Raw genomic sequence first — 57671 nt, forward strand, 5'->3', positions numbered from 1 at the left:
TACTTTTCGCGTACAGACCTTCTTCTTTAGCCACTTTGTCAAAAGCCGCTGAGTTGTACCAACCCGCTGTACCCGTTTTTTTGTCAGTACCAGGCTTTTCAAAGAACACACCGATAGTTGCCGCACCAGAACCGAATGCCGCTGCAATACGAGAAGACAATCCATAACCACTTGACGCGCCAATCACAAGTACTTTTTTAGGGCCATTTTCAATCGCCCCTTTGCTTTTAGTAAAAGCGATTTGATCTCTTACGTTTTGCTCACAACCAACTGGGTGTGTTGTTGTACAAATAAATCCGCGAATCTTTGGTTTAATGATCATAATATCTTCTCAACGTCATGTTTTGCTTACGTCTTGCCTGACAATTACATCAAATATGACAGACAAGACAAATCTACTCACCATGATACAATAGCAAGACGAATATGTCCTGATTCTGCTAAAAATACAGAACTAAAAGCCTCACATTATTGAGAGAACACACTTTGCACCTACTTGTCATCGGCTATGTCTGGCCAGAACCTAATTCATCGGCTGCTGGCAGTCGAATGATGCAGCTGCTCAACAGCTTTCACAAAGCACAATGGAAAATATCTTTTGCAAGTCCTGCTCAACAAACAGAGCACATGACAGACTTATCTCAATTGGGCATAGAAGCAGATCACATCGCACTGAATGACCCATCATTCGATACTTATATCGCAGACAAAAAACCAGACATTGTGATGTTTGATCGATTCATGATGGAAGAACAATTTGGCTGGCGCGTCGAAAAATTTAGCCCTGAATCCTTGCGAGTACTAAACACGGAAGACCTGCACTCACTAAGACAAGCGCGACACAATGCGCTTAAACAAAACAGAAAGTTTTCCATAGAAGACTTGTATTCCGACCATGGTATTCGAGAGATCGCTGCCATACACCGCTGCGATCTAACCTTGATGATTTCTGAAGTGGAAGCCAAACTTCTAATAGACGAGTTTCATGTTCCAGACACTCACGTCTTGCACCTGCCTTTTATGCTACCAACACCGCAAGGCACTGACACCCTACCGCGTTTCGAAGAGCGACAGCATTTCATTAGTATCGGTAACTTTCGTCACGCACCCAACTGGGATGCCGTACTGCAATTAAAAACAGAAATCTGGCCCAAGATCCGCAAACGACTCCCTAAGGCAGAAATGCATATTTATGGCGCCTACCCACCACCAAAAGCCACCCAATTACACAATGCCAAAGAAGGCTTTTTAGTAAAAGGCTGGGCAGAAAATGCTCACCAGGTAATGCAACAAGCAAAATTGTGCTTAGCACCTCTTCGCTTTGGCGCTGGCATCAAAGGCAAATTAGTCGAAGCCATGCAAATGGGAACACCCAGTATCACCACGGCGATTGGAGCAGAATCCATGCACGGTGAACTTCCATGGAATGGCGTTATCACAGAGGACATAGACACTTTTGTTGATGCGGCCGTTTCCCTGTATGAAGACAAAACAAGCTGGTTAGTCATGCAACAGAATGGCCATAGAATTTTACAAGCTCGCTACCAAGCCGAAGAATGGGAACCTAAATTAATCAACCGATTAAAACTACAGGTTCGACTAAGGGAAAGCTTGAGAAAGAAACATTTCTTAGGCTTGATGCTGCGACACCACAGCCTCAAAAGCACGCAATACATGTCTCAGTGGATAGAGCTGAAGAACGCAAAAGACGATAAATAACAACACTCTCGCGAGCAAACATACAAAAATCAGTGGTGACTGACAAACTGACTTTTGGCCTCACGCTCGCGGACTTTTTTCATCACCGCCTGCTGTGACGCTTTATTCATACTGCCCCACTGGCTAATCTCTTTACCCGTTCGATAACACCCGACACATACGTCATTATCATCTAACAAACAAACATTAACGCAAGGGGATTTAACTTGTGGTCTATGTTGTGACATTTTCTATCTACTTAATTTCGCAACAAAAAAGCAACGCACTGGCAGAAAAAAGTCTCTACCAGTACGTAAACACTCAGTATTCTGCGTTATGGTAAACGCGCTGAACGTCATCAAGATCGTTCAAAAGGTCTAAGAAACGGTCAAACTGCTCCACTTCTTCACCCTGAATTTCAGTTGTGTTTTGTGCAACAAATTGAATTTCATCGACATCAAATTCGATTTCACCAAACGCATCCGTTAGAGCGGTTTTGGCTTTGCTGTAATCGGTATGCGGTGCAAACACAGTCACTTTGCCATCTTCTAGCTCAATGTCTGTCACATCCACGTCCGCCATCATCAAAGCTTCTAGAACGGCTTCTTCATCGGTTCCAGCGAAAACAAAAATGGCACTGTGGTCAAACATGTGACTCACACTGCCTTGGCTACCGATTTTACATTTCACCTTGTTGAAGCAGGTACGAACATCACCAAAAGTTCGGTTTGGGTTGTCCGACAAACAGTCCACAATCACCATCGTGTTACCAGGACCAAAACCTTCGTAACGTGCTGTGTCAAAGTCTTCTCCACCGCCACCTTTCGCCTTATCAATTGCTTTATCGATAACGTGAGTTGGCACCTGATCTTTTTTAGCTCGGTCAATCAGAGAACGTAAAGCCAAGTTACCATTCGGGTCAATACCACCGGATTTAGCACACACATAAATCTCACGGCCGTATTTGCTATACACCTTGGCTTTTTGATCAGACGTTTTTGCCATGGACTCTTTGCGGTTTTGAAAGGCTCTGCCCATTACGTATTCCTATTCTATACAGTCTTAAAAGTGAGATTCTAACGTGTCGCCTGAAAAGAAGGAACTGCTAGCCCAGTATAAATGCGATAAAAAGCCATTCTTGGCCCCAATAAAGCACTTATAAAACCCTCGCACAAACGAGTATTTATTGTTCTAGTGGAGGCGCATCAATATCAAATCAGTCGCCTGAAAGCGCCAGCAAGAATCACAATGGCATGGAAAAAATGGCGTACCACCAACGGGCTCAGAGAATTGGATAAGGCCAGCAAGCTGAGAACTCAATGAGGATACAGAGAAAACCAACTGACTGTGCATGTAGATTAAAAGCAAGCCGTCTAATCTAAAGAAGTAACAAGCAAGTCAAACTGAGCGTCTTTCTGCTGCCATAAGGTATTCACCCATTGCTGGAAATGCGCCCTGTATTCAGGGTCATTGTGATAATCACCCAACAGCGCCGCGTCAATCGGCAGGATTCGTATATGCACCTTTATGTTTGCGACCTTCCCACAAAGATAATCAAAAAAGCGAGGGGCTCCATTCGGATACACGATAGTCACGTCTATTAACTGATGCAATTTACCGTTCATTGCATTTAAGGCAAACGACAGGCCGCCCGCCTTGGGCATCAATAAATGCTTATAATTGCTTTCTTGCTGTGCTTGTTTTTGATTTGTAAAACGCGTTCCTTCCAAGAAATTCATAATCGACACCGGAAAATGTTGAAACTTTTCACACGCTTTCTGAGTAACCTCGATGTCTTTTCCTTTTAGTTCAGGGTGTTTTTTAAGTCGCTCTTGGCTATAGCGCTTCATAAATGGAAATTCCAAAGCCCACCAAGCCAAACCAATAAAGGGCACCCAAATAAGCTCTCGTTTTAGAAAAAATTTAATGAATGGAATGCGGCGATTAAACAAGCGCTGAAGTATCAGAATATCAACCCAAGACTGATGATTGGCCGTTATCATGTACCATTCATTTCGTGCGAAGGATTGCCCCCAAAAACACGTATATCGGATCGTCCGAGAAGGCGTTGATTTAGATTGTTCACCGCAATCCAAAAAGTCGCAATCTGATCTAAAATAACATTCAGTACAGCGCGGACAGCTGGAAAAGGTAAAAAAAACTTACACACTGCCAACAGCATGACTGGCACAAAACACGCCAATGTGTTCAGGACAATTAAAATAAATGAAAGCACACCGCGAAGAACAAAGATAACAGGCATAAATACGCTCAAAACCATCAAAATTAACCCATTATACTAACGGAAATCCTCATTATTTACACGCAAGCTAAGTAGCCAGCTTTCCCAATAAAACTGTATAGTAAACAGACGATTAGAATGACCAATAAACACACAGAAAGAATACGACATAATTGACATCATTCATCATTAACCCTTGTTAAGGAAAGTTCGAGAAAATCCTTCCTTACCAATTAACAAGAACGCAATAGGACAACTATTTCAGCTATGCCAATGACCAAAGGGTTAAAAATCCGCCATAAACTGTTTGCCGTTTTTGTTCTGAGTAACATATTGCTCATCGTCTCTATGTGGCAGGCATTTCAATGGAGTTTTGACCGTGGTTTTGTTTCCTACGCAACAGAGCGCGATCGCGACTTTCTAGAGCAAATGGCCAATAGAACCGCCAACCTCTACATTTATTACGATGATTGGTATTTTTTGGTTCAAGAAAGTCGAATGGAATCAGAATGGCACCAAGCAAAACTCGAAAACCTTCGAGATTTAATTCCGCCACCTAGCACCCCCAATTTAGATTTGATTTATCCGTCACAGTATTACCGACAACGCTTTTTGCTGTTTGATGCGCAACAGAAACCCATCATAGGAAAAGTGCACTTTACCGACGCCGAGACTCATGCGGTTGTGGTCAATAAAAAAACCGTAGGATACGTTGGTCTGCGTTCAATTCGTGAGCTGGTACAAGATCAAACCTTGCGCTTTGTAAGACAACAAGGTGAAGCCTTTTTACTGATTTCCGCCTTTATGCTGGCTATTGCGGCACTGTTAACATGGCCTTTGGCTCAATGGTTGAGTCGGCCTATTACATCAATGCAACGCGCCACAAAAAAATTGGCCGCAGGAAAATATGAGACTAGAATCACAGTAAAAGGCTCAGACGAACTTTCCAGCCTGAGTTGTGACTTTAATAATCTAGCCTGTACTTTAGAGCACACCAGAGAAGCCAGAAAAAGATGGGTTGCCGATACCGCCCATGAACTGCGGACACCTGTTGCTATATTGCGTGGGGAAATTGAAGCCATGCAAGACGGAATTATTAAAGTAACGCCTGACAGTTTGGCCTCGTTACAACAGGAAACGCTTCATATCGCTCGCCTTATTGATGACTTAAACCAGCTATCCATGCATGATGTAGGAAGCTTAAGTTATGAGATGGACGACATTCTGGTCAATGACATTATTGAGCAAACAGTGCAGTCAATGAATCTTCCTTTTAAAGAAGCCGGAATAGAACTGATATTTGAATACTCTCAGAAAAAACCGATTGTGATGACAGGAGACTCAGATCGTTTACATCAATTGTTTTCGAACCTGATGAACAACTCACTAAAATATACAAACTCGCCCGGAAAACTGACGGTTAAGCTCGAAAAAGCACAGAAAAAAGCCATTATTCTCTTTGAGGATTCAGCACCAGGAGTCAGTGATGAGGACAAAAATAGAATTTTCGAACAGTTTTTCCGAGTGGAAAATTCAAGAAATAGAGCTACTGGAGGAAGAGGCTTAGGTCTTGCCATATGCTCTAATATTGTAGATGGACATCAAGGAACTATTAGCGCTTATCATTCACCGGATGGTGGATTGGGTATAAAAATAGAATTTCCTTTAAATTAGCCTCTTTTAACAAATAGGAACGAATAACATTATGAGTAAAGTACTGATTATTGAAGACGAACCAAAATTAGCAGAACTAATGAGCGCGTATTTGGAACAAGCCGGTTACGAACACCATCACCTTGATCGTGGTGACATTGCCGTCAACTACATTAAAAACAACGCCGTTGACATTATTTTGCTGGATCTCATGTTGCCAGGACTAGACGGCGTAGAAATCTGCAAGCAAGTGCGTCAATTTAGCGGTGTCCCTATCATCATGGTGACTGCAAAAGCAGAAGAAATCGATCGTTTGATCGGCCTAGAAATGGGTGCTGACGATTACGTTTGCAAGCCTTTCAGCCCTCGTGAAATTGTAGCGCGTGTAAAAGCCAATTTGCGTCGTGTTGAATTAGATCAAGCAGAATCGCCTCGAACTGATGGCTTTGACTTGGACGTTGATCGCCTACGCGCTACCTACAAAGGGGAATTGATCGACCTAACCACGGTTGAATTCCAACTGCTTCAACTACTAATCAAAGAGCCTGGCCGAGTGTTTGGTCGAGATCTCATCATGAAAAGCATCTACGCAGACAGCCGCGTGGTGAGTGACAGAACCATCGACAGTCACATCAAAAAGCTGCGTAAGAAAATTTCTGCTGTCGCACCAGAATTAAACGTTATTCACTCTGTCTACGGTGCTGGTTACCGATTCGAAAATAACGATCAATGATCTCTTGCTAAGGAACGGCGTTGGATAATTTTTTAGACGTATTAGCCTTTTCTTTCTCCATCACTATGCCAATATTTTTGATATTGGCATTAGGAGTATTGCTGTACAGAATACGCATCATCAATGACAATTTCATCGATGTTGCGTCTAAATTAGTATTCAACGTCACCCTTCCTGCTCTGCTGTTTATCAGCATATCAAAATCTGACATTGGCCAAGACACGGATTTGTCACTGGTTATTTACGCCATGGCGGCAGTTACTGTCACCTATTTTGCTTTGGAATTTTTCCTTTCTATATGGGTTTCTGACAAAGCAGAACGGGCGGTATTAGTACAAGGCGCTTTCCGCTCAAATATGGGTATCATTGGCTTAGCGTATTGCGTGAATGCCTATGGGAACGGTGTTTTTTCCGTTGCGTCTGTCTATTTAGGTGGTGTCACGGTGCTGTTTAATATCCTCTCAGTCATTGGACTCAGCCGTGCATTGGGAAAAAATACCAACGCATTAAGCATACTCAAAGGCATTGCTAAAAACCCGCTTATCATTGCCATTGTTGCGGCGTTCCTTTCGTCTTTAACAGGGTTGTCCCTCCCCTCCACCCTGTACAAAGCCGGTGACTATTTTGCGCAGATGACACTGCCATTGGCATTACTTTGTGCTGGTGCCTCATTGAGCTTCAGCTCCCTAAAAAACGGCATGATTGGCGCACTCATCGCCTCTGTTGGCAAACTGGTTTTTATTCCTTTTGTTTTGACGTTTGGTGGGTATTTATTAGGTTACCGAGGCATGGAACTTGGCGTACTTTTCCTTATGTCTTCCGCCCCAACGGCTTCAGCAAGCTACATCATGGTGCGGGCAATGAATGGCAACTCGGCGCTAGCGGCTAATATCATCGTGATTACCACCATCGCCTCCTTGATTAGTACCAGCATTGGCGTTACTTTGCTACGAAGCTTTCATCTAATCTAGCGGTAAGACCGTCTCTCAAAAAACAGTCTTGCCCAAGTGCGGTTGATGTGTCTTCACTAACTAAAGGCCAGCGAGACCTATTTGATTTCACAATTTCGTAAACATCGTCTTTTTTTATATCCCTTGGCTGCACAGTGCTTACCTTGCTTTTTTTGGTGTCAATACCATTGCATACCAAGCACTCATCATAGACAAGCATTCGGAAGGACAAAACCAGTTACTGAATTACGTTATTGAACTGCGTAACGAGCTAAAAAACTACCACATTCTGCCGTATGCTCTCGCCGATAATCCAACCCTGCTGGCGTTTATGAATCACCCAAAGGACACCGCACTCACTAAGCAACTGCAACGACAACTAGAAGACCTAACGCACGTTTCGAAAACGCAAGATTGGTTTATTCTCTCTGCCCAGGGCGACCTACTCGTGTCCAGTGAACAGTCTCCGCATTTTAATTTGGATGATTATTTCAGCAAACAGCATTTAAGCCGCGTCTTAAAAGACCAGCAAGGGGAATATATACTGGTTTCAGGATACAACCCTCAGCAATCTCAATCTGCTCACCTTGTATTGGCGCCAGTTTATACGTCATCAGGTTTGGCTGGCGCTGTCGCCGTTCGGATTAACGTCAGTGATTTAATTGAACGCTGGAATATATCGGATGATTTGGTCGTTATGACAGATCAAAACAGTTTGATTTTTTTAGCCAGCAAACTGAATCGACTAAGAGTCAGTAATTGGTTAGACAGCCATACCGACGTGCAATTTTTAAACAACACTCGTTCAAAAATATACCACCTCAATAATGAAAACTACCTTTTGCAAAATGTCACCTTAGACGATTTGAAATGGCAAATTCACTATTTGTCCAACTTAAAAGGCATCCAGAAAAAAGCCCAAAATATCGCCTTTATTAGCTTAGGACTGTTTGCCCTAGTATTTTTATTCTGGCTCTACCGACGAGAACGTGCGCTAAAAATAGCCTCTAAACTGGAAAATGAAATACTCATTGCTGACAGTGCGCAACGCCAGCGAGTACTTATAGAAAACACCCATGTTGGATTATTACAACTGTCGAAATTTGGTGAAATTTCATTCGTCAATCCAATGGGCGTTCGTTACTTCGGACAACGGGCTCAACTTAACGCGCATTATTTACATGAATTTTTGCCCGAATGCCCCGAAAACCAAACCGCGTTGTCGTTTATGCATTCATTGCAAGAAACGCCAACCGCCAACCAGGCGCTTGCCAGTAACTTGCTAGAACAAGAAGTCATTTTACAGAAGAACAGCGGTCAACTTTTTCCAGCATTATTGTCGGTATCATCACTGGAATGGAGCGACTCCCAAGGCTATCTCGTTACGTTAATCGACATAAGCAAACGTAAAAGAGCCGAACTCAACTTGCTGGAAGCCAACACCCGTCTTGAGGAGCGAGTTCTAGAGCGGACCAAAGCCCTCGAAGCCGCCCAGAAGGAGCTCTTAAGAACTGAAAAGCTGGCTGCGATAGGACAAATGTCCACCGCAATTGCCCACGAGCTCAATCAGCCATTAACCGGTATCCGCACACTTGCATACAGCACAGAGCTGTTATTAAAGCGCCAAGACGCTGAACAAGCGCTAAAAACTTTACTTGATCTGGAATCCCTTGTTGTGAGAATGCAAAAGCTGACCAGTGAATTAAAAGTATTGGCGTACCGAAGGCCCGAACAACTCACCCCCACCTCCGTCCAAGATTGCGTCAAGCGAGCCATCGAAAGCCTAGGTGAGGACGCTCACGATCTGCAGTGGCGCATCCACCTAAACCAACTGGATAGCGTCATTGCTGAACCAACACGATTGGAAAGAATATTTGCCAATCTCATCAGTAATTCCGTCCAAGCATGTACTGGCGCAAAAATAACACCCACTATTGACATATCGCTACACGAAGAAAAAAACCACATCGTCATACATTACCAAGACAACGGCCCGGGCATAGACAAAGCGCAATTAGCCCATATCTTTGAGCCATTTTTTACGACCAAACCAATAGGAAAAGGGCTAGGCCTTGGACTTGCCATCAGTGCTAACTTAGCAAAAGATATGAATGGAACATTAAAAGCAAGCCACAATACTGACTCACAATTGGTCTTCCGATTAACACTGTTAAAGGCTTAACATGGAAAACAACACCCAAAACAATCACATTGAAATCTGGTTATTGGATGACGATGACATTGTTCGTTCAACCACCGCTCAATGGTTGCGCTTATCAAATTACACGGTAAGAGAGTTTCAAGAAGGCCACGAGTTACTTGATCACTTCCGTGTTGGATTGCCTTGCATCATTGTCAGCGATATTCGCATGGCACCTTTGGATGGACTGACTCTGATGAGCCATTGTTTGTCGCAAGAACATGAGCTGCCATTCATACTCATTACTGGACATGGCGATGTAGACACTGCAGTAAATGCCCTACGCGATGGCGCCTTTGATTTTCTCGAAAAGCCATTTGACCCAAACCGCCTTTTACAGACCGTTGAAAAAGCCATTCAGCTGCGAAAAGTACAATTGCAACACGCGAATCAATCTCAATATTTGGGTGAGTTACATGGACTTGAAGAAACCATCATTGGGCAAAACGAACAAATCATTCGCGTAAGACAGCAAATCCGCACCTTTGCTAGCATGGACACTCACGTCATTGTGTATGGCAAAACCGGTTGTGGCAAAGAGCTGGTTGCCAAAGCACTACACGACTGCAGCCCAAGAAGCACCAAGCCTTTTGTTGCCATCAACTGCGCGGCCATCCCAGCCGATCTATTTGAAAGCGAATTATTTGGGCATGAAGCCGGCGCGTTTACCAGTGCCAACAAACAACGTGTTGGCAAACTCGAACACGCGAGCGGCGGCACTCTTTTTCTTGATGAAATAGAAAGCATGCCACTTGCAATGCAAATTAAATTGCTGCGTGTACTCCAAGAAAATCAACTTGAACGCGTGGGCAGCAATCACACGATACAAATAGATCTTAGAGTGGTTGCGGCTGCAAAAAATGACCTTCAAACCTTAGAGAATTTTAGGCAGGACTTATTTTTTCGTCTTAACGTGTCCCAAATACATCTGCCTGATTTGCACAACCGAGGCGCAGACATCCCTTTATTGTTTGAGCATTTTTGTCGCATGGCCGTTAAGGAGCGCGGTGGCGATTTCAAACCACTCAGCCCAATAGATCACGAAACGCTTACGCTGTATGGATGGCCGGGGAACGTACGCGAACTGAGAAACGTCGCGCTGCGCTATGCGCTAGAACCCAATACCAGTGTGGCGAAAATACTCGCTGGATACCAAGCTCAAGACGATATAGACACCATAACTCCCCTGCCATTAAGCGTGAAAGTACAAGAATTCGAGCGCAGTTTAATCGAAGCAAGCATTCGCCAACAAAAGGGCAACATTCAGCTTGTACTAGAACAACTTCAACTGCCGCGAAGAACGCTGAACCAGAAAATGCAGAAATACGGGCTAAACCGAGTAGACTATCTCGACTAGCCATTTCGCCCCACCATCGAATAAGCATATCAACTCGGTGATTCTCATATAATTTATTTAATGAGAATCACTTGCATTAAATCCCTAAAAATATTTTAATGATAACCATTATCAAATTTGAGGCGAGATACAATGCAAATTGACATGCAAAATGTGTACGACCACACCGGAAACATTAGCGAACAAGCAATGCCATGGCTATCCGGTCATAAACAGCACCTTGCACTATTGCCACATTTGCACTTGCTTAACCAACATTTAAGCAGCAAAAAAGCCGTATCTGTATCAGAAACCGCGCAATCGGGTCTCTATTTCTCCTTTTTAGGAACCGGAGCCATCAATACGGTAGAAGACATTAACGAAATACAAATCGCATACCAAGCGAAAACAGTAAGCGGTGAGTTTACTCTTGAAAAAGATCAACAACTCAGCCTGCTGCAAGCGCACATTAGTCCTTCGCTGCTTGCGTCCATTCTTGGCGAAACGGAACAACACATCATTCAGCATTTTAAGAATATGCAAGAAAAATTGGCCAATGACAGCGGCGTAATATCTCTGCCTTTGACCGATAAAAACCGACTGATGATCAAACCCGTTTTACAACATCGCGGCCATTCCATTAGTCTCGCAGGGCATGTGTATTCGCTGATATTTACATTAATTGAGCAGCTGCAAATGCTCAGTCATTTATCACACTGCGAAGATTGTCAAAGTAAGCTGTTTAATGCTCAAAACTTGCTAGAAACACCCGAATTAGACACGCTAAATATAGAACATTTAGCGCATCAAGTAGGCCTCAACACGGAAGCCCTTACTATTGGATTTCACCATTTAACAGGGCAACCAATAGAACATTATTTCGTACACAGTCGCATCCATTCTGCGGCCGCCAAACTGAGACAGAACCCTAAAGAGAAAAACCATATTGTTGCTCAAAGTGGTTTCTCAGAAGATCAGTTTGAAGCCGCATTCAGAAAACATTTTGGTGTCGGCAGTCACCAATACGGACAAATTCATTAAGTAATAGGAATCAAATTAACAATGGCTCAATCATCCATCGCCCTCATTTATGGCACAGACACAAATAACACAGAAGAAGTCGGCCACAAAATTGCTAAACAATGGGAAGAATTAGGCGAACAAGTAGACATATTTAATATAAAAGACATTGAACTCGGTCAGTTAGAACACTACAGCATGCTGATATTAGGCATACCGACTTGGGACTTTGGTGGTATTCAGTCTGACTGGGAAGACATAGGTGACAGCCTAGCTGAACTGTCTTTAGAAAATACCGTCATCGCTCTGTATGGCTTAGGGGATCAATTCGGCTACGGCGATTATTTTGTTGATGCCGTTGGTTGGCTATATGAAAAACTGCTACCAACAAATGCGACATTTATTGGCCAATGGTCAACAGAAGGTTATGAATTTGAAGCGTCAAGAGCATGCGTTCATAACAAAGAATTCTTTATCGGCTTAGCCATCGATGAAGATCAACAGTTTGAACTTACTGATCAACGAGTTGAGCAGTGGGTTATCCAACTTTACGCAGAAAGAGCTGTAGAAGCCGCCTAAATTACCGCCTGACTGGCCATTGAAAAAAGCTAACGACTCAAATTTGGTTACCCAAACATTCGCTGCCCCGAATGCCCAAATTTAGCTTTATCAATGAGGTAATTTTGCCGCTTTCTCTTAAATGCGTGAAGAACGTGACTACCTCTTCTTTCTCTCCTGCTTGGAGGTAGTCACGTATTTTTCTTTTCTTCTAGGGCCTATTCGTTATGATGTAAAAGAATTTTCACTCCGTCTTTTACATACAGTGGTCCCGTATGAACCTTCAACTCTCCGATATCGTTATTCTTCTCTGCATTATGGCTGTTGTTTACGCTTGGTGGTGCAACAGCTCAATTCGCGAACAGGCATTAACCCATGCTAAGCGACATTGTGAAAATCTTAATCTACAATTACTGGAGGACAGCGTTTCCGGTTCCGAATGGAAACCTATTTGGCATCATGGCCAACTCAGAATAAAACGAAGTTACAAATTTGAATTTAGTTCAAGTGGCATGGCTCGTTATCCAGGAAAAATCAGCTATATTGGCAGTCATAGACTAGACATTTGGTTAAGTCCTCATGACTTCTAATAAAGATCGACCATAGCAAGCGTTACACGGCGACAAACAACATAAAGAAGGCGTAAAAACACATTTATTCACATTGATACAACAAGATAAATCTATATTTTTGTGTCATTTAATTGCAAATAAGACCATAGTAGAAATAGAATGTTTAGGTAAAGTTTTGTAATACCCTGATAGACGTGATTATGCGAGAAAAAGTCAGCGTATCCTACGCTCACTAAAGGTCTATCTGCTCCATCTATAATAAAAAAGTGCAGGATATATTATGTTGGCAAATCTTAGTTTTCGTACCAAATTAGTTTCTTTACTCATAGCTGCTATTCTTGGATTCGTTGTCGTCACCGCGGTTGCCTTGCAAGGATTAAACGTTCAAGAAACAGCCTCTTCAAAGTTCGAGCGTCTTACTAAAGTAGATAAAGACCTCGCCACCTTAATCATTACATTAATGGAAGAATACGAATCATTATCTGGTGTAGATAACAATTCATATGAAAGTTATCTCGAACAACTGAACACCAGTAATGACGCTTTTATGACAATCCTAAACCAAGACATGGAGTTACTAAAAGAACCAGAAGCTCAAGACAGCTTGTCAGGCATCATCACGTCTTTGAATAACTACAATAACGCACTAAGCCAGCTGGTTAACCAAAGACAAAAAGTCGGCTTTAACGGCTCGTCTGGCTTAAAAGGTGATATTTCAGCACTGGGTGAAAAAGTTACCGAAGAGATTTCTTTTTTAAGCTTGGTAAAACAAGAGTTTCTACCTGTACGTGAAGCGGAAAAGAACTTCATTTTCGAACCTGTTGCCGCCAATAAAGCCGCCTTCATGGAGCGATATGAAAAGTTCTACAAGCGCGTAACCAATTTTGGTTTAGAAGAGCGCTTTGGCGAGATCATCAATCAATACTTCACAGCCGTTGAAAACTTCGACAAAGAAAACCAACAGCTGATTGAGCTTCAATCTAACTTCATCGCGGCAAAAGCCAACTTTAGCGACATGCGTCTCGTGGCAGTTAATTACATGCAACAAGCGGTAATAGATGCTCGCACACAAGCCTCTCAAAGTTCACAGCAAGCCAGCATCAGCCTAATTATTGTGAGTATTGTTGTCGCCGTAATTGCTGCCCTTATGATGATGGGTATTGGTAGCAGTGTTAACAAAACACTTAACCAGATCATTAAAGACCTAGGCAAAGTCAAAGGCGGCGATTTGACAGCTCGCCTTCATGTTAACCACAAAAGAAACGATGAATTCGATTCGTTATGCAGCTCTGTCAATGAAATGACAAATGGACTAGGCACGGTTATTGGTGAAGTGGTTGATACCACTCAAGGCGTGAACAACATGGTCTCCGAGCTGAACACCTCTGTTGTCAATATTGCTCAAAGTAACCGCTCTGTTAGTGAACAAACCAATTCGCTTGCGGCCGCTACTGAAGAAATCTCAACCACTATTTCGAGCATTTCGAGCACAACAGAAGACCTAAGCAGCCAGTCTCAACATACGTATGAGTCCGCTAAAGTGGGCGCAGAAACCATAAAAGGCGCGCTGTCGAATCTGTCCAGCACCATAAGCGTGGTCAACAAAACCAGTCAGCAACTGAACGAATTAGGTCAATTATCTAAAGACATTGATAACGTCATTGCAATGATCAATGACTTGGCGAATCAAACCAACTTATTGGCATTAAACGCTGCGATTGAAGCCGCGCGTGCTGGCGAAGCGGGTCGAGGCTTCTCCGTTGTTGCCGACGAAGTTCGCTCTCTTGCCGAAAAAACCGTGGATGCCACAGCAAAAATCACTGACATTGTCAGCACAATTCAATCCTCTACTCAAACAGCCATCGAAACCATGCACAGTGGTCAAGAAAGTTTGCATGCGATTGAAGAGTTCAGCGAAAAAGCAGAATTGGCCATCCGAGATATCGAACAAAACGCACAAACCAGCTCCGCTTCTTCTATTGATATGGCGCGCTCTATTCAAGAAGTTGCTAAAACTGCCGTACACATGAGTGAAGAAATGGACAAAATTGCTCAGCAATTACAACGAGACAATAGCTACATCAATAGCATTGAAGGCAATACGCGTGACATCCATAGCCAAGTTAGCAACTTGGATAAGAAGACAAGCGTCTTTACGACTCGTTAAAACATACCACGACGGTAACTTTCTTTAGGGCGAGTCAAGCAAAACAAAAAAACCGGCAAATAGCCGGTTTTTTTATTCTCATTTTCTTTGACTTTGTGCCGTCGACAAAAAGCGCAGCCTCATTACAGGTCTGCGTACTCTTTCTCCCAACGCTTAGCTTCTTTCTTAGAAGGTCCACCAAGTACATTCACGGCGGTACGCATACGAGCACGTGAAATATCAGACCCTAAAATTGCCATGGAATCAAAAACAGAAACCGATGCCGTAGTACCGGAAATGGCAACAAACAAAGGAGCAAAGAAGTCTTTCGGCTTAATGCCCAGTGTCTGTGCCAATGTTTTCATTTCGTTAAAGATTTCATCTTTTTCCCATTTGCTCAAGGCTTCTAAACGCCATAATGCAAATTGCATGGCTTTGCGTAACGTTTCTTCTTCCATTTTAATGGTAGCAAAATCTTCTTTCGTAATCGGCAACATGCCTTTAAGGAAGAAGCCAGCGACGTCCGCCACATCCGAAAACGTTTCCACTCGCGGCATCACTAGGGGAAGGATCTTCATCAGATACTCAGGATTTAACGCCCATTCCACGTATTTCTGAGCAAAAGCCTCAGGCGACAAATTCTCACGAATCCACATGCCGTTCAGCCAGCTCAACTTTTCAACGTCAAACACTGGGCCACCCAAAGAAACACGCTGGATATCAAAGTGCTCTATCATGTCATCTAAGGAGAATTTTTCTCGTTCATCTGGCATAGACCAACCCATACGACCGAGATAGTTAATAACTGCTTCAGACATGTAACCCATACGCTGGTAATACAAAATACTCGTTGGATTCTTACGTTTTGATAGCTTTGATTTATCAGGATTACGCAACAAAGGCATATGGCACAATGTCGGCATATCCCAACCAAAATATTGATACAACAAAATATGCTTTGGTGCAGAGTTGATCCACTCTTCACCACGAATAACGTGGGTGATTTTCATCAGGTGGTCATCAACGACGTTTGCCAAATGGTAGGTTGGCATACCATCGGCTTTTAAAAGCACCTGCATATCGACTTGGAGCCCAATCGATTTCGATGGTGCCTCGAAGCATATCCTGAACAACACACACACCTTCTTCAGGAATTTTCATGCGAATTACATAAGGTACACCCGCATCAAGCTTCGCCTGAATTTCTTCTTGGGTTAACTTGAGTGCGCGACCGTCGTACTTCTGCGGCAAACCTTGTTCTTTTTGCTCAATGCGCATTTGATCCAACTCTTCGGTTGTTTCAAACGCATAAAAAGCGTGGCCTTTATCAATCAGCTCTTGTGCGTATTGACCGTAAATATCACCCCTTTCACTTTGACGGTAAGGGCCATATTCACCACCCACATCAGGGCCTTCTGCCCAATCTAGGCCTAACCAACGCAAGGCATCTAAAATCATTTTTTCAGATTCTGGAGTGCTGCGAGTTTGATCCGTATCTTCGATACGTAAAATAAATTTCCCGCCCATTTTACGAGCAAATGCCATATTGAATAGCGCAATATAAGCCGTGCCTACATGCGGGTCACCCGTTGGTGACGGCGCAATACGTGTTCTTACCTCTGACATAACAATCTCATTTATCCGTTGCCTGAAATACCGCTATTATAAGCCTCTGAACGCCTATGGGTAAGAGGCTCACACGATCTTTTCTAAGGAGAAGTTTGATATTCCCTCAACTTTACTTCGCCTTATCCCCAACGCACTAAAAACAAGCAGTGCAATTTATCCATGCAATCCAAAAGCGCACAATAAAAAGCCCTCCTTCAAAATCGCCAGCGGTTTACCAGCGTTAGTTCGTCGCATAACGAATATAAGAGCACTCAACTGCCTAATGGCTCATTTATTGCTCTTTAGAGTAATGCCTTAGCTTTTTAATGATTATCAGCAATAAGGATCTATTTATTATGCTACTAACTCCAGGAAGAATATTGATTGCCGCTCTTCCCTATTATGCTCGCTTACTTCTGGCGACATTATTGGGAAGCATCACGTTATTGGCTCTTTTTGTTCCAGACTTTTTTACACAACCAACAGTCCCAATTGCATTATGCACTTGCCTCTTGGTGTATTTTTTCATGTCGAACAGTGAACTCACAAAGCGACGTATAAACGAGCTTACCCAACAGATACACAGTACAGAAGAAGCGTCCGTTGTAACACTTTCCTACCACGACACCGAGTTTAATAAACTGGCCCATCACATTAATACGTTACTCAGAACGCTTAATCGCAAAGAGCATTTACTCCAAAGTTGCTCCCAAGAAACCCGATACACCGCCACCGAATTACAGAACTCGTCGAATGCCGTTGCTGTCGGCGCCCAAGAAGAATATTTGGCTCTCGACGCACTGCTCTTAACCAGCAAAGAAATGAGCGTGACCATTGAAGAAATACTAGCAAGAACCAACACCACATCAGAGATGGCCAGCGTAACAAGACAGCAATCTGAATTGGGTCAAAGCACATTGGAAGAACTTAAAAACCACATAACCACTATGGAATCAACTGTCAGTGACAACCAAACCCAGATGACTCTGCTTATCAAAGCCACTCAAAACATCAGTAGCTTTGTTACCACGATAGAACAAATTACCTCGCAAATTAATTTATTAGCACTAAACGCTTCAATAGAATCAGCACGGGCAGGTGAAGCTGGCAGAGGATTCGCCGTCGTCGCAAATGAGGTACGGTTGCTGGCAGAACACACTGAAAATGCCGCCCAAGATATCGGTAGACTGGTCACCTCAATCAATGCGCAAGTAACAACCTCTGAGAAAACCAGCTTACAACTAATCGACTATGCGACTACAGCGGCAAACAGCTCAGATAGAGTATCAGCCACACTCACCGCCATCCACAAAGCAGCTCAATCCACGCAACAAGAAATACAACACTCAACGGCGTTAATTGCCGAATTTGGACTGGCTAACACCAAAATGTGCGATCGACTGCAAGACATCACCAGCGTCAGTGAACAACATAGCCAAGCAAGTAAAGACACTAAAAATATGGTGAAGTACATGAAATGGTTGTCATCTAGATTGGAGCAAAAGGAAATTGAAGCATGATATCAATCAGCATTTTTATCGGAACCTGTTTGGGGATAATCACACTGGCCTTAGCCCGGCAAATTTGGTCTAGAAAAGCCGCAAAAGCCCGTTCACTTAGCGGCGTAACCGGCATTAGAGTATTTATCGATTTGATCAAACTGACTCAACAACATAGAGGCGTTCACTCTGGTTTTTTGAATGGAAAACAGGATTTCCAAGAAAAGCTCTATGCATTGGAAAAAGACATCAATAAACATTATTCAGACTTAATACTGTTCGAGAAACACCACTCCTACCCAAGCTCACTGAGCGTAAGCTACCCTTTTAAACAGTGGCAGCGCATTATCAACCATACTTCCATTCAAAGTGCAGAAAGCTTTCGCTTTCACTCCGGACTGATCGCTCGTCAATTGGACGCCGTGTGGGACATGTCTGATGAGTTTTCGTTAACGTCTAATCAACATGAAAACATACGACATCGCGCAGAACAGTTAGTAAAAACATTACCAGAGCTTGCCGAAGCGCTTGGACAAATTCGAGCCTTGTCCGTCCAAGTTGCCGCAAAAAATGACATCAGTTCGGATAAAAAATTGCAGTTGCTCTTTACGCTTGGAAAAATCGAAGACTATCAAACAAAGTTAACCACACCACTACCACCAGTCAGTAATCAACAGCTAACCCAATTTGTAAGCGAAATAAAAGAAAGCGTTCAAAACCAACACCTCAGCACCCAAGATCCAGACCTACTTTTTAATAATGCCACACAGGTTATTGATGAAATCTATACGGTTATTTACGCTGGGTTTGAATCACTAAAAACCACCATATCGGAGGACAAATCTCTATTTTAATCAATCGATTCAGCGTGTTAAACATAACGTAATTGCGAAAGTCGTACACCAATATCAACGTCTGTTCTTAATGCGACCAAAGAGCGAGACAGTAAACATTGGTCATATCCGCCCGCCAGCATTTTCTGAATACGCTCAGGGAACGAAGCTAAATTGGCGTAAATGTCTTCGATGGTGGAAAAATCACGGATAATCGTCAGCGCTGTTTTTGGACCAATCCCTTTAACGCCAGGAATGCGGTTGGTGGTATCCCCAACCAATGCCCAATAGTCCATTAACTGATGAGGTTCCACCCCGTATTTTCCCGGCACCCACACTTTGTCATAACCCAATTTGGCAAAATAATCGTACTGTAAAATATGGTCGTTACCCAATAATTGAGTAAAGCCTTTGTCGGTCGATATTATGTAGGATTTGACATTACTATTCGCCGCCTTCACTGCCAGCGTCGCAATTAAGTCATCGGCTTCCCAGCCCTCTATTCTTAAACATGGCAAACGATTAAATCGAAAAACACGAGCAAAATCAGGCAACGACTCAAGCAATTTATCGTCCATTGGAACCCGACCAAGTTTGTATTCTGGGTAGACGTTGTGGCGCCACGTTTTGCCATTGGAATCAAAAACAACCACCGCGTAATCGGGATCAAACTGATGCGTGAGTTTGGCAAGCGCCTCTATTGCAATACTTTGCGTGCGCTCGACGCGACGTTCCAAATCTTGCTCTGATTGCAGTGCAGCATAAAGCCGTCGAATCAAGTTCAGTCCGTCAATAATCAGTAATTTTTTATCCACTCCAAACCCTTATTTTTACTACTTTGCTTTAAAAATACGACAAATAGTTAGAGTACCATGTGTACACGCGCATCACGATAATTAGAATGATGATCTATCATTAAGCCAAAAGGACACCGCTATGACGAAACCAACGGCCTACCTCTGTTTCAGCCTTATTTTGGGAACCGCTTCTCCTGTTACGCTTGCCACGCCAATCAGCGCCGTGATCGGCTTAAGTGACAGTCAAATAGTAGAAGCAAGCCCAGCCCAGAGCCTGACACCCATTTCCGGCACATGGCAACCACTGACGAAAAACTTCATGCCTATTACGCACACACAAAGTGGTTCAGTCGGTAATTGGTTAGAAGAAGTCGGACTAAAGATTAGACTTGAACACAAACAAAGGGATTTAAATTTTACCGGCACTTTAACGAAAGTAGATCAAAACAGTCGCACGGTTTGGCTGTCCATTAATGATCGCCCTACTCAGTTTCCTTTAGACGATTTTTACCTAATCCCGTTAGAAAAAAACACACCAAAAAACGAACACAATACAATTCCTTATCAGGTCAGCTATAAGACAAACCAATTAACTTGGTCACCGCAACAAAGCCTGATCTTCGAAAATGATCAGGTTACGTTGTCTCAGCAAGCCTTAATCAGCAACAACGCCAACACACAAATCGACATTCAAAACGGCTTACTTCACTACTCAAGACGCGCTACGCCCACGCTGTTCAAAGCCGAACGCAGTAGTCTTGCTATGAGCGATGCTAAACCAGACATCCACTACCAAGACAATGAAATCACCTACCCATTAGAAGACAACACGATTTCTATTCCGGCCTATTCCACAACATTGATTGCGCTACCAAGCCATCAAAGCAAAATTGAACAGCAAACTCAAAAAGCCAGTTTGCATACCTATAGCAATACCTCAGGGGAAATCGATCTACGCTTCTACAACAATGTCAGGTTTTCATTACCAAGTGATGGTTTTCCTGGTGAGTACAACACCTTTTGGAAAAAAGGAGACCTACTCATTCCAAGTAACTCTGTCGTACTTAATAGCGTTCGAGCCAAGTCACCTTTAACCATTGCAACCAATAAAAGCCATGACATTACAGGGTATTTAACGCTGGTCAGTGCATCGTCTGAAAAGTTACCTAATACTCAGGTATGGAAAGCCATCATTGAAAACCACTCTGATCAGACGCACGCGTATTCTATTGAGCACAGCATGAATGGTATTGTGGAATTATTAGAAGGCGAGCAAGTAACGCAACCGAATGCAAAAAGCCTATTAATAGAAGGAAAGATCAAAGCAGGCTCAACAAACACAGTGACCTATAAAGTGACTTTAAAAAATTAATGAAGCCAAAAAGAGAGAAATGAGGCAAAAATCTCATCTCTCTTGCATTAACTTTCCACAATAAAGGCCTATTTAAAATATTTCGTTATGATATGGTCAATAGTCATAATAGATATAGCAAGAATGGCACTGCCGCAAGCTAAAAACTTGAGGTACTATTATAACTATATTTCATACTACGAGCCCACAGAGATCTATGAAAAAGCATATTATACCATCACTTATCGCTGCAGCCGTCCTAAGTAGTACGACTGCCCATTCAGAAAGTATCTACGAAGTCTACAAATTGGCTAAGCAGCACGATCCAGGCTTAAGAGCGGCGGCGGCAACTTACCAAGCACAAAAAGAAGGCGTAACCGTTACCAAAGGTAATCTATACCCAAGCATCAGCTTTAGCGGTAGTCTAGGTTACAGCGACATCGATGCACCTTCTACAAGCTACGACAACACGTCGAACTCATTGGCATTGTCACTGGATTATCCTATTTATTCTCCTGCGCTTAATTACGCCGTTGATGCCGTTGAAATCAGCTCTGAAAGTGCAGGTATTAGCTTCAACAACGAAGAAGAAGACCTAGCGTTAACCACATTGACCGAATACTTCAATTTGTTGATTGCTCAGTCCACATTACAAACAACTGAAGCCCTCGTAAAAAGCACAGAAAGCCAGCTTGACCGTGCTAAAAAACAATATGAAGTGGGTCTAGCGTCCATCACTGACTTACAAGATGCTCAAGCAGAATATGACTCTGTTCGAGTCACTGCATTGAGTGCCCGTTCAAGCGTCTCCTATGCTCAAAAAGCGCTTTTCCAACGAACAGGACAAGAAATAAAAAGTATTCCGCAGTTAGCGAAAGACTACCCAATTCGACTGGATTCCAATGATACGGTTGATTCCTTGATCGCTAAAGCGCACCGCGACAACAAAGAGTTGCGTATATTGGATCTGTCTGTGAAAAGCGCAGAAAACAATATCAGCATTCAAAAATCCAGCGGACGCTCTCCAACCGTCTCTATCACAGGGTCTTTATCACGAGCGGACAACAACTACAGCGGCAATACCTCCAATACGGATGGCGTAACCAATACGTCTTCTATCGCTTTAGGCGTAAGCATTCCGTTATACAGCGGTGGCGCTATTAATGCATCTGTTCGCCAAGCGGTTTCTCAAGCTGAGTCAGCTACCGAGACACGAGCAAGCTCATTACAAACCATTGAACTTAGCATTCGTAGTTTGTACCTTGACCTTCAAACGGCCGTAGCGCAAATTGAAGCTCAGCAACAGCTTATCCGCTCTCGAACCAGTGCATTAGAGGCAACAAAAGCCGGATACGATGTTGGAACTCGTAACCTAGTTGAATTACTGGACGCCCAATCTAATCTGTACGATGCGCAAAACACCTATGAGCAATATCGATACAACTTTGTGTTGAAAAAACTCAATCTATTAGAAGTCACAGGCGATCTAACAGAAGACAAGATCAAAGAGCTAGACAAATGGTTAGTTGCTAAAAAATAATCAATAGCCATTAATAAAGACCATAAAAAACCCGTAAAAACACTGTTTTTACGGGTTTTTTGCTTGTACTGACACAAACACATTTAACGAGTAATCAACTTTTCTCGCTTAGTAAAGCGCGCCAACACCTTATATAAACCATACGCATCGCGACTACCCGCCAATTCACGGATTGAATGCATCCCAAACGTCGGCAAACCAATATCAATGGTAGGCACGCCAATTTCACCTGAGGTGATCGGCCCAATGGTGCTGCCACACGCCATATCACTGCGCACAACAAAGCATTGCACCTCATAGTTTTCTTCGGCCGCAATATCGCGATACACACTTGCCGTCTCACTGTTCGTGGCATATCGCTGATTCGCGTTCACCTTAATAACCGCCCCTTTATTAATTGCAGGTGCATGATTCTTATCGTGTTTATGAGCGTAATTTGGATGTAATGCATGGGCATTATCTGCTGAAACCAACATAGAACGCTGCATGGCCTGCACATATTGCTCTGGATTAGGAGTTAAACGGCGCAGCACATCGTCTAAAAATGGACCATTTGCACCACACGCAGACAGACTGCCGATTTCTTCATGATCCGTACAAACAAGCAAACTGGGTCGTTGCTGATCTGACTCCAATAACGCCTGCAGACCAACAAAGCAACTCAACAAATTATCCAATCGTGCTGAGCAAATATACTCTTTGTGCAAACCAACCAAAGCCGCCGGTTGCGTGTCGTACAAGCTTAATTCGAAGTCCAAAATGCTATCGACTTGCAACTCGCTGTACTGTTTTTTAAGTTGCGACGTTAATAATTCGTGAAGATCAAACTCATTTTCCGCTCCGCACAAAATAGGTAAAATTTCTTCTTGCGGATTCACCGAAAAGCCTTCATTAGCCTGACGGTTTAAGTGAATCGCCAAATTAGGAACCACAGCGATTGGCTCTTTAAAGTCCACCAAACGACTTACTATGTCACCCGCTTTTGTTTTCAGAGTGATTCGCCCAGCAATCGATAGGTCACGATCTAACCATGTGTGTAGCAAAACACCGCCATACACCTCGACACCCAATTGGTGGTAACCAAAACGATCTACTTGCGCATTGGGCTTTAGCTTTAAACAAGGGCTATCTGTATGAGCCCCAATCATCCGCCAACCACTCTGATTCATGGTCAACTGTGGCGTTGTAAACGCAATTAAGGAAGATTCATTGCGCGTAACAAAATACTTACCGCCTTCCTCGATTACCCAAGTATCTTCTTCTAGTAGCTCAACAAAACCGTGAGAAAGTAAAGCGCTACGCATACTAGCCGTGGCGTGAAACGGGGTGGGAGACGACTGCAAGAATGACAGCAACGTGTCATTAAAATTTGAAAAATCCATAATATCCTATCAGCACAATGCTTTAAAAAAGTGACTTTTTAACACTTTGGCTAGCCTTACAGCCCAGTGTCTAATATGATTTTACCAATGATGTATTAAATAGACCGAGAGAGCCCATTCCGGATGAACTATAAACGCCTTTTGCTTTGCCTTTTAACCGGCTACACCTTTGCTTCTACCTCTGTGTCTGCTTATCAGGAGCTTCAGCCTCCTCATGAATATGACAAGGTATCCAAAGAGCTTGTCGAAATGCTTGAAGGCATCCATTATAACAGACCTCATATTGATGATACCATTTCAGAAAAAGCCTTTGACAATTACATCAACGCGCTTGATCCAAGCAAAAGCTTCTTTCTAAAAAGCGACATAGACAGATTATCACAATACAGAAATAGCTTTGACGACGCCCTAAGAAATGGCGATGCCCAAATCGCCTACACTATTTACAACCTGTATCTAGAACGCCTGGAAAAACGCCTGCTTAACTTACAAAGCCAGTTGCCAGAAATGGTCAAAGGCTTTGACTACACCATCGACGAAACCCTTAATGCGGATCCCGAAAAACAACAATGGGCGAAAACAGAGGCCGAACTTGATGATTACTGGCGCAAACGCCTTAAAAATCGTGCACTCACCCTTAAACTGAATGACGAAAGTGAAGAAAAAATCATCTCTGCACTTGAACGTCGCTATAAAAACCAACTAAAACAGGTTGACCAAACCAACGCTGTCGACGTGTATCAGACGTTTGCAAACTCTATTACTGCCGCGTTAGATCCACATACCAGTTATTTCGCACCACGCGCATCAGAAACGTTTAACATCAACATGAGCCTTTCTTTAGAAGGTATTGGCGCCGTACTGCAAATGGAAGACGATTACACCAAAGTGGTACGTTTGGTTCCTGGTGGTCCAGCGGCGACGCAAAGCGATCTATCTCCTAACGACAGAATCATTGCCGTTGGTCAAGAAGGCAAGCCAATGGTTGATGTGGTCGGAATGCGCCTTGATGATGTGGTCGATATGATTCGAGGTGAACGAGACACAACCGTCACACTTGAAATCACCCCAAGCAAGGGCGATACCCAAACCAGTAAAAAAATCAGCATCGTGCGCAAAAAAGTAAAATTAGAAGACCAATCTGCGAAAAAAGAAATCGTGGAGGTCGAACGAGATGGCGAAAAGTACAAAGTGGGCGTCATTACCCTACCAACGTTTTACTCTGACTTTGCAGCCATTCAAGCCGGTGACAAAAATTACAAAAGTTCTACCAGAGACACCAAACAGCTGATAGAAGAACTGCGCAAAGAAGACATTTCAGCCTTAATTCTAGACTTACGCAATAACGGTGGCGGCTCATTGCAAGAAGCCAACGCATTAGCAGGACTGTTCATTCCATCAGGACCAACAGTACAAATCCGTGATCAAAGTGGACGCGTTACCCCATTAGGGGATTCCGACACCGCCATTACGTACAGTGGCCCCATGGCTGTTTTGGTCAATCGCATGAGTGCGTCAGCCTCTGAAATCGTAGCAGGGGCACTTCAAGACTATGGTCGCGCATTGATATTGGGCGATCAGACGTTTGGCAAAGGCACCGTCCAAGTATTACAGGACATGGACAAAGGACAACTGAAAGTCACACAAGCAAAATTCTATCGAGTGTCTGGCGAAAGCACTCAACACAAAGGCGTCATGCCTGACATCGCTTTTCCGTCTTTGATTGACAAAGAAACCATTGGCGAAAGCGCTTTGGACAATCCGCTTGCGTGGGATAAAATCCATGAAACCCGTTACCCAGTGTATTGGAATATGCCAGCCTACTTACCTATTCTAGAGCCGCGTCACGAAGCCAGAATGGCAAAAGACCCCAACTTCATTGCCATTAACGAGCAAATAGAAGAGTTTAAAGACCAAGTAGAAACCTACAAAACCATATCTTTGAAAGAAAGCACAAGAGTACAACAGCGCGAAGACAGTAAAAAGCGAGAGCTTGAGCGTGAAAATACCCGCCGTAAAGCCCTCGATTTAGAGCTACTAACGTCCGTTGACGATATCGAACCGGTTGAAGAAGATACCTACGCCAAAGAAGCGTCAGAAATTCTTTTAGACTTCATTGCAACCAATCAAATGGCGCAAGAACAAGCCGAAAAGAAAACCGCACAAAACTAAAAAACGTCAAGGGCAAGTCGCATCACTGGGTGCGACTTGCCCTTTTTTTCACAACAACACAAACGTAACTAAGACCATGGCAAAAGCGTCATCCGACCGCAATACAATCGATCTATTTGGAAAATCCCCAGGCCGCCCCAGAACGCAGCCACTAACACGAAAAGATCAACTAAAAATAAACAAACGTGCACAACGAGAGAAAGAAAAAGCCCAAGGTTTAAAACGACTGGAGCTGCTGATTGAACAAAACACACTCGATAAGCTGGATTTATTGTGTGAACAAAGCGGCTTAAAACGTGCTGAATGGTTAACCTTGCAAATTCATAAAACCATCACCAAAAGTAAAACCGCAAAAAGCAAAAAAGCCGTAACAACACCACTCAATCATGTGGACACAATATCACCATGAAAAAGAACCACACATTATGGTGATTTGCTATACTAGCCAGCCATTTCAAACAGCAAGCTAGCAAACAGACTCAATATGGCCAAACTGTACTTTTATTACTCCGCAATGAACGCAGGAAAATCAACCGTTCTGCTGCAATCCGCTCACAATTACCAAGAGCGGGGCATGCGAGTGCTACTCCTTACAGCATCGATAGACGACCGCTATGAAACCGGACAAATCGCCTCTCGAATTGGCATATCCGCTGAAGCGAGCGTGTTTGATAACAGTACTGACCTATTGGCTCTAATCAAAAATGACGCCGACGCAAAAAAATTAAGCTGCATCCTAATCGATGAAGCCCAATTTTTGACCAAAGAGCAGGTGTACGACCTATCAGAAATTGTTGATAAACTGCGTATCCCTGTTCTTGCATTTGGTATTCGCACCGACTTTCAAGGCGAATTGTTCGAAGGCAGTCAAGCGCTGCTCGCCTGGGCAGACAAACTGATCGAGCTAAAAACCGTGTGTCATTGTGGCAGTAAAGCCACCATGGTCATCCGACTTAATGCCAAAGGAATTCCCGTTAAAGAAGGCGCGCAAGTAGAAATCGGCGGCAATGACCGCTACTTGTCCGTTTGTCGAAAACACTTTAAAGAAGCCGTGAGAGAGTAAATATGTGGTTCAAGAACGCCCAAATATTCCAGTTAAAAGACACAGAATCACTAGACACGAATGAATTGATCGACAAAATCCCTGAATTTCCGCTCAAAGAATGCGGTTCTCAGGAAGAGTTCTCTTTCGGCTGGTTACCACTTATCCGCAATAGTGAACAATGGAGCCTTGCCAGTGATCGCTGCCTACTGTTCCGTGCTGGCAAAGAAGAGAAAGTACTGCCTTCTGCTGTTGTCCGCGAAGAACTTGAAGCCAAAGTCGCTGAAATTGAGCTGATCGAAGGCCGCAAAGTGGGCCGTAAAGAAAAGTCAGATATGAAAGACGAGCTTGTGTTTACACTGCGTCCAAAAGCCTTTTCCAAGCGTACAGACATTTGGGCCTACATTGATTTACAAGCAAAAATCTTGGTTCTCAACAGCACCAATGCCAGCATGACAGAATTGCTGTTTAAACACCTACAAACCACATTGGGCAGCTTCCCAATGACACCATTGCAGGCACAGGTCGCCCCTTCTTCTTTGATGACAGATTGGCTAGTGAAAAACGACGTTCCCGCCAGCCTAGAAACCGGCGACGAATGCGAAATCCAAGACGGTTCAGAAGACAAAGCAACCATTCGATTTAAATCCCTAGAGCCTTTGTCGGAAGACGTTACACGCCACCTGCAACAAGGCATGGCTGTGAAAAACCTTGGCTTACGCTGGACAGACAAGTTGAGTTTTGTACTTCATGACGATCTAACTCTACGCAAAATAAAATTTGATGATGCACTAAAAGAAGCGGCTTTTAACGATTCTCAAGGCGGTGGTTTGTCTGATATGGACGCGAATTTCTCGCTCATGTCTCTTACAATGAGAGAGTTTTTCGCTTCATATTGCCTGTGGTTCGAGATTAATTAGTCCAAGACCTTCCTAAGCTTTTCCACAGTTTTCGTGGATAAGCTTGGGGAGAACATTCGGGAAGCTAGACAACAAGGCAATCTAGCGGAATAATTCAAAATCTACACAATACGCTGAATAATAAACCGTCTCTCTTTGACAACATAGACACCATCACTTTTCAATAAATACACAGAAAATCAATACCTTAATAAACACTTAATACAACGCAAGTAAAATAACCAACCGAATACACCCACGTATTCTCGAACCCAAAAAGAGCGACACACAAGATGACACAACTGATCCAAGAGCAAGATATCGCCAAAAGAGTGACTCTCGTTGGCGCCGTCTGGGATGCCTTATTAGGGGTAGCAAAAATAGCCGCAGGCTACTTATCCCAATCGCAAGCGCTTATGGCGGACGGAATTCACTCATTGTCTGATTTAGTGACCGACGTGTTTGTGTACTTTGCCTCTGCCAATTCCCGCCAAGGCCCAGACGAAAACCATCCATATGGTCATTTGCGTTTTGAGACATTAACGACGGTGTTTCTTGGTATGGTGCTCATCCTTGTTGCGCTTGGCATCGCTTACGAATCGGTGATGGCTGATTCATCACAAGCCGAATTTACCTGGTACGGTTTGGCGGCGCTGATTGCGACCATCGTCATAAAGGAAGCCATCTTTCATTACACAAAAAAAGCGGGAGACAAGATTGGCAGCAAAATGCTGATTGCGAATGCATGGCACAGCCGCAGTGATGCCCTATCGTCAGTGGCAGTGCTTATTGGATTAATCTGTGTGTATTTCGGCTACGGGTGGGCAGACATGGTGGCGTCTATTGTGGTCGCGCTGCTGATCGGAAAAATGGCCATCAGCATGGTGTGGGAAAACCTAGCCGAGCTTGTAGATACTGCTCCTGACCCAAAACTGATTGCCCAAATAAAAGAAACCGCCAACAGCTTAAAGCACGTGATGGCACCTCACGATGTAAGAGCCAGATCCATGGCAGGCAAAATCTACTTAGACATGCACATTCACGTGCCAAGTCATGCCAGTGTGAGTGAAGGTCATTATCTTGGTGATTTGGTTGCTTACACAATTAAACAAGCCCACTCTCAAGTGGAAGATGTGATGGTACACGTCGACACCGATGAAAAAATTCAAACTGACAGTTTTGTTCAGAAAACGGGCAAACCAGCCCATTTAAAACTGCCCGCACGTCACCAAATCATGGCGGATTTGGGCTTTTTATTGCGACAGCATACAAACTACGTGGACATCCCAAATACCCGTTTGCATTATTTAAACAACTGTCTCGACTTAGAGATTATCGCCAACTCTTTGAAAACACCCGAAGGCAGCGATCTAAATCAACTCACGGCTCGAATATTACAAGAGCTAAAAACAACCAATTACATCAACAAAGCCAGCGTTCTTTGGGTTTTCCCAGAATAATAAGAACGCTAGTCACTAGACTCGTCAGTGAGGGTATCGTCGTTAAGATACTCCACTGGCAGCACCTTACTGGTCTTCGCTCCCATCATTTTTAGCTTCTCCGCTCTGGCGACCAAATTACCACGACCTGCCGTGAGTTTTTTCAAGGCCGCATCGTGCGTGCGACTCACTGCCTCTAGCTTGCTACCAATGTCGTCCATATCCTGCACAAAACCAGAAAATTTATCGTACATAGCGCCAGCTTGACGAGCGATTTCGATAGCGTTCTGGCTCTGTTTTTCGTTGCGCCAAATATTTTGAATTGTTCGTAAAGTGGCCAATAAATTAGACGGACCGACGATAATAATATTGTGTTCAAACGCCTCACTAAACAGACCATTATCACCTTGCAACGCCAAACCAAACGCTGCTTCAATGGGGATAAACAACAACACAAAATCCAGCGATGTAACGCCTGGCAAATCGTGATAAGACTTGGCGCTTAGTTCCTTCATATGACGACGAACCGCATCCAAGTGCTGTTTTAGCGCTCGATTTCTGTCTTCATCGGTTTCGGCTTCCATATAAGCCAGATAACTGATCAGCACCATTTTGGAATCGACAATGATTTGTTTGCCTTCAGGCAAGTGAATCACCACGTCCGGTTGCAAGCGACGCCCTTCCGCCGTTTGGTAGGAGGCCTGCGTTTCATATTCGCGACCTTTTTCCAGTCCAGAACGTTCTAAAATTCGTTCTAGAATCACTTCACCCCACCCACCTTGAAGCTTGTTTTGACCTTTCAAAGCGTGTGTCAAACTCACTGCATCGTCACTGATCTTTTGGTTCAATTGCTGAAGACCTTTGATCTCTTTTACCAAAGAAAAACGCTCGCGGGCTTCTTCTTGATAACTCTTTTCCACGCTTTCTTGAAACTTCTGAATTTGCGAACCCAGTGGCGTGAGCAAGGACCCTAACTGGCGCTCGTTTTCTTTTGCTAATTGCTGGCCTTGATGACTCATAATTTCATGAGCCATTTGTTTAAATTCGGTTTCGTTTTGCTTTTTTTGTTCTCGATAAAAGGCCTCTTTTTCCTGCCAGACACTTTGCGCCGCAGCGAATTGCTGCTCCAGAGTCAGGGACTCTTTTTCCAAATAATGTATCTGCTCTTTCGATTGCTGTAAAAGACGCTGTAATTCCTCATTTTGTTGCTGCATTTTTTCCTGTGTGATCTGCCACTGACGGCGCATAGCCTGTACAATACCACCAGCAATGCCAGACAGAAGAATCGCGCCGATACAAAAGCCCGATAACACCCAAACTGATTGCGAAAGCCAATCTGTCATATAAATTTAAACCCGCTATTTTAAATGTCTGTTTTTAACAAAGTGAGGCATTTGCATGACGTCACGAGCAAAGCCAAGACGAAGCAAAAATAGACGAAAAGCGGAGTTTATAGGTTATAAATGAGCATTTTGAGTCTGTTTTTAACACTGTATTGGCGCGCAGCAGTCATGCTAAGGTCTCGATAAGTTTACATGGATTACTACCTAAGCCCAACACACACGCAACGCTTTGATCTAGAAATAAAAAACAGTCAGTTCATCACACACGTTTGTCGTACAAATGGACGTGATGCAGCTAAGGCTTTTATTGAAGAAATGCGTCAACGTTACCCCGATGCCAACCATCACTGCTGGGCATTTATTGCTGGGGTACCGAACAATGCGCATTTATGGGATCAGAGTGATGACGGCGAGCCAAAAGGCACCGCTGGGAAACCCATGCTCAATGTGTTGCAGCATTCAGACTTTGGCGAAACCACCGTTGTGGTAACCCGCTTTTTTGGTGGCGTAAAACTGGGGGCAGGCGGCTTAGTCAGAGCCTATAGCCAAGCGGTGCAAGAAGCGCTTTCGCAAACAGAATATGAAAATGTGTACCCGCGTTGCCCTGTTCAGCTAAAAATCGCCTACCCTTTACTGGGTAAAGTCGAATATTGGCTAGAACAGAGCGACATAGAAATAACCAACAAAACCTACAGTGACAGTATAGTGATTGATCTTGCTGTTATTGAACGTACTTGGCCCGAACATAAACTCGCATTGACGGATTTATGCCAAGGCAGCTTAACTTTAATTGAACCGGACAACGCATAACTATGTACCAAACTGGACAAAGATGGAGTAGCCGCAACGAGCCTGATCTCGGCGTAGGCATGATAGTAGACACACAAAATAAGTCTTTTACCTTGCATTTCCCAGATGCGGAAGCAGATCGTCAATACTCAAATGACCAGACCAGTCTTGTTCGACGTACTCTCACCGTCGGCGATCAATTGCACTTCCAAGATGACACCTTTACCGTATTGGAAGTAGAAGAAATCAACGACCTGATCGAGTACCGCATCAGCGAAGACGACGATTGGCTAGAAGAATCCATCATCCAATTTCCACGTAACGACAAAAACGAGTTAGATTCTTTATTGGCGCTGTCGCCAGCTCGTCGCATGTGGTTCGACTTACGTCGTCATACACTCGAACACCAAGCGGCCAATGCCGCATCACCAGTACGTGGTTTAATGGGTCTGAAAGCCGAACTGCTACCACACCAGATTTATCTGGCGCATGACATCGCAAACCGCCCGAAAGCGCGCGCCCTTTTATGTGATGAAGTGGGTATGGGTAAAACCCTAGAAGCCGGCTTGATCCTGCATCAACGTTTACTGAATGGCCTGTGCAAGCGCGTCTTAATTTTGACGCCAACCAACTTACAACATCAATGGTTAGTAGAAATGCTCCGCCGCTTCCATCAGCCCTTCTCATTGATCAATGAATCCGTGTACGAAGACTTCATGGATGGTGACGACAACCCATTTGAACAGCAACCGTTTGTTATCTCGCCAATCGATTGGGCGAGTCAGCACCCGAAAGCCACACAGCACATGCTGGATGCAGAGTGGGACATGGTGATTGTCGACGAAGCACACCACCTTGCTTGGCACCCAGAAACACCCAGTATCGGTTATCAAGTCGTCGCTCGTTTAGCGGCAAAAACCGAATCCCTATTGCTACTCAGCGCCACACCAGAGCAAACGGGCGAGCGCGAACACTTCTCTCGTTTACAACTCTTGGATGCCGACCATTATCACGATTTTGATCACTACCAAGCGCAGCAAAAAGCATTCAAACAAGCCGCAGAGTTAGCCGAAGCGCTATTACCCTTCAGCCAAGAAGACAGCACACCAGAAGCCTTGGATTGGAATTCAGCTTTTGGGGCTTACCTAAACGAAGTGAGCGCCAAAGACTGGTTCCAGACACTGACAACACAAACAGGCGCTACACGAACTGAAGCCGCGAAAGAAGCCATTAGTTGGCTGATCGACCGTCACGGTACAGGTCGCGAGATGTTCCGTAACACCCGTGCGGCGGTGGGTGGATTCCCTGATCGTTACATTCACTCTTATCCACTGGATAACAACGAATTCTTCGAATCGGCCAATCGCCACGTGCAACCAGAAACCGAAGTCGCGGATGGCTTATGGGAAAAAGACCCTCGTTGGAGCTGGCTGAAAGAATTTCTAGAATGCCAAGCCGATAAAGTTTTGGTGATTTGTCACACGGCTGACATGGCACAATGGCTAAACGATCAACTAACATTTGCGGGCTTCCAAAGTGCCGATTTCCACGAGCAGATGCCACTAATCCATCGCGACCGTGCTGCCGCCTATTTCGCTGACGAAGACGGCGCACAAATTCTAGTGTGTTCTGAAATAGGCAGCGAAGGCCGTAACTTCCAGTTCAGCCATCACATCGTCATGTACGATCTGCCGGAACACCCTGATTTACTCGAACAGCGTATTGGTCGTCTAGACCGTTTAGGACAACTAAACGATGTTCAAATCCATGTGCCGTTCATTAAAAACAGTGTTCAAGAACGCCTATTCAACTGGTATCACCACGCCCTAAATGCATTTTGCCGCACCACGGGATCGGGTGATAAAGTCGAAGAAGCATTTGGCGACAGCTTGCACGCCTACTTGCATGGCCAAGACGACGACACAGACTTACTAAAAGAGGCGCACGTTTATCACGAAGCATTGCTAAAGCAAATGGAAGAAGGCCGTAACCGCCTATTAGAAATGAGTTCGTGCCGCCCGGAACAAGCCCAAGCGTTGATTGCGCAAATCAACCACCAAGCCACCAAAGGGCTACACAACTACATAGAACAAGTGACTCATGCGTTTAACATCTACGCTGACTGCATCAATGACGATCCAGATCGCGCCGCTTGGTTCTTGCGCCCTTCTACCGACATGATGCTTGAAGCTCTGCCAGGTATCGAAGAAGAAGGCAAAATGCTCATGCTTGATCGCCGCCAAGCGAGCCAGCGTGAAGACGTGGCGTTCGCAACGTGGGAACATCCACTGATCACCATGCTTATGGATGAAGTCCAAGGTTTTGACTCAGGCAAGCTTACATCGGCTATCTTACCCATATCAGCACTGCCTGAAGGCACTGTGTTGGTGGAAAGTATGTTCGTCATCGAAGCAACCGCTCACCCACGCTTAAAATTGGCACAATCTCTGCCCATGACCCCCATGTGGCAATTGTCTGACTCAAACGGCAAATTTCTCCATCAGCAATTTACAGCTGACAAATGGGCAGAAAAGCTGAAAGGCGTACCAAACAGAGTCGCGGAACAATGGGTTGCGGCTTTGCGCAAAAACCTCATCGAAGTGCTACAAGCTCACCAGCTCAATGCCCAAGACCAAGCACGCCCGATCGTTCAAGCGGCGAAAACGTCTTACCAACATCGTTGCCAAAATGAAATCGAACGTTTAGTGGAATTGAAAGCCTTCAACGACACCATTCGTGATGAAGACATAGAGCGTCTTGAAACCAACATGCAAGAAGGTTTGACTCGCATCGACGAGCACCAAATCCGCTTGGATGCCATTCGTATCATCTTAACAACGAAACCGGAATAACGTCCTGTGCAGGATGTCGTGCCGAGTTTAGAGCTATCTCGCTTAGAGATAATATACGAAGACGAATGGTTTGCTGTGATAAACAAACCTGCAAACTGCTTATCTGTGCCCGGACGTGGCCCAGATAAGCTTGACTCTATCTTGCATCGAGCAGAATGTTTATTTGGCGAAGCCTTTGCGATTCACCGCTTGGATGAAGCCACCTCAGGCTTGATCCTCGTGGCGAAGACCCACGAATGTCAAAAGCGCATGTACGCGCATTTTCGCGAACGAGAAGTCAAAAAAGAATACCGCGCTCAACTGCGCGGTCATCTTTTGGGCGACAAAGGTGAAGTCCGAAAACCACTGCGCTGCGACTGGCCTAACCGACCAAGACAAATCATCTGCACCGACGAATGGAGCAAAGACTCCATCACCTACTGGGAAAAAATGGCCTACGAAGGCAACACCACCCGTGTTCGACTCGTGCCGTTTACGGGACGCTCTCACCAACTTCGCGTCCACATGCAAAGCCTAGGACACTCAATCATTGGCGATGAATTCTACGACCCAGAATTCCAGAACAACCCTCGCCTGCTACTTCACGCCTATCGGCTCGAGTTCAGGCATCCGTTTACCAAAGCATGGATTGCTTTTGTCGCGGCCTGTCCTTTTAACTCACGCCCACCACCCTAGAAGTGAAGGGCGTAGATCAGATGAGACGGGACACGAGGCGTAATCTGACGCTGAAAGCGAAGCTTTCACTTTGTAGGACAAAAAATAAATAGATAACTGGCGTCCATCTATGTTCAATCCAATCAAACAGTATGATATTGTCATACTTTGACTTTACTCGGAGCCCTATTATGAGCATGCATCGAAAAACTGTCACACTAACTAAACAGCAGGATGACTGGATAAAAAGCCAAATTGAGAGTGGTAATTTTGGCAATGATAGTGAATATATCCGCGATTTAATCAGAAAAGATCAACAAGCCAAAGAACATCTCGCAACGTTAAGGCAAGCTCTTATCGAAGGAGAATCAAGTGGAGAAAGTAAGCCTCTCCATATCGCAGCCATTAAAGCGGCTGGCCGTAAACAAATAAAAGCGGAGTAGTGAATGTTTAAGCTGCTCGTCACACCAAAGGCAGAATCTGATCTCACCAAAATATGGCTATACACCTGTGAAAAATGGGGAGTTGATCAAGCAGATCGCTATTTAGATCAACTTGAGGCAGGAGCCCATCAGTTAATCAATCATCCTTCATTGGGCACGAACTATGCTCATGTTTTGCCTGAATATCGTAGATTACTAGTAGAGCACCATGCTATTTTCTATAAAGTGTTAAAGCAAGAGATCTGTATTATTCGAGTACTCCATGAAGATATGGATGCATCACAAAGGCTTTTGGGTTAACGACGTCTTTCTTTGTTCTACCGACGTCTTTGCAGCGTCGATCAATTAACACTATGGAATAAATGAAAAATATACATGAATGTGACAGTATTCCGTCTAAATCAGTTCTCATTACTAACCTATCAGATGATGGTGATTATGAAGAAGGTCAAGAATGGTTAATGGCGTTAACTCATCAATTAAAAACTGGGAAAAATATAGGACTGCATTCCATAACCTGGAGATCGACCTGGATGAGTTTTCAGGGCTAGAGGATTTCACCAGGAAACATTTGTAGAATAGCAAAATTAATAAGCCTCCCAATTTTGGAAGCCTGTCATATAAAATATCGAGATAGCTGGCTAGTCTGATATAAGCTTGCACTCTTCAAACTGGTTATACACGCAACACTTCTTCTTTTCCCACCACCAAAGGCTTTACCAGCTTCGCCTCCTCTTGATAGCGGTTTCTTGTATCCCAAAGATCGACGGCGTTTTGTTTTACGCATTTGCAGCTACCTTAATATAGGGGTGTCGTTCAAAAAATATTTCTGCCAAATCTGACTCGCGGCTTGATGAAGTAAACTGTGTCGCCATGCGACTTTTTCTTCTTGTCTGTCGTAACCGCCGCCAATGACACAGGCGGTAGGCAGTTTTAGGCTAACGCAGGTTTCGATGACGTATGTATCCCTTTCTAGAATGCCTTGGTCAGTTAGGTTAACGTAGCCAAGCCGATCGTCTTGGTGGACGTCGACGCCAGCGTCATAAAAGACAAAGTCAGGTCGATGTTCAGCGAGTATTTTAGGCAGGGTATCTTTTAGAATGGATAAGTATTCTTGGTCATTCGCGCCTTTGGGGATGGCGATGTTAATGCCATCAGTTTGCTTGGTCTGCGGGTAGTTTTCTTCGCAATGCCAAGAAGCAGGAATGATGTCACTTCTGTCTTTAAAGAAGGCAATTGTGCCGTCGCCTTGGTGGACGTCACAGTCAATAATGAGAACTTTCTTAGCTTTGTGTGACTGAATTAAGGCCAATGCCGCGACTGCCAAATCATTAAAGATGCAAAAGCCAGAGCCATAAGAAGGGTGAGCATGATGCGTTCCACCCGCAAGGTGGCAAGCCAGCCCATGCTCAAGCGCTAATTCGCTGGTTAATATTGTACCGGAAACCGCCCTTAGGGTTCGCTCGACGAGCCATTCAGACCACGGCAAACCAATGTCTTTTTCTTCTTTTATTGTGAGTTCACCACGAATAAAGCGCTGTACGTATTCTTTTTGATGAGCGGCCATTAATACGGAAAGGGACAAAGGCGCAGGCGTGTATTCGTTTTCGTCCGTTAGAATCCCTTGCTCCCGTAAACATTCGGCCAGCAAACCAAATTTGCGCATAGGAAAGCGATGCCCGGCCGGAAAAGGAATACTGTAGTGGGGGTGAAACACAAGGGGTAGCAAAGTGACATCCATCGATAATCTAGCGTGATCAATTTATACGAACACAATGCTAACAAGGCTTACTGGTTTTTTGCGACCAAAACTTTTCTTATTGCTGCGTTAAATGATTCAATTAGATGTGGAGGAAAACCTTTACCGCTTTCAAAGTTCACCATTTGCACTGCTCTCATGGCACTTTTGCGGTATTCGCTGCCAGATTTACCCCACACGATATCAATAAACATCACCGCCATGGAAAGAATAAATGCCCCCTGCGGTATTAGTGACCCCACTAAACTTTCAGGAAAACCAGTACCATCAAATCGCTCTTTATGTGATTTCACCATAGCGACAGCGTCTTCCCACCCTTCGTGTTTGGCCAACAACTTGGCACCGACCATAGGATGATTGTGTTCAGCTTGTCGTTTTAATTCTTCATCGTCTTTACAACTTAAAATCGGCGCCATGCCCATATTGTGCATATACGCCGCTGCACTGAGTTGTGCTGGGTCAACCGGTGTCACGCATTCGGCATTGATTAATTGGCAAAGCTTCAAAATACGTTCACTTCGCTCAGAAGAATACCCAAGCAAACGATTCAGCTTTTGACTAAACCCAATAAACAAATCAATATCGGCTTGTTGCGATTCCGTAAATTCTACTTTAATAATGACAGATGCTGGCAATGCCTCTTCTGGGACATCCTCTGTTTGATTGCACTTACGCAATAAAGCCGCCGCCATATCAGGGCGTTTCGAGTCGTCTTCTTCCGCGTATATGGCGTCTAAACTTTGCTGAAGTTCGTCTCTCACGGCACTTTCAGCGACATGGGACTGATAAATCTGTTTCAGCAGGTCGTACACTTTCTCAATGACAACAATGATCAATTCACCCAGGTAGTGGTGATATTGAATGTATCCGCCACGCATGCCATCGACAATTTCCTCAAGTTTGTGCAGCACACCAACCAAAGGGTCTAGAAAGCAAACGGAGCAGTTGCCTTTCATGCTGTGGAGCGAACGAAATAGGTTGTCCAACTTATCGAAAGAGAAACCTTCACTTTCGATGCTGTTGATAATGTCTTCTATTTCTTGCTGAGCTTCCACGTAGCATTCTAGCAAATCGTCCTTGAGCTCTTTTTCCAACGCTGAAAACGCTTTACAAGCAAAGTGGCTCATTTTTTTCTTCCATTACAAGGAGCTAAGTAACTCAAAAAAGCATTGAGGCTATTCAAGTCATTCGGTAGTCTCGTATCCTCACTCTTATTATTGTAGATAGAATATTTGTAAGCGTGAACATATAGTATGTTTCATTGTGAAAACGAGGTCCTCATGCCAAATTATTGGCTCATGAAATCCGAGCCGGATGCTTTCTCCATCGATGATCTAAAACGGCTAACGCAATCTCCTTGGGACGGCGTAAGAAATTACCAAGCCAGAAACTTTATGAAAGAAATGAAAGTCGATGATTTGATCTTTTTCTATCATTCTAGCTGCTCGCCCGCCGGCATTGTTGGTGTCGCCAAAGTCTGCAAAGAAGCTTACCCAGATCACACCAGCTGGGACCCAAATAGTCCTTATTTCGATGCCAAATCGACGCCAGAAAAACCAAGATGGTTTATGGTCGACGTGGCATTTGTCGAAAAGTGGTCAAGTATTCTAACATTAGCAGAATTAAAGCAAAGCCCTGCACTGGCCGATATGGTATTAACACAAAAAGGAAGCCGATTGTCGGTGATGCCCATTTCCAGTGATGAATGGGACTATATCACTGCCATATTAAAAAAATAAATTTCGCTTATCTCTTTTAATTCTAAGAAAAATAGGACATTCGCCCTAACATGGCGCCCTACAAGAAGTAAGCAACACATAGAGTATTTGAAAATGGTTCGCAAGATAGCAAGGATGGCTATTATATTGTCTGGCTTATACAGTGGATTAACACTCTGTCAGGCGTTATACCCAAGTAGCCTCATTAGCTCATTAAAAGATTCGGATAAAGACGGTGTTATAGACGCTAGGGATTCATGCGCTAATACACCGCTAGGCAGCAAAGTTGATAACCAAGGCTGCCCAATCACGGAATTGGAATACCACAATTTTGACTTTGATGTTCAGTTCGATACCGCTCGCTACCAACTCTCCTCCGATTTTTACCCTCAACTACAAAGCCTAGCGTCTTTTTTAAAACAAACACCCAAAACGCGGGTTCTAATTGAAGGCCACACAGACAATACAGGGCAAGCTCGTTTCAATTTAATGCTGTCTAAAAAGCGGGCAGACGCCATTGCGGAAAAGCTCGTTACCAATTTTGATATTGAAACCGACCGATTGAAAACCTTTGGTTATGGACAAGAGCGCCCTATTGCATCGAATGATACAGAACAAGGTAGGATGCGAAATCGCCGAGTGAGTGGCGAAGTGGTTGTTCCTTTTCGACAACCCCAAAATACCAACTCAGCGTTAACCAAAGACGCTAAACAGAAACAACCTTTTGTAGACCTGCACGAGCTAACCATTCCGTTTAGTCGCAATCAATACCGTGTAAAAAACAATTATCGCCCTTCTATACAGAGCATTGGGCAAATATTGCGAGACAATCCGAACACGTTGGTGATCATTGAGGGTTACACGGACAACTCCGGTAGCCGAGATTACAATCTGGCTCTGTCGATCGAACGTGCCAATAAAGTGGCTGACATCATTCAATCTGAATACGCCATCTCAGCGGATCGATTCAAAGTGATTGGCTACGGACAAGACTTCCCTATCGCTTCAAACCTGACATTAGAGGGTAGAATCAAAAACCGCCGAGTCAACACCAGCATTGTACAGACGTTTAAAACATCACAAGAAGTGATTCTGCCGAAGTGGACAATATGGAGCGTGGATCGGCTGGAAAAATAGCCCAGCGATAAAGAACGCTATTAGTGAAATTCACGCTCTCGCTGCTTTAAAGAAACCGCATAATCAAAATAGTATTGAACGACAGCACCAAAATAATCGTAGTCATCACCGGTTCTGGCAATAATCCCAACACTGCCCATTTGATGGTATTTTTTGGGCTGGTAGTAGGTTTCAAGACGCCAACCTATATCATCAATATTGTATTTTTCTCGATAAAGTGAAGTTCGCAAGTCGTCATCAAAGTAGTAACTGATCCCAATGCGCGAACTGGTTACATTGCTCAATGTGGTATCTGCTGAAATATAATTCGTCGTTAAAGAAAATGATCCTAGAAACACCTCTCCAAGGAACTGACCAATAATGTCTCGCTCAGAATCTTGCGACGTGTTCATGGGCTCCAACTCAGTAACCCCAAGACCAATGCCTAAGCGGCCATATTCATTTCTCAGGAACCAATTTGACGACAATTCAGATTGTGCAAAGCTGTCTTTTGTCGACCCTGTCACCAAATAATTGCTGTTTAGTAACACCTGTGTAGACAAATAATCATTAATGGGAATATTCACTTTAAAGTCAATATTCATCAAAGACTTCTCACTTAAAAGCCCATAACCCAGCCCAAAAGCAAAATTAGGCAAGTCACTGTCGGCATAAGCGTTGCCACTTACCGCCACTGCCAATACAAGAACTCGAGAAAATACGGTCAAAACATGTCCACGCTAAAATTTACATCGTAATGCTATTGTGACTTGTCTTTGGCAAAAGCTCCAGCCACAAAAACGACGACTATTTTTGCATAAAATGAAGGGAATTCAGAACACCTCTGGGATTCGGAAGCAAAGCCCAATATAATAGTCGCAAAGTCGATTAGACGAACACATTTTAGGTTTATACGTTACATGGCAAAAAAACTTTTTATCCAAACTCATGGCTGTCAAATGAACGAATACGATTCCTCTCGTATGGCAGATTTACTTGGCGAAAGCCATGAAATGGAACTCACAGACAACGCAGATGAGGCCGATGTTTTATTGCTTAACACCTGCTCTATCCGCGAAAAAGCACAAGACAAGGTCTATCACCAATTAGGCCGCTGGAAAAAGCTTAAACAAAAAAATCCTAACCTAGTCATCGGTGTTGGCGGTTGCGTGGCGAGCCAAGAAGGCGACGCAATTCGCAAGCGTGCCAAGCACGTAGACATGATTTTTGGGCCTCAGACGCTGCACAAGCTGCCAGAGATGGTCAACGCTGCGGGAAAACACATTCCTATTACGGATGTGACTTTCCCAGAAATTGAAAAATTCGACCACCTACCAGCTCCGCGTGTTGATGGCGCAGAGGCGTTTGTTTCCATCATGGAAGGCTGCAGCAAATACTGCACATTCTGTGTAGTACCCTACACTCGCGGTGAAGAAGTGAGCCGTCCATTCGACAGCATTTTAGTTGAAGTCGCGCAATTGGCCGAGCAAGGTGTACGTGAAATCCATCTATTGGGACAAAACGTAAACGCTTATCGCGGTGAAACAGCCGAAGGTGACGAAGCCGATCTGGCAGACATTATTCACGCTGTGGCACTGATCGATGGTGTTGAGCGCATTCGCTTCACAACGTCTCACCCAGTGGAATTCAGCGACAGCTTGGTAGAAGCGTTCCGCACAGAACCCAAACTGGTTAGTCACTTACATCTACCAGTACAAAGCGGTGCAGATAATATTCTGAGTGCGATGAAACGTGGTCATGACCGCCAATATTACATTGATAAAATCAATCGTATTAAAGAAGCCCGTCCAGGCATTAGTTTGTCTTCTGACTTCATCATTGGCTTCCCAGGTGAAACAGATGATGACTTTGTTGACACGATGAATCTGATTCAAGAGATTGGCTTTGATCACTCTTTCAGTTTTGTCTACAGCCAGCGCCCAGGAACGCCTGCGTCAAATTTAGAAGACGACACACCAGAAGAGTTGAAGAAAGAGCGCCTTGCGATATTACAGCGTCGCATTAGTCAGCAAGCCTATGACATCAGCTTATCCATGGTGGGTGAAGTGCACCGCATTTTAATCAGCGGCTACTCTCCTCGTGATCCTGGACAACTTCAAGGCCGAACAGAAAACAACCGTATTGTTAATTTCCGTGCGGTCGACCCTCAGTTGATTGGTAAATTTGCAGACGTGGTTATCACTGATGCTTACCCTAACTCTTTATTGGGTGAGTTAGTCAGCACCGAGCTCGACGCCGACTTTGTCTTACAATAAAAGCACCGTTTCATACAACGTGCTTCAATAATCAAAGGTAAATCTTGGAAACAACACAGACAACTCAACAAATCCGCCTTATCCCAGCCGAAGCAGATGCTTTGGCGGGACTGTGCGGTCAACTCGACGAAAACATCAAGTTAATAGAAAAGCGACTTGATGTTTCTATTAAATACCGCGCAGAACTGTTCGACATTTCTGGTGAAGACTCTGAGCATGTGGCCGCCACCAAAACGCTACTAGAGAACCTTTACCGCGAAGCGCTTGCCAATACGAATGTCACACCCGAAACCATTCACTTATATTTGCAAGAATCCGCAATCGAATCTCTATCGAGCAGCAAAAGGGAAAAAGCGATCAGCTTGTTATAAAAACTCGCAAAGCTTTTATCAAACCCAAGGGCAAAAACCAACAAGGCTACGTCAAACAGATCCGCAAACACGACATCAACTTTGGTATCGGGCCGGCTGGTACAGGCAAAACCTACCTTGCCGTAGCGTGTGCGGTCGAAGCGCTAGAAGCGGATCGAGTTGAGCGCATTATGCTGGTTCGCCCGGCGGTAGAAGCCGGTGAAAAGCTGGGCTTTTTACCAGGTGATTTGTCACAGAAAATCGACCCTTACCTACGCCCTCTTTACGATGCCTTATACGAAATGCTGGGCTTTGAATTGGTCGACAAGTTAATCGAAAAAAATGTTATCGAGATCGCTCCGCTGGCCTTCATGCGTGGTCGTACATTAAACAATGCATTCATCATTCTAGATGAGAGCCAAAACACGACGAAAGAACAAATGAAAATGTTTTTGACGCGCATTGGTTTTGGTTCCACTGCGGTCATCACTGGCGACACGACTCAGGTCGATTTGCCTCGTGGCACCAGCTCTGGCTTAGCGCAAGCCATGCACGTTCTGAAAGACGTGAACGGCATCAGCATGACGCACTTTAGCTCGTCTGACGTTGTTCGCCATCCTTTGGTGCAGCGTATTGTAGAAGCGTACGATAAGTTTGACGTTGAAGTGGAAGCCGAGAAAAAAGCACGTACTGAAGCTCGCCTTGCCGCGCAATCTGAATCATCAACGGGTGACAAATAATGGCCACTGTTGAGCTGGATTTACAAATTGCCACGCAGGAAACAAACCAACTTCCCAGTGAAGCAGATTTTAGACTTTGGGTCGAAAAAGCCTTAGAGAATTCGGATGAAGAATTTGAAGTCACCATCCGCATTGTTGAGGAAGAAGAAAGTCATGCTCTAAATCATGAGTATCGCGGCAAAGACAAATCAACCAATGTTTTATCTTTCCCGTTTGAGTCCCCTCCGGGTTTAGAGTTGCCATTATTAGGCGATTTGGTCATCTGCGCCCACGTGGTGGAAAAAGAAGCCCAAGAACAGAATAAAGAGTTACTTCATCATTGGGCTCATATGACCATTCATGGCATCTTGCATTTATGCGGTTATGATCATATAAATGATGAAGAAGCAGATGAAATGGAATCGATAGAAACAGAGCTACTGGCTTCCCTATCGATTTCCGACCCTTATTTGATTAAAGAGTGAGCTAACACCCCAATGAGTGACGACCGATCGAGTTTATCCAACGATCAACAAAAATCCTGGTTTGAGCGTTTAACGCAAGCCTTCAATGATGAACCTCGCAGCCGCGGAGACATTGTTAAACTACTAGAAGCCGCCGTGAAGTCCGATATTATAGATCGCGACGCCTTTACCATTGTAGAAGGCGCACTGGAAGTTTCTGAAGTGCAAGCACGAGACATCATGATTCCTCCATCTCAGATGGTGGTGATTAAGTCCGAAGACGACCCAAAAACATCACTCCGTAAGGTCATAGATTCCTCTCACTCGCGATTCCCAGTCGTTGGTGAAGACTCCGATGAAATCCTCGGTGTTCTATTGGCAAAAGACTTATTGCCGTTGCTTTTCAAAGATGGCGACGTGACCATTGACGACATTTTGGCTCGCCTACGCCCCGCCAACTTTATTCCAGAAAGCAAACGACTCAATGTTCTGTTAAACGATTTTAGAACCAAGCGCTACCACATGGCGTTAGTGCTAGACGAATACGGCAGTGTTTCCGGTCTGGTAACGATTGAAGACGTGCTTGAGCAAATTGTGGGTGAGATCGAAGACGAAACCGACAAACTCGATGACGAAGGCATTCAGATCACAACCGAACCGGGTGTTTATCTCGTTCCGGCCTTGTGTACGGTGGAAGATTTTAATGAGTTTTTCAAAGCCGACCTGAATGAAGAAGAATTTGACACTATTGGCGGCATCCTAGTCCAACAATTTGGTCACGTTCCGTTACGTGATGAAGAGTTATACTTTAATAACTTCCATTTCCGTATCGTGAAATCCGATGGTCGACGCATCAAAACGATCCAAGTATCAAAACCTACACCAAACACACCTGAATAAGATGACCATGCCCTACCCCGACTTAGCCAATTCAAAAGCGGGGTGGGAGCCTCGTGTGTCAGCAAAGATAAACAAACTCCCTTCTTTCGTAACTCATTTCCTTGCCATTCTCGCGGGTGCGGTAGGTGTGACCAGTTTTGCACCGTTTCATTTCTGGCCTGGTTACTTCATCAGTCTGATCGCTTTTGGCGTTCTAGTGATTAGCAGCACAACAGCCAAATCCGCTTGCTGGCGCGGCTTCTTTGTCGCGTTGGGATTTTTTGGCGCTGGAGTTTCTTGGGTCTATGTCAGCATTGCTGAATATGGGCAAGTTGGCGCTTTCATCGCTGGGCTGATTACTTTTGCCTTTGTGGCTGTGCTTTGCGCATTTTGGGCTTTGTCTGCCTGGGCTTCATGGCGCCTTATTAAACGCTTCCCCAATCTTTCCGCCAGTATGTGGATCACATTGTGTTTCTTGCTAGGAGAGTTTTTACGCAGCACCTTATTCACAGGGTTCCCTTGGTTATTACCGGGCTACGCAATTGAAAACACATGGCTATTTGAACTCTTGCCAATTGGCGGCATCTGGCTGACAAGCACCGGCGTTGTCTTCACCGCGAGCGTACTTGCCGGCCTATTATTACGAAGAGACAATCCATTCCCGCTGTTGGGCATGCTACTGATGATTTGGGCAAGTTCCGCCTATTTGCACTACTTTCCCATTGCATGGGTGCAACAGACTGGCACGCTAAAAACCACTCTCGTCCAAGGCAATGTAAAACAAGATGAGAAATGGTTAACGCAAACCGCTGGCAAGTCTCTCGCCTATTACCAACAAGCCACCATTGAGCACCTAGACAGCGAATTGGTGGTTTGGCCCGAAACAGCGATCACCTACGTTTACCCGCAAATAAAGCCTTACCTGACCTCTTTCAGCGAAGAGTTAGCTAACAGCAACACCACACTCATTACTGGCGTACCGGATATCAGTGAAGACAGAAAAAATTACTACAACGCAATCTGGGCAACAGGCAACGGCTTTGGCCTTTACTACAAGCAGCATCTTGTTCCTTTTGGCGAGTACATTCCATTTGCAAACTATATTGGCCCAATTTTGGATGTGTTTGGCATGCCAATGTCCAACTTCAAGCAAGGCGATGACAACCAACCTGTTCTGCAAGTAGGTGAATGGGGCGTTGCGCCTTTTATCTGTTATGAAATTGTGTATGCCGAACAGGTGAGACGCATGGTAAGAGACAGTGATTTCCTTATCACCATCAGCAACGACGGTTGGTTTGGCACGTCTTTTGGACCTTGGCAACATTTGCAAATTGCACAGTTCAGAGCAAAAGAGTCAGGACGTTATGTAATTCGCGCCACAAACACGGGCATTACCGCGTTTATCAATGAAAAGGGGGAAATTGAATCTCAAGCGCCGCAGTTTGAAAGAACCACGTTAACCGCCGAAGCAAAAGCGTTCACGGGGAACACGCCCTACGTTAACTGGGGGTACTGGCCAACCCTATGGCTGCTGGGAATGTGCGTGATTCTGCCTTACTGTCACACCCTCATTTTAAGCCGAAAAAAATCCAGCTGAATCAAAAACACCACAACAGAATCGTTGTGGTGTTTCTTTAAAGAGCATTATGTTATTCAGCGCTATCGCCCTTCTCGTCATGCGTCGACATTAAGCCATAATGGCAGATTTCACATGGCTCTAATGTTTGTTCTGTTTCGACGTCGTTGTCATGGCCACACGACATACATCGATAACGACCTGGCGCTACGACTGCCCCCACAACATGACAATCTTCAAGCGGTACAGGATTGTTGTTCGCGTGATTAATAAGCCACAACAGCGCGGCGTCTTCTTTTTCGTCCAGCTCTTCAACCAACTCATGCCCTTCATCCAAGACATAGTGCCAATTGGCGTCTACCCACGCTTCGGTATAGCCCATTTTATCGTGCCAATAAGCGGTCATAAGTGCGACATCTTCTAAAAACCAATCTTTCGCGCCAATCAATGTTTTACGCGCTTCTTCCACTAAATTGGAATCGCTCTCACGTTTTGACGAATCTTTTTTCATAGAATTCATAACTCCTCCTCAATGCACCTTCTATTTAGAGCTCCATCTCTATAAAATAGCGGATATTTTCAGACTCTGTTGGCCATTACAGCAATATCTTGTGCTATGTCGCTATTTAGCCTTTCTTTTAATGAAAAAGAGAATACAGGTCTACCAACCTTACGTCGATAATGGGATAAGAATACATCATGCAAGAGCAATATAATCCGCAGCAAATCGAACAAGCTGCTCAATCTTTTTGGGACGAGAACAAAGTCTTCAAAGCGGTCGCCGATTCCAACAAAGAAAAATTCTACTGCCTGTCTATGTTCCCATACCCAAGTGGCCGTCTGCACATGGGTCACGTTCGCAACTACACCATCGGCGATGTGATTTCTCGCTACCAACGCATGCAAGGTAAAAATGTCCTTCAGCCGATGGGTTGGGATGCATTTGGTCTTCCTGCAGAAAACGCCGCAATCAAACACAAAACAGCACCAGCCAAATGGACCACTGAAAACATTGCTTACATGAAAGGCCAGTTAAAAGAGCTGGGCTTTGGCTACGATTGGGATCGTGAAATCGCGACTTGCACGCCTGAATATTACAAATGGGAACAGTGGTTCTTTACTCAGTTAGTCGAAAAAGGCTTAGCGTACAAAAAAACCGCGGCCGTAAACTGGTGTCCTGAAGACCAAACCGTATTAGCAAACGAACAAGTAGAAGAAGGCTGCTGCTGGCGTTGTGGTACAACGGTTGAGAAAAAAGAAATTTCTCAGTGGTTTATCCGCATCACTGATTACGCAGAAGAACTATTAAACGACCTAGATCAGCTTGATGGCTGGCCAGAAAAAGTAAAAGCCATGCAGCGTAACTGGATCGGCCGCTCTGAAGGTCTAGAATTCAGCTTCGCCGTAGAAGGCAAAGACGAACGCCTATCTGTTTACACGACTCGCCCAGACACCATCATGGGTGTGACTTACGTTGCTGTCGCAACTCAACACCCACTGTCTTTGGAAGCGTCTGAGCAAAATGCAGATTTGGCCGCTTTTATTGCTGAAAGCAAGCTAATGTCGACGACAGAAGCAGACTTGGCTACGGTTGAGAAAAAAGGCATGGACACTGGCTTCAAAGCCATTCACCCAATTACGGGCGAAGCGGTGCCTGTTTACGCTGCCAATTTCGTATTAATGGATTACGGTTCTGGGGCGGTGATGTCTGTTCCTGCTCACGACCAGCGAGACTTTGAATTCGCCAAAAAATACAATTTGGCCATCAAACAAGTCATCCAATCCTCTGATGACAGCGTGATTGATTTGGAAAAAGCCGCCTTCACTGAGAAAGGCACACTGTGCAATTCTGGTGAATTCGACGGATTGGCTTTCAAAGAAGCTTTCGATGCGATTGCTTCATGGATGGTAGAACGCAACCTAGGCGAAGTAAAAGTAAATTATCGTCTACGTGATTGGGGCGTTAGCCGTCAGCGTTACTGGGGTACGCCTATCCCAACCATCAACCTAAAAGACGGTTCGGTTGTGCCTGTGCCACAAGATCAGCTTCCTGTTGAGTTACCAACAGATGTGATCATGGACGGTGTGAACTCCCCGATTAAAAACAACCCAGACTTCTCATCCATTATGTTTAATGGCGAAGAAGCAGAACGTGAAACAGATACTTTCGACACCTTTATGGAATCGTCTTGGTATTTCGCTCGCTACTGCTGCCCAGAAGCCACGGATGCGATGCTAACAGAAGAGGCAAACTACTGGCTTCCTGTTGACCAATATGTTGGTGGTGTAGAGCACGCGATCCTTCACTTATTGTACTCACGTTTCTTCCATAAATTGCTGCGTGATGCGGGTCTTGTGAACTCTGATGAACCATTCAAACGTCTACTGACGCAAGGTATGGTAAACAAAGATGGCACCAAGATGTCTAAATCCAAAGGCAACACAGTCGACCCACAAGAAATGATTGAGAAATACGGTGCCGATACCGTTCGTTTATTCATGATGTTCAGCGCGCCACCAGAACAGTCTCTAGAATGGAACGATGCTGGCGTTGATGGTGCATCACGCTTCCTACGCCGTTTGTGGGCGCTATGCTACCGTCACAACAATGCTGGTAAAGTAGGTGAACTGACGGTTGCTGAATTAAATGGCGCTCAAAAAGCCTTGCGTCGTAAAACACATGAAACCATTCAGAAAGTATCAGACGATATTGAACGTCGTCAAACATTCAATACAGCCATTGCCGCTGTGATGGAACTGTGTAACGACATCAGTAAATTTGAAGATACGTCGGAATTAGGACTTGCTGTCGAGCAGGAAGCACTAGAAGCCGCAACGTTATTGCTGTCTCCTATTGTGCCTCACATTGCTCATCAACTTTGGAGTGAACTCGGCCACAATGACAACGTTGTGAATACTCCTTGGCCAACGCTTGATGAAGACGCTTTGGTAAAAGACGAGTTGACGATCGTTGTCCAAGTGCTGGGGAAAAAACGCGCTGAATTGACCGTTTCCGCTAGTGCGGACAGCAAAACAATAGAAGCGGAAGCACTTGCTCACCCAAGTGTGGCTAAGTTTCTAGAAGGCAAAACGGTCCGTAAAGTGATCGTCGTGCCAGGTAGATTGGTGAACATTGTCGCCAACTAATCAAGGCGTAATAAGGGATGGCTAAGCCATCCCTTTTCCTTTTCAACAATACAGAGATCTTGGATATGACTGCCGCCTTAACGCACACTACTCGTCTATTTTTATTACTCGTGATGACTATGAGTATGGTCGCTTGTGGCTTCCATTTGCGAGGCGAAGCCAATATCCCTGCTCAATTACACGTCTTGACGTTAACCTCTGACAGCGGATCGGACAGCTTTGATCGCGCTCTTAGAATTGCGCTAAGCAAAGCGGGTGTCGTAGTAATAGACAAAGACAGCGCCAACAACAGAGTATTGAACCTAAAAATTAACGCCATTGCTGTTGCTGATACGCAATTGGCTCGTGACGCTGACAACGATGTCTCTCAAATCCAGCGCCGATTAAGCAGCCACTACTTTATCCGCCAGGCTGACGGTAAATCCCTGTATGGCCCTCGCACCATTAGCACAACGAAAACCCTTACCAATCAAAACGCGGAAGAAAGCGCCAAGCTTTCCTACAACCAGACGCACACTGAAAGCATGTACGATGACCTCGCAAACCAGTTAGTAAGCGATTTAAGCTACGCGCCTTTATAAACTGACATTACGTTTAGGCCCATGCTATGAAAGTCCGCGCGGATCAACTAATACAGCAGCTGAAGAAAAATTTAGCCCCTATTTATATTATTTCGGGTGACGATGTGTTGTTGTGCCAAGAAGCCGCAGACAGCATTCGAAAAGCCGCACAACATCACCAAATCGATGAACGACTTCGTTTTGTTGCCGATGCGCAGTTTGACTGGCAAGACGTTATTAATGAAAACCAAAGTCTGTCTTTATTTTCAAGCCGACGCTTATTCGATATACAAATAGATAAAATGGGCGAAAAACACAGCAAAGCTTTGGCTCAATTAGGTCAATCCCTTAGCGAAGACAATACCATTTTACTAACGTTGCCTAAAATCGATGCTCGAACGCAAAAAGCAAAATGGTTCACACAACTTGAGTCTCAAGGTGTATTTGTACAAATTTGGCCAATCGAAGCCAACCGATTGCCTGCATGGGTACAGCAAAGAGCGCAATCCCTTGACCTATCACTGACTCGGGATGCCGCCAGTGTGATCTGTGAACGCGGCGAAGGTAACCTTCTGGCGCTTTCTCAGGAGTTAGAAAAGCTCGCCTTACTTCATGGCCAAGGTGCCCAAATAGATGCCGAAAAAGTCGTTGAATCGGTTGCAGACAGCAGTCGCTATTCTATCTACGACCTTAGTGACAGGCTGTTAATGGGCAAAGCCAAAGACGCCATGCATTGCTTAAACCAATTGCTTGGCGAAGGTGTCGAGCCCAGCATTATCTTGTGGCTGTTTAATCGCGAAGTGCAAACATTGGCAAACCTCCTGCAAAGCATGCAATCCTCGAGCTTCAGACAAGCTTGCCAAAGTGAAAAAATCTGGGACAAACGCGTGCCTTTCTATGAAAGCGCCATGTCACGCCACAATAAAGTCACCCTACCTTACATGCAAAATTACCTAGCATTAATAGACAAAAGCATCAAAGGTTTAGAGGGCCCAGACAATGCAACAGGCTTTCGGAATTTGGTGATGATGTTCTGCGGATACAAACCGACTTGCACCGAACTCGACATTCCATAAATCTTAATTATCATAAAATTGATTTGTATCAATAGGTTACGATTTTAAACCAATAGACACATAAAGCTGACATTGTTCTATCCTTATTAGAGGGATAATAACGAAAACAAATTGGCTCTATGGAGACGTCTATGTCTTGGTTCAAACGAAAAACATTAACGCAATCTGATTCCGCAGCACACAGTGACGGCGTTAGAATTCTTCAAGTAGCGCAGTCCGAACTGTCTGAATCTAGTCTATCGGCTCTGAAATTCCCCGAACACAAAACACAACTTATTTTAGCGTTCGTTTCTTCCAATCTGGATTTTGAAAGCACCGTTGAAAACATTCAACGTTACACGCCCTTTTGTGACAAAGTAGTCGCTGTTATGACCTCAGGTGAACTCAACAGTCAACAAGCCAACTTTTACCAAACAACGGATGGCAAATGGGATTCCATAGTATTACAAAGTTACAGCGATGAATTATTCGATGCCATCGAGATAAAGACCGTCGCGTTACATTGTGAAGATTTAAAACAAGGCAAAACATCAAAAAGCAAACCAGAACGAATTCTAGCGATTCAGTCAGAAATTGAAAAAATAAACCTAAAAATGGCGGTCAATTATCAAGACACCATCGCCATCACCTTCATTGATGGACTATCGTCCAGTGAAAACTTCTTTATGAAGGCATTGTACGACAGCCAACGTTTTCCCTGCCATTTCATTGGCGGCTCAGCCGGGGGGAAATTAGACTTTAAACAAGCGTCGGTTTACGACGGCAGCAAAGTAGCGCACAACAGCGCCGTTGTGATCTTCACTAAGCTAGCTGACAATATCCGCTATGGTATTTTGAAAACGCACAACTTCCAAAAGACCAAACGCTCATTCTACATTGCAGAATCCGATCCACAACGTCGTACAGTTACCACCGTTATTTCCAAATCCACGGGAAATATAGTGAACATTGTCGATCATTTGTGCGACTACTTTAAATGCCAACCTCATGATCTAAACACAAAACTGAACAGCCACTCCTTTGCCGTTGAAATCGGCAACGAGTTATTTATTCGATCAATCGCCAGCATCGATTTGGAAAAGAAAGTGATTCACTTCTTTTGCGATTTGGACTTCGGTGACGAGCTTATCCTAGTGGAGGCCAAAGGGTTTGCAGACAGCACCAAGCAAGCGTTTGATGAGTTTATGAAAGGCAAACCAAAGCCGGTTGCCATGTTGGCAAACGACTGTATTTTACGCCGCCTGAACAACGCCAACGCACTGAAAGACCTCACCGCTTTTCAAAACATCAAAGCCGCTGGGTTCTCCACATTTGGCGAGCTCTTAGGCGTACACATGAACCAGACACTGACCGCACTCTTTTTGTTCCGAGTCACCAAAGACGAGCCTTTCTCAGACCCCATTGTTGATAATTTCCCGATCCATTACAGCTATTTCAAAGAGTTCTTCACACTGTCAAAACTGAATAGCTTGATGCAAATCAACCGTTTACAAGCGGATCTTATTAAGTACCTTTCTGAATATCGCCCTTTGCTTGAAAAAGTAGTGAGCAGTTTTAATCAAATCACTGAATATTCTCAACAGACAGAAGCCATTATTAGTGATGTCAGCGGCACATTTCACGACTTAAAAAATGACATAACCGCTCAAGAAGACGGACGTAAAGCCCTGAGTGGTAACGTTGCCCAGCTTAAAAACAACTCAGAACAGGTACTGGCCATTCTTAAAGTCATTTCAGGTATAGCAGACCAAACCAACCTGCTCGCTCTTAACGCTGCCATTGAAGCCGCGCGTGCCGGTGAAGCAGGCAGAGGTTTTGCCGTGGTGGCGGATGAAGTGCGTCAACTGTCTAAAAACACTCAAGACAGCTTGAACAAAACAGGTGACACCATTTCATCTGTGACTAAGTCCACAGGCTCTATCAGCCATTCGATTGAAAGCATGGAACAGTTTATGGCACGACTCACCGGCAACACCAGTGAGCTGACCGCGCAAATTCAGTCTCTTGGTGATGCTTCCACGATGGCCAGTCGTGACGTCAATGAAAGCATTCGCGCCATACGGGAAATGACCAACCGGATGGAGGAAATCGACAAAGAAGTCACCGTCATAGAAAGTCTTAAACAAGCTAATAATTTGTAGCCCCATAAAGTGAAGCCTGCCCAGCAGGCTTCACTTATTTTGGCAGGCTGCTATCATGCGGCTCCCACTTACACTTGGTGAAAAACAGCATGCAGAATGAATCTCTTATCCTAGAAGAACTGACCGTTTGGAGCACGCCGCTGTTCATCACACAAATGCCAGATCATGACTTTTTAAAAGACGCATTATTGAGCGCGGTTTACCAGCAAAAAAACCAACAAACCACCGCCATTGAAAGCCAAATCGCCCCTAAAGCAAAACACGCGCTGCATGAAAGCACCCTAGACTTTTTGGATCTTGCTGATGCGAATGTGATGGAGGCCAAGAGAGCATTGGAAGAACTCATCCTTGAGATCGCAGCGACTGTGAATCACGCTTTTTGGCCCGAAGACATGCAAGCTGATGCTCACATCATTGAATCTTGGTATCACGTCACTCAAAAAGGTGGCTATCACGATGCCCATTCGCACCCCAATTGTTCTTGGTGCGGCATTTACTATCTAGAACCTGGTGATGCTCAGCACGAAGGCAACGGCGGCCTGAACCGCTTTTATGACCCTAGAGTCAACGCCGAACACTACGCGGATCCTGGCACCGCATATCTTGGTGGACAAGGCGTGTGGGACTTTACCCCTACGGACGGACAGGTCATTATTTTCCCATCCTACTTGAAACATTCAGCCCTGCCCTATTTTGGAGAAAAAGACCGAGTTGTGATCGCGTTCAACAGTATTATTGAAACGTATTAGCGGCACTTCTCGCAACGCATCTCCTACCAAGCCAGTATCAATAAAACATTACTGGCTTAGCCTAACCGCTTCGATTACGCTGTTCACTCATGTTTTTACAAGAAATTTCATAAGTTTCCATTCAAACATTCACAATAGATCGTTATTTGTAGTAATTTAACAAGCTATGATCTTTATGCAATGTGGCCATCACTATGGGGAAGTCTATGCGTTTCCAGTTTGATCAACTCAGCGCGAATCAACGCTACCACCTGATCACTCAAACTATCACTCCACGCCCAATTGCGTGGATTCTAACCAAAAACGAAAACGAGAGTTTCAACCTAGCTCCCTTCTCGTATTTCGCACCTGTCTCCTCGGACCCAGCACTGGTCATGGTGTCCATTGGCAACAAATCCGCCAATCAAGCAAAAGACACAAAACACAATTTGCTGCGAGAAAAGGAATGTGTTTTGCATATTCCCAGTGAAGCACTGATGAACGCCGTGAACGAAAGTGCGGCCAATTTACCTTATGGTGAATCTGAGCTACCTAACACGCATGTCTCGCTGGCCGACTTCACTAAAACACTACCGCGTATTCAACAAGCCAACGTGGCCATGCACTGTCGGTTGTTTGACATACATTCGCTGGGCAACGCCTCTTTTCAAGCGGTGTATTTAGAGATACTGGACGTGCATGTTGAAGAAGACCTGATCACAGAAGCAAATTCTCGAATTTATATTGATAACAAAAAGCTTAACCCGCTTGCCCGACTCGGTGGCGATGACTATGCACTCGTTGGCAAGACAGTGACGATGAAACGTCCTAATTAGGGCATCACAGATTTGAGGTAAACAAAGATGGACGTAAAAAACCACATAACCACTTTTCCCTTCATGGCCGATGTAGACGCTGAGCTGATGTCATCCCTTACGGATTTGGCTAGCATAAAAACACTAAAAGCGGGAGAAATATTGGCCAAACAATTTGAAATAGGTCAGCACATCTATTTTTTACTTGAAGGCGAAGTCGCGATTTCTGTACCGCTTCAGGACACAGGAAAATCTTACAATGTCGGCATGATCAGCCACCTCCTTTCCCCTATCGGTTGGTCAGCCTTTCGTCATCCGTCTCGTTATGCCACTACTTTTACGGCAACCAAATCGTCCAAACTCATCCTATGGCCGATTGTCGAATTGCAAAAAATACTCGACGCCAATTTATCGTTTGCCTCCCGTTTTCTGCAATTTGTGTATCAGGAATCGTTACCCGTCTTAACTAACGTGCAAAACCAGACACGACCCTTCTTTTCAAACGAGTCCTTGGCATTTGAAGAAACGCGTCCCTTGCTGGATTCCGAAACACAAGTACATGCACTCAAAGACGCAATTGGCTTGCTCAATTACGCCCCTTTTTGTGAAACCTTTACGCAGGCTGAAATTCATACGCTTGCTAAAAAATCGTCCATTTTATTGGCTCACCAAGGAGACATTCTTAGCCAACAGGATCAACCTGCCGACGGCTTATACTTACTCATCAAAGGTAAGGTCGTGGTGAGCTATCAAACCGATTCTGGCGACATCATTACAACGCGCACCATCGCACGTGCAGGCACCGTATTAGCTTGGGCTACCCAAGATGACGAGATGAAAAACCGCACTTCAATCATCTCCTCCAGAGACAGCAGCATCTTGTTTATTAAACGAGATGATCTACTCGAAATGTTTCAAGACAGTCCAAAATTTGCGGTGAAATACTTATATCGCCTGATTTGGCTGATCGGTGCCCATTTGCTCGCGGCGAGAATGCGCTATTTATCACAGATAGCCAATGACGAAGTGCTAGCAGTCAGCAATGTCATTGAACAGAATGCCGCGTTATTACCGGTTAGCTCACCACTTTATAAAGTCAGTGAGTTGCTTAAAAGCGCCATCACCACCGACGAAGCCTTCGGTGTACTGTACAAATGCTTGCACTTTGGCTGCGTTCTAGAACGCACAATATCCGGCATGTGTCTGGATATTTTAAAAGACCTGCAGAGGGAAAATGCGTTTTATCGACATCTGCAAAATGTCTATGACACCATCAACAACTTACCGAAGGACACCCCAGCACTTGATGCACGACGCCTTGGAACAGAGCTGTTCAAGCAAGCATTCCAACAGGTGCCTTACGTCATAAAAGGCCTGGAAAACTTACCCAAGAAAGCCGGCTCCTTATTTATCTACAACCATTTATTGGGTTCACCAACAAACAGACTACCGAACGGCTTTCGCTTTTCTATGGACGCTCAATTCATCAGCGCCATGCTGATCGACAATGAATACGGTATTTCAGGGCAACGAGTCGTTCGTCGCAGTAAAGAAAGTGAATTCTGGCGCGACGACTTCTATGGTCGCTTTGGCAATATATTCATCAATAGTTGGGAAGACCTCACCAAAGACACCCCTGAATACGATGCCTTTATCAAACAGTCACAAGAAACCTTACGCCAAAATTTCCCTTTGATGATTTCACCGGAAGGGCAAAGTTTCAGCACCCAGCAATCTCCAGGGGCACTACTGCCACACGCCTTTGAGCTAGCGGGTTCAATGGGAAGTGAAGAGCCTTGGATTGTCCCGATCGTCGTTGCAAACTTTGATAAACGTGCCGATCACAACATCTATACGGTCATCATCAAACCCGCGTTTAAACTGTCCAGCAAAGTCGATTACCAAGACAAAGAAGCCTTTCATCAATTCTTGCTTTCCTACCAAGAAGAATACAAAGGTTATGTAAACGAAGCGGTCGAGCTGTCACGAGAAATTCGTCAGTACCCCATTTTCAGTGGTAAAAATGGTTACCGATCCAATGTTATGAGCCTGAATCAGATCGATGTGGAATTTGAGTCGGATGTACGAGAGCTTGAGTTCCATCTCGCCCATCAGATTTACAAGGAGCGCCCTGTCGCTTTTTACGGTTCCTCAACCATGCGGTTATGGAGTGACTTTAGCCATAACTTCCGAGAAAAAGACGGCATCAATTTAGGCTTTGGGGGAGCAACACTCGAAGCGTGCGTCTACTATTTTGAACGCATCATTTTACCGCATAACCCACGATCGTTGGTCATCTACGCTGGGGACAACGACATCGGCAATCATTGCGACACGAACAAAGTGGTTGAGTTGTATATTGAGCTATTACAGAAGATCGATCGGCATTTGCCTGGCATTCCAGTAACCTTGATTAGCATAAAATGCAGTCCAGCACGCCTAAAAATGCGCAACACCATCGAAAAGACCAACACCCTATTAGCGCGTTTGGCCAAAACACGCCCTAATACGCAATACATAGATCTTTTCTCCACCTTGCTAGATAAAAACGCTGAGATAAAAGAAACCTTATTCGAAGGTGATCGCCTGCACCTCA

General features: G+C 44.5%; 49 protein-coding genes and 2 pseudogenes (2 of these 51 cut by a window edge). 38 read left to right on the forward strand and 13 right to left on the reverse strand.

The features are described from left to right. Positions 1-322, reverse strand: the start of a protein-coding gene (gene fabV / locus N5P32_RS16060) for an enoyl-ACP reductase FabV (RefSeq protein WP_265730029.1). It extends 881 nt beyond the left edge of the window; 322 of the gene's 1203 nt are visible here — the first part of the coding sequence; the start codon lies at positions 320-322; the stop codon falls past the left edge of the window. 164 nt (positions 323-486) lie between these two features. Here fabV and N5P32_RS16065 point away from each other — a divergent pair, with 164 nt between their 5' ends. Then, positions 487-1719: a glycosyltransferase gene (locus N5P32_RS16065; RefSeq protein WP_265730030.1), complete on the forward strand. Its 1233-nt coding sequence runs from the start codon at positions 487-489 to the stop codon at positions 1717-1719. 29 nt (positions 1720-1748) lie between these two features. Here the strand turns inward: N5P32_RS16065 and N5P32_RS16070 are convergent, their stop codons facing one another. The 4 genes from N5P32_RS16070 to N5P32_RS18090 form a co-directional block, all read right to left on the reverse strand. Then, positions 1749-1946 carry a DUF1289 domain-containing protein gene (locus tag N5P32_RS16070; protein WP_265730031.1) on the reverse strand — a complete coding sequence of 66 codons (198 nt, stop codon included), beginning with the start codon at positions 1944-1946 and terminating at the stop codon, positions 1749-1751. 73 nt (positions 1947-2019) lie between these two features. After that, positions 2020-2736, reverse strand: a complete 717-nt coding sequence (locus tag N5P32_RS16075; protein WP_265730032.1) for a YebC/PmpR family DNA-binding transcriptional regulator — start codon at positions 2734-2736, stop codon at positions 2020-2022. Between the two features lie 335 nt (positions 2737-3071). Then, positions 3072-3701 (reverse strand): acyltransferase, encoded by a 630-nt coding sequence (locus N5P32_RS16080; protein WP_322783882.1) that lies wholly within the window; start codon positions 3699-3701, stop codon positions 3072-3074. Further along, on the reverse strand, positions 3698-3982 hold the full coding sequence (locus N5P32_RS18090) for an acyltransferase (RefSeq protein WP_322783883.1): 285 nt from the start codon (positions 3980-3982) through the stop codon (positions 3698-3700). The genes N5P32_RS16080 and N5P32_RS18090 overlap by 4 nt, the downstream gene beginning before the upstream one ends. A 225-nt stretch (positions 3983-4207) precedes the next feature. On the opposite strand from N5P32_RS18090, the gene N5P32_RS16085 reads away from it, so the two are divergent. The 9 genes from N5P32_RS16085 (at position 4208) to N5P32_RS16125 (ending at position 15129) form a co-directional block, all read left to right on the forward strand. Next, entirely contained in the window at positions 4208-5614 is a 1407-nt protein-coding gene (locus tag N5P32_RS16085; RefSeq protein WP_265730033.1) for an ATP-binding protein, read from the forward strand. Between the two features lie 31 nt (positions 5615-5645). Then, the gene (locus tag N5P32_RS16090) at positions 5646-6326 is read left to right on the forward strand and encodes a response regulator (protein ID WP_114412794.1); all 681 of its coding nucleotides are present in this window, start codon (positions 5646-5648) and stop codon (positions 6324-6326) included. A 20-nt stretch (positions 6327-6346) separates the two neighbouring features. Next, the gene (locus N5P32_RS16095) at positions 6347-7297 is read left to right on the forward strand and encodes an AEC family transporter (protein WP_265730034.1); all 951 of its coding nucleotides are present in this window, start codon (positions 6347-6349) and stop codon (positions 7295-7297) included. 310 nt (positions 7298-7607) lie between these two features. After that, positions 7608-9458: a PAS domain-containing sensor histidine kinase gene (locus N5P32_RS16100; protein WP_265730035.1), complete on the forward strand. Its 1851-nt coding sequence runs from the start codon at positions 7608-7610 to the stop codon at positions 9456-9458. Position 9459: 1 nt separating this feature from the next. Next, on the forward strand, positions 9460-10833 hold the full coding sequence (locus N5P32_RS16105) for a sigma-54-dependent transcriptional regulator (protein WP_265730036.1): 1374 nt from the start codon (positions 9460-9462) through the stop codon (positions 10831-10833). 132 nt (positions 10834-10965) lie between these two features. Further along, positions 10966-11853, forward strand: a complete 888-nt coding sequence (locus N5P32_RS16110; protein ID WP_265730037.1) for a helix-turn-helix domain-containing protein — start codon at positions 10966-10968, stop codon at positions 11851-11853. Positions 11854-11874: 21 nt separating this feature from the next. Then, positions 11875-12411, forward strand: a complete 537-nt coding sequence (locus N5P32_RS16115) for a flavodoxin (RefSeq protein WP_265730038.1) — start codon at positions 11875-11877, stop codon at positions 12409-12411. A gap of 254 nt (positions 12412-12665) precedes the next feature. Beyond that, positions 12666-12980, forward strand: a complete 315-nt coding sequence (locus tag N5P32_RS16120; protein ID WP_265730039.1) for a DUF3301 domain-containing protein — start codon at positions 12666-12668, stop codon at positions 12978-12980. A 262-nt stretch (positions 12981-13242) separates the two neighbouring features. Continuing rightward, positions 13243-15129 carry a methyl-accepting chemotaxis protein gene (locus N5P32_RS16125; protein ID WP_265730040.1) on the forward strand — a complete coding sequence of 629 codons (1887 nt, stop codon included), beginning with the start codon at positions 13243-13245 and terminating at the stop codon, positions 15127-15129. Positions 15130-15251: 122 nt separating this feature from the next. On the opposite strand, the pseudogene gltX reads toward N5P32_RS16125, so the two are convergent. Continuing rightward, positions 15252-16734 (reverse strand): annotated as a pseudogene (gene gltX, locus N5P32_RS16130) (glutamate--tRNA ligase). A 338-nt stretch (positions 16735-17072) separates the two neighbouring features. Between gltX and N5P32_RS16135 the strand changes: the two are divergent. Continuing rightward, positions 17073-18236: a methyl-accepting chemotaxis protein gene (locus tag N5P32_RS16135; protein WP_265730041.1), complete on the forward strand. Its 1164-nt coding sequence runs from the start codon at positions 17073-17075 to the stop codon at positions 18234-18236. After that, a complete protein-coding gene (locus N5P32_RS16140; protein WP_265730042.1) occupies positions 18233-19069 on the forward strand; it encodes a nitrate- and nitrite sensing domain-containing protein in 837 nt (278 codons plus the stop codon). Before N5P32_RS16135 ends, N5P32_RS16140 begins: the two co-directional genes overlap by 4 nt. A 17-nt stretch (positions 19070-19086) precedes the next feature. On the opposite strand, the gene xni is transcribed toward N5P32_RS16140, so the two are convergent. After that, positions 19087-19863, reverse strand: coding sequence for a flap endonuclease Xni (xni, locus tag N5P32_RS16145; RefSeq protein ID WP_265730043.1), 777 nt, complete (start codon positions 19861-19863; stop codon positions 19087-19089). 121 nt (positions 19864-19984) lie between these two features. Between xni and N5P32_RS16150 the strand changes: the two genes are divergently transcribed. Next, the gene (locus tag N5P32_RS16150; RefSeq protein ID WP_265730044.1) at positions 19985-21217 is read left to right on the forward strand and encodes a hypothetical protein; all 1233 of its coding nucleotides are present in this window, start codon (positions 19985-19987) and stop codon (positions 21215-21217) included. A gap of 196 nt (positions 21218-21413) precedes the next feature. Then, the gene (locus N5P32_RS16155; protein ID WP_265730045.1) at positions 21414-22736 is read left to right on the forward strand and encodes a TolC family outer membrane protein; all 1323 of its coding nucleotides are present in this window, start codon (positions 21414-21416) and stop codon (positions 22734-22736) included. Positions 22737-22819: 83 nt separating this feature from the next. Here N5P32_RS16155 and N5P32_RS16160 read toward each other — a convergent pair whose 3' ends face one another. Further along, positions 22820-24118, reverse strand: a complete 1299-nt coding sequence (locus tag N5P32_RS16160) for a M18 family aminopeptidase (protein ID WP_265730046.1) — start codon at positions 24116-24118, stop codon at positions 22820-22822. Positions 24119-24241: 123 nt separating this feature from the next. On the opposite strand from N5P32_RS16160, the gene N5P32_RS16165 reads away from it, so the two are divergent. The 5 genes from N5P32_RS16165 to N5P32_RS16185 all read left to right on the forward strand — a co-directional run bounded on the left by N5P32_RS16165 (position 24242) and on the right by N5P32_RS16185 (position 29691). Further along, on the forward strand, positions 24242-26290 hold the full coding sequence (locus N5P32_RS16165) for a carboxy terminal-processing peptidase (RefSeq protein ID WP_265730047.1): 2049 nt from the start codon (positions 24242-24244) through the stop codon (positions 26288-26290). A gap of 76 nt (positions 26291-26366) precedes the next feature. Further along, positions 26367-26699, forward strand: a complete 333-nt coding sequence (gene ybfE, locus N5P32_RS16170) for a LexA regulated protein (RefSeq protein ID WP_265730048.1) — start codon at positions 26367-26369, stop codon at positions 26697-26699. A gap of 75 nt (positions 26700-26774) precedes the next feature. Continuing rightward, complete coding sequence (locus tag N5P32_RS16175; RefSeq protein WP_265730049.1) at positions 26775-27353, forward strand: thymidine kinase; 579 nt, start codon at positions 26775-26777, stop codon at positions 27351-27353. A gap of 2 nt (positions 27354-27355) precedes the next feature. Next, on the forward strand, positions 27356-28252 hold the full coding sequence (locus tag N5P32_RS16180; protein ID WP_265730050.1) for a recombination-associated protein RdgC: 897 nt from the start codon (positions 27356-27358) through the stop codon (positions 28250-28252). Positions 28253-28524: 272 nt separating this feature from the next. Next, the gene (locus N5P32_RS16185) at positions 28525-29691 is read left to right on the forward strand and encodes a cation diffusion facilitator family transporter (RefSeq protein WP_265730051.1); all 1167 of its coding nucleotides are present in this window, start codon (positions 28525-28527) and stop codon (positions 29689-29691) included. An 8-nt stretch (positions 29692-29699) separates the two neighbouring features. On the opposite strand, the gene rmuC is transcribed toward N5P32_RS16185, so the two are convergent. After that, positions 29700-31013, reverse strand: coding sequence for a DNA recombination protein RmuC (gene rmuC, locus N5P32_RS16190; RefSeq protein ID WP_265730052.1), 1314 nt, complete (start codon positions 31011-31013; stop codon positions 29700-29702). Positions 31014-31205: 192 nt separating this feature from the next. Between rmuC and N5P32_RS16195 the strand changes: the two genes are divergently transcribed. The 5 genes from N5P32_RS16195 (at position 31206) to N5P32_RS16215 (ending at position 36051) form a co-directional block, all read left to right on the forward strand. Beyond that, positions 31206-31823 (forward strand): YigZ family protein, encoded by a 618-nt coding sequence (locus N5P32_RS16195; protein ID WP_265730053.1) that lies wholly within the window; start codon positions 31206-31208, stop codon positions 31821-31823. 2 nt (positions 31824-31825) lie between these two features. Further along, positions 31826-34654 carry an RNA polymerase-associated protein RapA gene (gene rapA / locus N5P32_RS16200; protein WP_265730054.1) on the forward strand — a complete coding sequence of 943 codons (2829 nt, stop codon included), beginning with the start codon at positions 31826-31828 and terminating at the stop codon, positions 34652-34654. Between the two features lie 6 nt (positions 34655-34660). Next, complete coding sequence (locus N5P32_RS16205) at positions 34661-35329, forward strand: RluA family pseudouridine synthase (protein WP_265730055.1); 669 nt, start codon at positions 34661-34663, stop codon at positions 35327-35329. 170 nt (positions 35330-35499) lie between these two features. Then, positions 35500-35751 carry a type II toxin-antitoxin system ParD family antitoxin gene (locus tag N5P32_RS16210; protein ID WP_265730056.1) on the forward strand — a complete coding sequence of 84 codons (252 nt, stop codon included), beginning with the start codon at positions 35500-35502 and terminating at the stop codon, positions 35749-35751. 3 nt (positions 35752-35754) lie between these two features. Then, complete coding sequence (locus tag N5P32_RS16215) at positions 35755-36051, forward strand: type II toxin-antitoxin system RelE/ParE family toxin (protein WP_265730057.1); 297 nt, start codon at positions 35755-35757, stop codon at positions 36049-36051. A gap of 493 nt (positions 36052-36544) precedes the next feature. On the opposite strand, the gene N5P32_RS16220 is transcribed toward N5P32_RS16215, so the two are convergent. Both N5P32_RS16220 and N5P32_RS16225 read right to left on the reverse strand, forming a co-directional pair. Further along, a complete protein-coding gene (locus tag N5P32_RS16220) occupies positions 36545-37480 on the reverse strand; it encodes a histone deacetylase family protein (protein ID WP_265730058.1) in 936 nt (311 codons plus the stop codon). Positions 37481-37539: 59 nt separating this feature from the next. Beyond that, the gene (locus tag N5P32_RS16225; protein WP_265730059.1) at positions 37540-38637 is read right to left on the reverse strand and encodes an HD domain-containing phosphohydrolase; all 1098 of its coding nucleotides are present in this window, start codon (positions 38635-38637) and stop codon (positions 37540-37542) included. Between the two features lie 153 nt (positions 38638-38790). Here N5P32_RS16225 and N5P32_RS16230 point away from each other — a divergent pair, with 153 nt between their 5' ends. Both N5P32_RS16230 and N5P32_RS16235 read left to right on the forward strand, forming a co-directional pair. Next, positions 38791-39249, forward strand: a complete 459-nt coding sequence (locus N5P32_RS16230) for an EVE domain-containing protein (RefSeq protein ID WP_265730060.1) — start codon at positions 38791-38793, stop codon at positions 39247-39249. A gap of 114 nt (positions 39250-39363) precedes the next feature. Continuing rightward, positions 39364-40365, forward strand: a complete 1002-nt coding sequence (locus N5P32_RS16235) for an OmpA family protein (protein ID WP_265730061.1) — start codon at positions 39364-39366, stop codon at positions 40363-40365. 20 nt (positions 40366-40385) lie between these two features. Here N5P32_RS16235 and N5P32_RS16240 read toward each other — a convergent pair whose 3' ends face one another. Further along, positions 40386-41072 carry a hypothetical protein gene (locus tag N5P32_RS16240; protein ID WP_265730062.1) on the reverse strand — a complete coding sequence of 229 codons (687 nt, stop codon included), beginning with the start codon at positions 41070-41072 and terminating at the stop codon, positions 40386-40388. 192 nt (positions 41073-41264) lie between these two features. Here N5P32_RS16240 and miaB point away from each other — a divergent pair, with 192 nt between their 5' ends. The 5 genes and pseudogenes from miaB to lnt all read left to right on the forward strand — a co-directional run bounded on the left by miaB (position 41265) and on the right by lnt (position 46629). Then, positions 41265-42620, forward strand: a complete 1356-nt coding sequence (gene miaB / locus N5P32_RS16245; RefSeq protein ID WP_265730063.1) for a tRNA (N6-isopentenyl adenosine(37)-C2)-methylthiotransferase MiaB — start codon at positions 41265-41267, stop codon at positions 42618-42620. Between the two features lie 44 nt (positions 42621-42664). Beyond that, a pseudogene (locus tag N5P32_RS16250) lies at positions 42665-43710 on the forward strand (PhoH family protein). Continuing rightward, the gene (ybeY, locus tag N5P32_RS16255) at positions 43710-44174 is read left to right on the forward strand and encodes an rRNA maturation RNase YbeY (protein ID WP_265730064.1); all 465 of its coding nucleotides are present in this window, start codon (positions 43710-43712) and stop codon (positions 44172-44174) included. The pseudogene N5P32_RS16250 and the gene ybeY overlap by 1 nt, the downstream one beginning before the upstream one ends. 12 nt (positions 44175-44186) lie before the next feature. Then, positions 44187-45053 carry an HlyC/CorC family transporter gene (locus N5P32_RS16260; RefSeq protein WP_265730065.1) on the forward strand — a complete coding sequence of 289 codons (867 nt, stop codon included), beginning with the start codon at positions 44187-44189 and terminating at the stop codon, positions 45051-45053. A 55-nt stretch (positions 45054-45108) separates the two neighbouring features. Next, positions 45109-46629, forward strand: a complete 1521-nt coding sequence (lnt, locus tag N5P32_RS16265) for an apolipoprotein N-acyltransferase (RefSeq protein WP_265730066.1) — start codon at positions 45109-45111, stop codon at positions 46627-46629. A 52-nt stretch (positions 46630-46681) separates the two neighbouring features. On the opposite strand, the gene N5P32_RS16270 is transcribed toward lnt, so the two are convergent. Beyond that, entirely contained in the window at positions 46682-47128 is a 447-nt protein-coding gene (locus N5P32_RS16270) for a zinc ribbon-containing protein (RefSeq protein ID WP_265730067.1), read from the reverse strand. Between the two features lie 179 nt (positions 47129-47307). On the opposite strand from N5P32_RS16270, the gene leuS reads away from it, so the two are divergent. From leuS to N5P32_RS16305, 7 genes are all read left to right on the forward strand, one after another. After that, positions 47308-49755 carry a leucine--tRNA ligase gene (gene leuS, locus N5P32_RS16275; RefSeq protein ID WP_265730068.1) on the forward strand — a complete coding sequence of 816 codons (2448 nt, stop codon included), beginning with the start codon at positions 47308-47310 and terminating at the stop codon, positions 49753-49755. Between the two features lie 17 nt (positions 49756-49772). Next, positions 49773-50336 carry an LPS-assembly lipoprotein LptE gene (locus tag N5P32_RS16280; protein WP_265730069.1) on the forward strand — a complete coding sequence of 188 codons (564 nt, stop codon included), beginning with the start codon at positions 49773-49775 and terminating at the stop codon, positions 50334-50336. A gap of 26 nt (positions 50337-50362) precedes the next feature. Beyond that, positions 50363-51391: a DNA polymerase III subunit delta gene (gene holA, locus N5P32_RS16285; protein ID WP_265730070.1), complete on the forward strand. Its 1029-nt coding sequence runs from the start codon at positions 50363-50365 to the stop codon at positions 51389-51391. Between the two features lie 131 nt (positions 51392-51522). Then, on the forward strand, positions 51523-53532 hold the full coding sequence (locus tag N5P32_RS16290) for a methyl-accepting chemotaxis protein (protein ID WP_265730071.1): 2010 nt from the start codon (positions 51523-51525) through the stop codon (positions 53530-53532). A gap of 89 nt (positions 53533-53621) precedes the next feature. Next, positions 53622-54281, forward strand: a complete 660-nt coding sequence (locus N5P32_RS16295; RefSeq protein WP_265730072.1) for a putative 2OG-Fe(II) oxygenase — start codon at positions 53622-53624, stop codon at positions 54279-54281. A gap of 194 nt (positions 54282-54475) precedes the next feature. Then, complete coding sequence (locus N5P32_RS16300; RefSeq protein ID WP_265730073.1) at positions 54476-55096, forward strand: flavin reductase family protein; 621 nt, start codon at positions 54476-54478, stop codon at positions 55094-55096. A 27-nt stretch (positions 55097-55123) separates the two neighbouring features. After that, on the forward strand, positions 55124-57671 hold the 5' portion of the coding sequence (locus N5P32_RS16305) for a cyclic nucleotide-binding domain-containing protein (RefSeq protein ID WP_265730074.1). The gene runs 68 nt beyond the window's last position; 2548 of the gene's 2616 nt are visible here — the first part of the coding sequence; the start codon lies at positions 55124-55126; its stop codon lies off the right edge, out of view.

The organism is Marinomonas pontica (assembly GCF_026191375.1).
Lineage (GTDB): Bacteria > Pseudomonadota > Gammaproteobacteria > Pseudomonadales > Marinomonadaceae > Marinomonas > Marinomonas pontica.

Excerpts from the sequence above, each read along its gene's own strand:
- N5P32_RS16070 (WP_265730031.1), bottom strand. The coding sequence starts at position 1,946 with ATGTCACAACATAGACCACAAGTTAAATCCCCTTGCGTTAATGTTTGT.
- N5P32_RS16075 (WP_265730032.1), bottom strand. The coding sequence starts at position 2,736 with ATGGGCAGAGCCTTTCAAAACCGCAAAGAGTCCATGGCAAAAACGTCT.
- N5P32_RS16080 (WP_322783882.1), bottom strand. The coding sequence starts at position 3,701 with ATGATAACGGCCAATCATCAGTCTTGGGTTGATATTCTGATACTTCAG.
- N5P32_RS16085 (WP_265730033.1), top strand. The coding sequence starts at position 4,208 with ATGCCAATGACCAAAGGGTTAAAAATCCGCCATAAACTGTTTGCCGTT.
- N5P32_RS16090 (WP_114412794.1), top strand. The coding sequence starts at position 5,646 with ATGAGTAAAGTACTGATTATTGAAGACGAACCAAAATTAGCAGAACTA.
- N5P32_RS16100 (WP_265730035.1), top strand. The coding sequence starts at position 7,608 with ATGAATCACCCAAAGGACACCGCACTCACTAAGCAACTGCAACGACAA.
- N5P32_RS16105 (WP_265730036.1), top strand. The coding sequence starts at position 9,460 with ATGGAAAACAACACCCAAAACAATCACATTGAAATCTGGTTATTGGAT.
- N5P32_RS16110 (WP_265730037.1), top strand. The coding sequence starts at position 10,966 with ATGCAAATTGACATGCAAAATGTGTACGACCACACCGGAAACATTAGC.
- N5P32_RS16115 (WP_265730038.1), top strand. The coding sequence starts at position 11,875 with ATGGCTCAATCATCCATCGCCCTCATTTATGGCACAGACACAAATAAC.
- N5P32_RS16120 (WP_265730039.1), top strand. The coding sequence starts at position 12,666 with ATGAACCTTCAACTCTCCGATATCGTTATTCTTCTCTGCATTATGGCT.
- N5P32_RS16125 (WP_265730040.1), top strand. The coding sequence starts at position 13,243 with ATGTTGGCAAATCTTAGTTTTCGTACCAAATTAGTTTCTTTACTCATA.
- N5P32_RS16135 (WP_265730041.1), top strand. The coding sequence starts at position 17,073 with ATGCTACTAACTCCAGGAAGAATATTGATTGCCGCTCTTCCCTATTAT.
- N5P32_RS16140 (WP_265730042.1), top strand. The coding sequence starts at position 18,233 with ATGATATCAATCAGCATTTTTATCGGAACCTGTTTGGGGATAATCACA.
- N5P32_RS16150 (WP_265730044.1), top strand. The coding sequence starts at position 19,985 with ATGACGAAACCAACGGCCTACCTCTGTTTCAGCCTTATTTTGGGAACC.
- N5P32_RS16155 (WP_265730045.1), top strand. The coding sequence starts at position 21,414 with ATGAAAAAGCATATTATACCATCACTTATCGCTGCAGCCGTCCTAAGT.
- N5P32_RS16160 (WP_265730046.1), bottom strand. The coding sequence starts at position 24,118 with ATGGATTTTTCAAATTTTAATGACACGTTGCTGTCATTCTTGCAGTCG.
- N5P32_RS16165 (WP_265730047.1), top strand. The coding sequence starts at position 24,242 with ATGAACTATAAACGCCTTTTGCTTTGCCTTTTAACCGGCTACACCTTT.
- ybfE (WP_265730048.1), top strand. The coding sequence starts at position 26,367 with ATGGCAAAAGCGTCATCCGACCGCAATACAATCGATCTATTTGGAAAA.
- N5P32_RS16175 (WP_265730049.1), top strand. The coding sequence starts at position 26,775 with ATGGCCAAACTGTACTTTTATTACTCCGCAATGAACGCAGGAAAATCA.
- N5P32_RS16180 (WP_265730050.1), top strand. The coding sequence starts at position 27,356 with ATGTGGTTCAAGAACGCCCAAATATTCCAGTTAAAAGACACAGAATCA.
- N5P32_RS16185 (WP_265730051.1), top strand. The coding sequence starts at position 28,525 with ATGACACAACTGATCCAAGAGCAAGATATCGCCAAAAGAGTGACTCTC.
- rmuC (WP_265730052.1), bottom strand. The coding sequence starts at position 31,013 with ATGACAGATTGGCTTTCGCAATCAGTTTGGGTGTTATCGGGCTTTTGT.
- N5P32_RS16195 (WP_265730053.1), top strand. The coding sequence starts at position 31,206 with ATGGATTACTACCTAAGCCCAACACACACGCAACGCTTTGATCTAGAA.
- rapA (WP_265730054.1), top strand. The coding sequence starts at position 31,826 with ATGTACCAAACTGGACAAAGATGGAGTAGCCGCAACGAGCCTGATCTC.
- N5P32_RS16210 (WP_265730056.1), top strand. The coding sequence starts at position 35,500 with ATGAGCATGCATCGAAAAACTGTCACACTAACTAAACAGCAGGATGAC.
- N5P32_RS16215 (WP_265730057.1), top strand. The coding sequence starts at position 35,755 with ATGTTTAAGCTGCTCGTCACACCAAAGGCAGAATCTGATCTCACCAAA.
- N5P32_RS16225 (WP_265730059.1), bottom strand. The coding sequence starts at position 38,637 with ATGAGCCACTTTGCTTGTAAAGCGTTTTCAGCGTTGGAAAAAGAGCTC.
- N5P32_RS16230 (WP_265730060.1), top strand. The coding sequence starts at position 38,791 with ATGCCAAATTATTGGCTCATGAAATCCGAGCCGGATGCTTTCTCCATC.
- N5P32_RS16235 (WP_265730061.1), top strand. The coding sequence starts at position 39,364 with ATGGCTATTATATTGTCTGGCTTATACAGTGGATTAACACTCTGTCAG.
- miaB (WP_265730063.1), top strand. The coding sequence starts at position 41,265 with ATGGCAAAAAAACTTTTTATCCAAACTCATGGCTGTCAAATGAACGAA.
- ybeY (WP_265730064.1), top strand. The coding sequence starts at position 43,710 with ATGGCCACTGTTGAGCTGGATTTACAAATTGCCACGCAGGAAACAAAC.
- N5P32_RS16260 (WP_265730065.1), top strand. The coding sequence starts at position 44,187 with ATGAGTGACGACCGATCGAGTTTATCCAACGATCAACAAAAATCCTGG.
- N5P32_RS16270 (WP_265730067.1), bottom strand. The coding sequence starts at position 47,128 with ATGAATTCTATGAAAAAAGATTCGTCAAAACGTGAGAGCGATTCCAAT.
- leuS (WP_265730068.1), top strand. The coding sequence starts at position 47,308 with ATGCAAGAGCAATATAATCCGCAGCAAATCGAACAAGCTGCTCAATCT.
- N5P32_RS16280 (WP_265730069.1), top strand. The coding sequence starts at position 49,773 with ATGGCTAAGCCATCCCTTTTCCTTTTCAACAATACAGAGATCTTGGAT.
- holA (WP_265730070.1), top strand. The coding sequence starts at position 50,363 with ATGAAAGTCCGCGCGGATCAACTAATACAGCAGCTGAAGAAAAATTTA.
- N5P32_RS16290 (WP_265730071.1), top strand. The coding sequence starts at position 51,523 with ATGTCTTGGTTCAAACGAAAAACATTAACGCAATCTGATTCCGCAGCA.
- N5P32_RS16295 (WP_265730072.1), top strand. The coding sequence starts at position 53,622 with ATGCAGAATGAATCTCTTATCCTAGAAGAACTGACCGTTTGGAGCACG.
- N5P32_RS16300 (WP_265730073.1), top strand. The coding sequence starts at position 54,476 with ATGGGGAAGTCTATGCGTTTCCAGTTTGATCAACTCAGCGCGAATCAA.